The sequence below is a fragment of the Treponema sp. J25 genome (genome assembly GCF_004343725.1).
GTDB lineage: Bacteria > Spirochaetota > Spirochaetia > Treponematales > Breznakiellaceae > J25.
In genome coordinates, this window is sequence record NZ_PTQW01000022.1 from 1 (window position 1) to 55,124 (window position 55,124).

Below are 55,124 nucleotides of genomic sequence, written 5' to 3' on the forward strand. Positions count from 1 at the left end.
CGCCCATTTTGAGGACCCCGTGCCTCAATGGGTTGATGAGATTCGTACCCTTAAGGAGGTACCGACCATGTTAGCCACTGCCATCAAGAAGAAAGAACAGGAATGGTTTAAAGAAGGCCTTATGGAAGGCCGGATAGAAGAGCGCCGGGAAACGGCCCGGCGGATGAAGGCCCGCGGGATTGAGCTTGATATCATTGCCGAGGTGACCGGCCTTTCCCGGGAGGAGATTGAGGAACTGTAGGCTAGCAGAGAGGGGATAGGGCCCGGCTCCCTCAAGGATCCCCTGGTTCATCATATTGACAACCCCTCATAAATAGTTATATCTTTCTAACAAGGGCGTGATGCCCTTTTTTTAACGCCTTATATGTTAGTCTATACTAACATATAGAGCAAACTAGGAGGAAAGAGTATGTTTTTATCCGATGCCCCACCGGGTGCATCTTTTCGGGTGATTCGGGTGTTGCTGGGAAAGGAGGTTGGCAAGCGGCTTGCCGACATGGGATTCACCGAAGGTGCCGAGGGAGCGGTTATTCGATCTGGTTTTATGCGAGGCCCCTTACAGGTACGTATCCGGGGCTACGATGTGCTGATTCGCCGCTGTGAGGCTGCGGGTGTCGAGGTAGAACCCATAGGGGACTGGAGCGCTGCCGAAGATGCCCATCGGCTTTTTGCTGGGTTTGGGCCTTTTGGAAGACGAGTCGGAGGGCCTCATGGCAGAAGACGTCGTTGGGAACATGGGGGAAGACGACATCCTGAAACCTTTTGCGAAGATGATGAGGGAGAAAAGAGTAAATGAAGCAAAATATACGGGTAGCCCTGGCGGGGAATCCTAATTCAGGGAAAACAACGCTTTTTAACGCCTTAACCGGATCCCACCATAAGGTGGGAAACTATCCGGGAGTAACGGTAGAAAAAAAAGAAGGAAGCCGGCTGTATAAAGAGACCACCTTTCATTTTGTGGACCTACCGGGTATTTATAGTCTTACGGCCTATTCCATCGATGAAGTGGTTGCTCGGGATTTTCTGCTCCACGAAAGGCCCGATGTGGTAGTCGATGTGATGGATTCCACCAACCTGGAACGACACCTGTACCTGTGTTTACAGTTCCAGGAGTTGGGGATCCCGGTGGTTGGCGCCCTGAACATGACCGATGAGGCTGAAGAAAAGGGAATAAAGATAAATAAGGCTTTTCTTGAAAAGGTCCTGGGTATACCCATGGTGCAAACCGTAGGACCCCGCGGAAAAGGAATGGAGGAACTTTTAGAGCTTATTCTCCATGTCTACCAACACCAGGATCTCCCTAAAAAATACATTGTGTATGGTTCTGAAATAGAACAGCGTTTAGAGCCATTGCAGCATCTTATTGAAAGCGATGCTACCTTCGCTAAAACCTATCCTTCCCGATGGCTCGCGGTAAAACTTTTAGAAAAGGATAGCCGGGCCTTCGAAGTGGTAAAGGAACATCCGAAGGCCCAAGAGATCCTGTCATTTTTGCAGGAAAGTGTGGTATGGCTTGAAAAACATTACGGTAAGGATCTTGAAATAGTTATTTCTGAACAGCGCTATGGCTATATTCATGGGGCGATAAAAGAAGCCGTTGCCATCCAAAAAAAGAACGATTTTTCTCTTACCGAGGCCATCGATCGGATTGTGATGCATCCTCTCTTATCTCTGCCTATCTTTGTGGGGGTTCTCTGGGCGATTTTTCAGCTTACCTTTACCCTGGGGGAATACCCCATGGCATGGCTCGAAACCTTTTTTACGTGGCTTTCTGAGGTAGTCCACGGGGCCCTTCCTAATGGGTTGCTTCAATCCCTCGTGGTGGATGGTATTATCGGCGGCGTTGGCGGGGTGCTTTCCTTTGTTCCTCTTATAGTTATCCTGTTTTTTTTCCTTTCTTTGCTTGAGGATATCGGCTATATGTCCCGGGCTGCCTTTGCGACCGACAAATTCCTTCACTTCTTTGGGCTGCATGGGCAATCTATTTTCCCCATGATGTTGGGATTCGGTTGTTCCGTACCTGCGATTATGGCCGCTCGAACCCTTAAAAGTCCCCGGGATCGGATCCTTACGGTGCTGGTAATACCCTTTATTAGTTGTGGGGCCAAGCTCCCCGTCCATGTGCTCCTGGCGGCGGCCTTTTTCCCCGAGAATCCGGCGGCCATGGTGATGCTCGTCTATGCTATTGGGGTGGTCCTTTCGTTGGTGGCGGCTTGGGTGTTAAACCATACCGTACTAAAGGGGGACCCTACTCCCTTTGTTATGGAATTGCCTCCCTATCGGCTCCCCACTCTTCGGGGCATCCTCTGGCATGTGTGGGATAAAACCTGGCAGTACGCTAAGAAGGCGGGGACCGTCATCCTTGCGGCTTCTATTTTGATCTGGGCGCTCCTCAAATTCCCTTCCTACGAAATGTCTCCGATGGAGCAGGAACATCTTCAGGCTGACTATCTTTCTCTCCATGCAGAGGCCTCGGAAGAAGAACTGGCCGCATACATTTCGGCCCGAGAGGCTGAGGCTGCCCTGGAACATAGTTTTGCCGGTCGGTTTGGTAAGTTCATCGAGCCGGTTTTTAGACCCTTAGGGTTCGATTGGAAAATAGCGGTCTCTATGGTAACCGGCTTTGCTGCCAAGGAGGTGGTGGTTTCTACCCTTGGAATCCTCTATGGGGTAGGGGAAGAAGCAACTGAAGAATCGGAAGGGCTCCGACAGGCCCTGCAACAGGACCCTGCCTGGAATCCCTTGGTTGCCTTTGTGCTTATGCTATTTGTGCTGGTTATTCCTCCCTGTTTTGCTGCCCAGGCGACAATTCAGGCCGAATTGGGATGGAAATGGTGGGCCTTCTCGGTGGTAAGCCTCCTGCTGTTTGGCTGGTTGTTAGGATTTGCGGTGTACCAGGGGGGCCTGCTGCTTGGACTGGGAATATGAGTGGTCCTTCTTTGTTCTGTGATGGGCCGCTACTAAAAAGGAAACTGTATGGAACTCATTATAGTAGGAATAATCATCTGTATTGCCCTTGGGGGGGCCGTCTACTCATTCTGGAAAACCCTGAGGGGTAAAAAACGAAGCTGCTGTTCCTGAGATTAAAAAAAGAGGCCTGCGCCATCACATCATATATGACGTGACCTGCAGGACGCCTCTTGTAGGTCACGTTCATATAATTTGGCGGGGCTGGAGCGAGCTCAGGCGGCTTTTTTAATGGGCCGCGGGTTTCTGTTTCGGAGGGGAAAAACACAGTTTTTCGCGGAGGCCCCCCATTATTTCTGGACTTTCTTTTTTAATACGGAGCCTATCCAGTTTCCATTTAAGAAAAGATGAAGGCCAATGAGCGCAAACATACCATATTCTGCCAGGTCTTTTCCTGAGCCATCGCAGCACATAAGGCTCCCCCAAGGCCTACCACAAGAAAAAGGAGCTTTTTCATAGCTACCCCCTCATTCATAATAATTCTTAATTAAAAAGGTACGGTATTTTATCACAATAAACAATGAAAAATTCTTTCATCCTTCACAAATTTTTAGTTGGGATTGATAAATAAAAAAGCCATCACGACGGCAGGGGGTAGCCTTTTTTTACCGTACGATGGCTTAGCATACTTCCGGCGAAGGGCCCCTTCTTTTTTATAGGTGGGGGGCGCTTTCCGCCGAGGGGCGGCCCATTCATTGAAGAATGGGAAGCCCCTCTTTCTTTTTAAGAATGGGACATCCCCCTGAAGAAGCCCCCTTCTCTTTATTCTCCCTGCTTGTAGGGCCGTTTTAAGAATTGCCGGGCAAAACGGGCGCTTGCCAGGGGGCCTACGAGAATGCTTGCCAGGCGCTGAATCCTCCAGTTCCAGCGGGGGATGCTGTAGACCTTCCCTTTAGCTGCGGCTTTTAGGCACCGATAGGTAGTTTTTTCGGCGCTATAGCCCCCTGCCACCTCCTGGCGAACACCGTCGCTGGCAACCAGGGCGAATTCGCTTTGAACCGGACCGGGACAGAGGGCGTGCACCCGAATACCCCGGGACTCCCATTCGGTGGCCAGGGCCACGGACAGGGAAAATACATAGGCCTTGGTAGCCGCATAAACCGCAAAGTCCCCCAGGGGGGCAAAGGCAGCAAGGCTTGCCACATTGATGACAAGGCTTCCCTCCTGGAGAAAAGGAAAGAATTTCCCGCACGATTCGGTAAGGGCCCGACAATTCAGGTCGATTTCGCCAAGCTGTTTTTCCAGGGATATCTCTGCAAAGGGGCCATAGCTGCCATAGCCCGCATTGTTAATTAAAAGCCGCAGCGGTTTCCCCGTTTCCCGGCACCGGTTTGCCAGCGTATCGATAGAGCCTGCTTGAACCAAATCTAGGGGGAAGGTACGGATAAGAAGCTTCCGATCTGCCTGTGATTTGGGTTCGCTGTAGGTGTTTTGCAATTCCTCTGCCAGACTAGTGAGCCGATCCTGCCGCCGGGCCACGAGCCATAGTTCATCAAAAAGGGGCAACCCTTTAAAGTGTTCTACCTCTGCTGCGGCCGCCGCCAGGTGCCGGGCAAAGGCAGCCCCAATGCCGCTCGATGCTCCGGTTACAATGGCTATGCCTTGGGTTGATGTGGGTATGTTCTTCATCAATCTACATCCTTAGGTGAGAGAATCTTTTTCATCGACTGGGGAAAGGTACGATTTCCCCGGGGAACGTGTCCTTTCCTATTGTCGGCGGATAAGTTCCCGGGGTTTAGAGCCCTGGGCGGGTCCCACGATACCCTGTTCTTCCATCATTTCCACAAGGCGGGCTGCCCGGTTGTAGCCTATTTTAAGACGCCGCTGAATGTAGCTTGCGCTGGCCTTCCCTTGCTGGTACACAATTTCCAGGGCCTTTTCGTACAGAGGATCTTCGCCGGACGAAAAAAGGGTGGCATCCTGGTCCTCTTCTTCCTCATCGTAAAAGATTTCGTCATCGATGTATTCCGGCGGTCCCCATTGTTTTACATACTCCACCACCCGTTCTACCTCTTCTTCAGAGACGTAGGCCCCCTGAATACGAATAGGGAAGGGGTCTACTGCCCCCGCATAGAGCATGTCTCCCTTGCCTAGGAGTTTTTCTGCCCCCACCATGTCGATGATGATGCGGCTATCCATCTTGCTAGCCACCATGAAGGCAATCCGGGTGGGAATGTTGGCCTTGATGAGACCGGTAATTACGTCGATAGAGGGACGCTGGGTGGCCAGAACCAGGTGGATGCCCACGGCCCGGCTCATGGCGGCCAGGCGGGCCACGGTGGATTCAAGCTCCTTGCCGGTGGTAACCATGAGGTCCGCAAACTCATCGATAACCACCACAATATAGGGGAGCCGCTCGGTGGCAATGTTCTTTTCTCTTATTTTTCGATTGTAACTGCGGATATCCCGAACCTGCATGGAATCTAGGAGGGCATAGCGTCGCTCCATTTCATAAATGCAGTACTGTAACGCCTGGAAGGCCCGTTTGGGCTCGGTAATCACGGGGGTGAGCAGATGGGGAATATCATTATACAGTTTAAGTTCCACGATTTTGGGGTCGATGAGAAGGAGTCGGACTTCCGCAGGGGACCGTTGATACAAAATAGAAAGGATCATGGAATTGACGCAGACCGACTTTCCTGAACCGGTGGCCCCGGCGATCAAAAGGTGGGGGGTCTGGACCAGGTCGATGGTGATGGCCTCGCCGGTAATATCCTTACCGAGAACCACGGGAATCTCCATCTTTTTGTCCCGCCGCTGCAGCTCACCTTCGATCATTTCCCGGAAGGACACGATGTTGCGTTTCCGATTGGGAACTTCTATGCCAACCGCGTGCTTGCCGGGAATGGGGGCCACAATACGGACTGAGCTTGCCGCAAGACGGAGGGCGATGTTGTCCTGAAGGTTCACGATTTTAGAAAGCTTTACCCCCGGCGCAGGAAGTATCTCAAACATGGTGATAACCGGCCCTTTACGGATCCCCGTAACCTCCGCCTGAATGTTGAACTCTTTCAGGGTTTCTTTAAGAATCACCGCCGCATCCCGGGTGGCCTGATCGATAATCCAGTATTGACCATCGGGGTAGGCCGTAAGCAACCCCTCAATGGGTACATGATAGGGCTGCTTACCCCCCGCGGGGGAAACTCCCCCGCCGTGCAGGGAATTAGCAGGCTGCCTCTCCCCCGAAGCAGCAGAACCGGAAGCCGGTCTTCCCTCAGAGGAAGAAAAAGTATCGGCGGTTCCAGTAGCGGAAAGGAGGGTGGGGGCCTCTGGGCGATCGTTGGCTCCATCTCTTGTGATTCCCTGGCTTTTGCGAGCGGCTTCCTTCTCTGCTGCCGCCAGGGCTTTGCGGAGATCCTCATCGATGGCAAAGGTTTTTTCCCCTGGGGGGGTACTATCAGAAAAAACGGCCGGGGATTGGGGCCGTTGGGACGCTCCTGCTTCTTCTTTGTTTGGCCCTTCTTCGCTAGGGGTCCCCTGTGGAACTTCTAGATTATCAGAAATTGATGACCGGTCCCCTTCTTCTATCGGAAGTTCCTCCAGGTTTTGAGGTTCCTCATATTCCTGCGTTTTGAAAGGGGAAGATGCAACCTTCCTTGGTTCAGCTGGGGGTGCTTGCTCAACCCAAGAACGGTTCTCATCAGGTGGTTCCTTAGGGCGACCAGCTTCTGTTTCGAGAGGAGCTATTCGTTTTTTATTGTGCTGATCCGCTTGCCCCCTCGAAGAACATGCTTTCTGTATTTCTTCTAATTCCTCAAATCGACGCAAGCTTGCAAGTGGTTTGGGTTCGGGGAGCGAAAATGGGATAGCTGTATTCTTTTGGTCTACCCACGATGGTCTGTCTCTGTCCTGTTCCCTTGGCCCGCTGAGCAGCCTTTTTTCTTGCAAAGGGCGGCGATCTTTAAAAACAGGGGTGTTTTTTTCTTTCCTTTGAGGATACAGAAGATCCCGGGCCTGGAGAATCACCATACTTTCGAGAAATGTGAGCACTCCCCCAATGCCAAGGAGCAGTTCTGGCGGAAATTCCTTAAGAAAGCTGAATGAAAGGGCTTCTTCTTTTGTATTCCGCCAGAGGTAGAGGGTAAAGGCGAGGGTAAAGAAGGGAACCATACTCCAAAAGAGAAGGAAATATCGGTCGGGACGATATTTTCGGGTAAGGAGCAAGAGGGCTCCACCCAGGATGTACAGCGGAATGGCAAAGGCCAAAATTCCGTACGCTTCGAGGAAAAAACTACCTACGAAGGAAAGGAAAAACGGCAGAGAATACTGGGCTGCCACAAGAGCCACTGAGAGCAAAAGAGCTAGGGCTATAAAAATACTCGCCACCGTAATTTCTCTTTTGCGTCCCCGGTAGGAAGCTTGCTGAGGTGCCACGCCTATTCTTCCTCCCTTCCAGATTCTGATGAAAACCCTTTGATGTTCACAGGAAATATATCGGTAATTACCTGTTCCATAGACATACCAAAGTAAAGATATCCGTATACCGCCGCCGCCGCAAGAACCTGTCGTGCGTACTGGCGGGTTTCGGTTATGGGAATGGTTTCCAGAAAAAGATCCTCCGCCATCGATGGGGTTGTGCTTCGCCACTGTCGCACCCGGGTGATACCACCGTTGTAGGATGCCAGGGCTAAAAGGGGACTTCCGGTCCGTTCTATAAGGTGTTTAAAATACCAGGTGCCAATATAGATGTTGGTCTCCGGATCGGGTAAATTTACCGTCCCATTTTGAATAAATTGGGGCCCCCCCGCCCGGGCAATGCGGCTGGCCGCATCCAGCGCGGTAGTGGGCATTAACTGGGTAAGACCTACCGCCCCTGCCCGGGATACCGCGTCGGCAGCAAAGGCGCTTTCTGTTCTGATGAGACCATACATGAGTTCCGGTGGAACCCCAAAAGAACGGGCCGTTGTGTCGATGAGGTGGCTATAGGGCCGGGGATACAGGAGAAAGAGGTCCTCTCGAATAGGGCTGTAGTCCTGCCGGGAAGAGAAACGACTGGTAAGTCGGATGACTTCCCACCACCGTTCTTTTTGAACAAATAACTGGGCAAGCTGACGAAGCTGGAAAAGGGAAAGATCTTTTTCATATTTTAGGATGAATGGCAAAACCAGCTTCGTTGCCCCATATTCAAAAAATCCCCGCAGGAATTGATAAAGATCCTCGGTCTTTTTATCTGTTTTGTTAGGTTCTTCTTTAGAGGTAGCAGCTACCAGCTCTACCTGGGCTCCCAGATGCGCCGCCGCAAGGCTGCGGTAGTAAAAAGAGGCCCGATCGCTCTCATAGGCGATCTTGAAGAAAAATGTGGATGGCCGGGATGCGGTGTAGTTTTCGGGAATATCGCTAAAAGAAAGGGGGGTCTTTGGAAGATAGAACCCTTCTTCTATCGATCTTCCTAAAATATAGGCATAGCGGGCCCTGAGGGGGGATTCAAGAAATTGATATGCCCGCTGGAAAACCTGATGTAACAAGGCCCAGGAGCTGCGGGTTACCAGGGTGGTGCATATTTTATCCAGGAGATCCTGATAATAAGAGGAGGAATACCAGAGGGAGATGTATTTGTCTAAATATAAAACAATATTGTCTATTTGATTCGTCACTATCGTGTCGAGGATGTACCATATTGCCGCATCCCGTTGGGTAGGGCTTTCTGCAAATGCAATGCTTCGCTGGAAAAACTCAAGACTCTTAGGGAAATCTTGCTTTTGTCGGTACATTCTGCCAAGATAAAACAGAAGGCGGAAGCGAAGGGGATCTATGCCGAGATTTGGTACCTCTTGCTCCCATCGACTAAAAAGTTCTATTCCTTCCTGCAGAGCAGGTCCATACTGATACGCCTTTCCCAGATCCGAAAGAACCTCTGGCCAGAAAAGAATTGCTTCCTTATTTTCTTCCATGACCTTTTTAAAGTACAAAAGAGCCTCGCCGTAAGACCGGTCAAGCACGAGCGATCGAGCCTGGGCAACATTTTTTATAACCGAGGGGAGAAGTGTGGGATAGGTGGTGTTAATAAATTTGAAGGTTTTCTGGTGTTCCTGGCTAAAGGGGGTCGCCAGAAAGTATTTTTTAAACGTCTCCTCCAGAGAGGGAGGGGCCTTTGCTATGCTTGATGATGCTGGTTTATCCTTTGAGATTTTCTCTATTTCTTTGAGGAGAATAAGGGCTTTCAGGTGATCCGAACGACTTTCTTCTGGTATTCTTTGTATCAGTTTTTCCATGGCCACAAAGTTACCTAAGACAAAGCTTATCTCCGCTGCGAGTTCGCAAAGAGGAGGCCGACAATACTCTTTTTCTTTGGTGAACCGTTCAATCAGGGAGTTTAATTTCTGGGTGTTTCGTTCTTTTTGTTTCCAGAGAGAAGAAAAGAGCGCCTCGTAGGCCTCTCCCCGAATAATGGAGGAAGCGCTTTTTAAGGCCTCTTCGAAAAGAATAAGGGCCCGTTCTTCCTCTTTCTGAGCCTGAAGCTGTAGTCCCACGTAGAAGGCTATTTCTGGTCCTAGCCAGCGCAGCTGACTGGTTTGTTCCAGCGGCTGGTCTATTATGAAACTGAGGGACCCCGCACGAATTTGCTCAAGGACCTCTTCTTTGGAGATACCCAATACGAAAGAAGGTGTACAGGCTTGTAAAAATGCGAGAAGCATCCCTAGCCCCACGGAACTCTGGAAAGAGGTTCGGAGCCACATAAAAAGTTTGCTCCTCCCTGTGGGCATTCCCCGGTGTACAATTCCCCTCTCTCTGTTGGGCTTTCTGGAGGTCCGTGTCCTCTGCTCTAGTTTCTTTACCCTTCCTCCCTTATTTAGGAGGAATCCGAATAGTGGTCCCCGAGATGATATGATCGGGATTCTTGATTTTATTGAATCGCGCAATGCGCGGATACAGCCATGGATTCCGATAAAACGCCTCCGCTATGTCCCAAAGGGTATCTCCCCATCGTATTGTATATAAAACGCCCTCTTTTGGAATAGTGGTCGGTACCCGGTACCGGGAAACCGGCGCAGGGGGGCGTTTGCGGACAGTTTCTGTGGGCATTGTACTCTTGGTCTGGCTCTCCGATGGAAGGGTCTCTTCCTTTTTAGGCGCAGTACTTTCTGAAGTTCCACTTTCTTTTGCGGTTTCCGCTGGCGGGGGAGTTGGGGCTGGTTCGGTGATAACCATCGGCGCCGCTGGGGCTTCTGATGCGCCTTCCCCTTCTTCCTGGACCTTCTGCGTGATGGGAGTAGTTCCTGCAGGTTGGTTTCCCCTTTTTATTGCAAGTACCAGGACTAATCCTAGTATAAGAACAACCAGAATACCTAACAAAACCGCTAACCAGGGGAACCTTTTCCCCGCCCCTGTTACCGGCGCTGGTTCGAAAGTTTCTTCCTCCTGTTTTTCTTCCGCATACCGTTGTGCCCGGGCGTAGAGGCCTGATGATGAGGGGCTTTCCTGGTCCAATTCAAAGTCAGGGAACTCATAGGTTTCCTGTTCATTTAACGCTTTAAGGGATACCGAAAGGTGATGCCGCTCTGAACCGGGCGGGGCATCAAGGTCCCTGGCTTCTGCCACGAGTTCATCCCCTTCTTGGGAAGAAATAATCATCTCTATCGAGGGTTCCCCTTTGGGGCGCGGTTCGATGTTTTCGATTACCAGGGAGCCGATGTATTCCGCATCTGCCATGGTCCGGGATTCACTCTTGTACAGGTCGATCTGCACACTTTTTTGGTTGTCATGCACGGTGGTAAGGATGAGCCGCTTTTTGGAGATAGTACCTTCCTCAAGGATGGGGTAAAACTCCCCATTTGCTATTTTGATTCCTATACTGGCCGCCATACCTTATCTCCTTACCTGGTTTCTTAAACTTTAAAACCCATTGCCCCCTTTGTCAATCGATATCTATAAAAAATATAGGTTTACATATTTGATGGGGGAAACTTGACCAGATCTCCCCAGATACCGATAATGAAACCATGATACCAATAATTCCCGTTCTGGTGGTCATCATTCTTCTTTCTTTAGTGGTTCTTATTCTTATCATGGCTTCACAGAAAGAAGAGACCAGAACAAAAGAACCAAAAAAACATAAAAAAAACCGTAGTAAAGAAGCGGTTATTCGGGATGCTACCCGGCGGCTATCTCAAAACCCTAAAGATCCAGAGGCCCTCCTGGCTTTAGGAGACATATATTATCAGGACCAGGTATGGGATAAGGCCCTTAAAATATATGAAACCCTGGTGGAACTCTGTGCAACTAATCCTGATCTGGATGAATACGAGATAAACTGTCGCTATGGCATGAGCGCTCTTAAGCTAGGGCTTCAGGACCAGGCGTATAAGGGACTTGTGATTGCCCGGAGTTTACAACAAAACAACTTTGAAGTTAATTACAATCTGGGGTACCTGGAATTTCTCCGAAAGAACTATGAAAAGGCTGTTCAATTGTTACAGCAGGCCCGTACCCAGGACCCAGAGCATGCTCCCACCCTTCGCTATTTAGGTCATGCCCTCTTTAAACTGCATCGATACCGGGAGGCCCTTGTCTTTTTACGAAAAGCGGTGGATCTGATACCGGAAGATAAGGAATCCCTTTATACCATGGGAGAATGTTACTACGAGTTAGGACAGGTCGAGCAGGCTATTAAAATTTTTACCCACCTTCGACCGGATCCTAGCCTGGGACCTACCGCATCTTTGTTTGCGGGAACCATTCACATGAATCAGCACCAGTATCCTAAGGCAATCATGGATTTTGAAATTGGGCTTAAGCACGAAAACATAAAGATCGAAATCCAGGCGGAACTAAAGTACCGACTTGCCCTGGCGTACCTTAAGCAACAAGAAATTGGACGGGCCCTTACGATTCTTAAGGAATTGCAAAATAGCTATCAAAATTATAAGGATGTTCCCACTCTTATTGCCAAGTACCAGGAGTTGAATTCGAATAAGAACCTTCAGATTTACCTTATGGCGCCGACGGGAGATTTTGTTACCCTCTGTAGAAAGGTGGTGCTGAGCTTTTTCCCAAAAGCCAGGGTGAAAATTACCAATATTGCGGTCAATAAAAACGAATGGGCCGATATCCTGGCCGAGGTGGATACCCCTAAGTGGGCCGATGTGGTGATGTTCCGGTTTATCCGAAACCAGGGGGTGGTAGGGGAACTTACCGTCCGGGATTTCCATGCCCATCTTAAGGAAGTGAAGGCCGGAAAGGGCTACTGCCTTTCGGCGGGAACCTTTTCGGATGAGGCAAAAAAATTTGTAGAAGCTCGGCTCATCGATCTGTATGAAAAAAACCAGCTGAGTAAGATCCTGGAATCGGTAGATGCCAGTGTTTCGGCAATTCCCCTTTAAAGGGAAAGCTGCCCGTTATTGTTCGGGAGCTTCTAACTCTTCCACCGCTGAAAGCTTCCCTTGAATGCTCCTGCTCTTTTTGTCCGCCAGGTCCACCGTGTCGGCCGCTTCCTGCAGTTTTTTCCTTGTTTTATCCAGGAGTTCCCCAAATTTTGCAAATTCCTCTTTTACCAGGTTTAGGGTTTTCCAGATTTCGGCGGTCCGCTGTTCTACCGCCAGGGTTTTAAAGCCCATCTGAAGGCTATTGATAAGGGCCGCAAGGGTTGTGGGACCCGCCACTACCACCCGATATTCCCGCTGAAGATGCTCCGCAAGACCGGGACGGGAAAGACATTCGGCAAAGAGCCCTTCCGAAGGGAGAAACATAATCGCAAAGTCGGTGGTATGGGGTGGGGCAATGTATTTCTCGCTGATGTCCTTGGCGGCGTTCTTAAAGCGCCGTTCCAGGTTTTTCTGGGCTTCCTCTAAAAGAACCGGGTCTCCCTGATCCCGAGCTTCCAGGAGGCGTTCATAGTCTTCTTTTGGGAATTTTGCATCGATGGGGAGGTAGATCCGCTCGTTTTTCCGGGGATCCCGACCAGGAAGGGCTATGGCCACTTCTACCCGTTCGTTTGAACCGGGCCGCATCACCCCATTCAGAATGTACTGGGCAGGCGAGAGGAGATCCTCCACAAGTCGGATAAGCTGGATTTCTCCCCAGGTTCCCCGGTTTTTTACGTTCACCAACACTTTTTTTAGGTCCCCGACTCCCGCTGCAAGGGAACGCATCTCCCCGAGGCCCGCCTGAACCTGTTCGAGCCGTTCGCCGACAAGTTTGAAGGATTCCCCGAGGCGCCGTTCCAGGGTTTCGTGAAGTTTGTCGTCCACCGTTTTTCGGATTGCTTCCAATTTGTTTGCCGAGTCTTCCTGGATTTCTCTCAGTTTCCGGTCCACCGTTTCACGGAGTTTTTCAAGCCGTACCTCGTTCCCCTGTCCAAAGCGGGATATTTCTTCCCGTAACGAAGCCATTTGACGGAGATTCCCTTCCATGACAAGGCGGAGCTGTTTTATGAGTTCTTCCCGGTTGCGGGCCAGTTCTGCCTGCATTCCCTCCCGAAGTTGTTCCTGACTCTTTATGAGTTCGAGCATCGGGGTAGCATCCGACTTCCGGGGCCGAAAAACGAGAAAGAGAATGAGTACCAGGGCAAAGAACGCTATGCCAAGAAAGGCAAAAAAATAGACTTCCATAGAATGAGTATACCTAAAAAATAGCTCCCTGGGTATGGACGGAATCTCCAGATGGTGTAGAATAGAGCTATGAAGCAACGTACCGCTTTTTGGCTCTCTCTCTTTCTTTGTGTAGCTGGGAGCTTTCTGGCGATTATGCCGGTGAGCGCTGAGGCCGCCTCTTCTCCAGCTGGGACGGCAAAGACCGCGGTTATTGTTCCTATTAAAGGGGACATTGAACCGTCATTGGCCGCTTTTATCCGCCGGGAAAGCCGTAATGCCCTTGCCCAGGGCGCCCAGTATCTGATTTACGAAATCGATACCTTTGGGGGAAGGGTGGATACGGCGCTTCAGATTTCTTCGTTTATTGGTTCTATAAAAGATGCGACCACGGTGGCCTGGGTCCGCAGTGGCCCCGATTCGCTGGGGGTAAGCTGGTCTGCGGGGGCCCTCATCGCCCTTTCCTGTTCGGCTATTTACATGGCCCCGGGAACCTCTATTGGGGCGGCTGCGCCGGTTACCATTGGGCCTGATGGGCAACCCCAGCCTACGGGTGAAAAAACGGTAAGCGCCGTCCGGGCCCAAATGGCGGCCCTGGCAGAACGAAATAAGCATCCCGTGGCCCTTGCCCTGGCCATGGTGGACGAAGACCTGGAGGTCTGGGAAATAGAAACCGCCAGAGGAAAACAAATTGCCACTCTGGAGGAGGTGGAACAACTGGAGCGGGATGCCGCGAATGACGTCCGAAGGGTTCGCCTCATTTCTCCCGAAGGGAAACTCCTCTCCCTTACCGCAGGAGAAGCGGTTACCTACGGGCTTGCCCGGGGCTTGGCTGCCGATACGGATGAACTTGCCGCCTTGCTGGATCCTTCCATAGAAACGGTTCTTGAGCAAAGTCCGGGTATAGCGGATAGTATTGTTTCCTTTCTTACTTCCGGGGCGGTGCAATCGGTGTTGATTTTGGTGGGGCTGGTCATGTTGTTCCTGGAGATAAATACCCCCGGTTTTGGTATCCCCGGGGTGGTGGCGATCATCACCTTTGCGGTGGTGTTTGGTTCTAACTTCCTCCTGGGTACGGTAGATTCTTTTGAAATGATTCTTTTCCTGATTGGGGTGGTGCTTTTGGCGGTGGAAATCTTTATCCTCCCCGGTTTTGGCATTACGGGGATTTCAGGAATTGTGTTGATCGGCCTTTCCCTCGTCTTTTCGATGCAGGACTTTGCGATCCCCGAATTCTCCTGGCAATGGGAACTATTGGGCCGCAATGTCCTCGTGGTGGTTACCGGCATCATTCTGGGAATTGCAGGAATTGCTGCCCTGGCGCTGGCGGGTACCCGAATTCGGCTGTTTGATCGGCTGGTCCTTAAAACCCAGATTCAGGGAACGGCGGGGGGGCCTGACCCGGATAATCCGGTGGAAGGTGCTCGAGCGCCTGCCCCTGAGGAACCCCTCCCCGATTATGGGGCTCTGCTGGGTAAAACGGGGGTCGCCGTATCGGTGTTACGGCCCGCGGGGAAGGCAGAAATTGAAGGGACGGTATACGTGGTGGAAACGAATGGCGCCTATGTAGAATCCGGGAGCCCCGTTCGGGTGGTCCGGGTTCGAGGGAATAGAATCATTGTGGAAAAAGGAGCGTAGTGTATGATTTCTCTTGTGGCTCTTGCGGTACTGGGGGTTATAGCCCTTGGATTTTTACTCCTTTTTTTTAAATTTTTTGGCCTCTGGTTTCGCTCCCTCCTTTCCGGGGCACCGGTAGGCATGGGGAAACTCATCGGTATGTGGCTCAGGCACGTAAATGCCAATGTGATTGTCGAAGCCCGTATCATGCTGACCAAGGCGGGTATCGAGGTACCCACGGACCTCTTGGAAACCCACTATCTTGCCCGGGGTGATGTGATGAAGGTGAGTCGAGCCCTGGTGGCGGCAAACAAGGCAAACATTCCCCTGCCGTTCCAGCGGGCCGCCGCAATAGACCTGGCGGGACGGGATGTGCTTGAGGCGGTAAAAACCAGTGTGAATCCCAAGGTTATTGACTGCCCCGATCCTTCCAAGGGAAAGCAAACCATCGATGCGGTAGCGAAGGATGGAATTCAACTCCAGGTAAAAGCTCGGGTTACGGTGCGGGCCAATATTGAGCGGTTAGTCGGGGGTGCCACAGAGGAAACGATCATCGCCCGGGTAGGCGAAGGCATCGTAACCACCATTGGTTCTGCCGAAACCTACAAGGCGGTACTGGAAAACCCCGATCGCATTTCTAAAACCGTGCTCGAAAAGGGTCTTGATGCGGGGACGGCCTTCGAAATTCTTTCTATCGATATTGCGGATATCGATGTGGGGGCCAACGTGGGGGCCAAGCTCCAGGCCGATCAGGCCGAAGCGGATAAACGGCGCTTCCAGGCCGAAGCGGAAAAACGCCGGGCCGCAGCCCAGGCGCGGGAGCAGGAGATGCTTGCCCTGGTGCAGGAAAATCGGGCCAAGGTGGTCCTAGCCGAGTCCGAAATCCCTCTGGCCATCGCAGAGGCCTTCCGCAAGGGGCAACTGGGCATAATGGATTATTATCGACTCAAGAACATCCAGGCCGATACGGATATGCGCTCCGCCATCGGTCATGGGTCGGGGCAGAATAGTTAAACCAGAATAGACATATGCAGGAACTTATCGATACGGTTTTAACACTGCTCCCCGTTGCGTTGCTTATTGCGCTTCGCATAATAATGAGCGCTAAGAACAGGGAGACATCCCTCCAAAAGGGAAAGCCTCAAAAAAGCCGTTTTTTTGCCTCCCTTGAGGAGTACCGGGAGACTTCGGTCCCTCAAGGAGAAAAAGCCTCAGGAGGGGGAACATACGGCCCCTCTCCAGCAGAGAGAAGCAAGAAGGTACCCCTCTCTCGGCGTTCAGGTTTGCCTAAGGGAAGGCCCTATCAGGTCTCCCCGCCAGAAGAGGAACTTCGGGTTTTCCCCCAGGGTATTTCTGCCGCAGCATCAGCGGAAAAGGATCCTGCAGTACCTTCTCGCAAGCGGGAGATGAATCCCCTTTTGCAGCCCCTTCCTGAAGAGCGGGGTATGCAGATGGCAGTGGTAGAACGGATTGAACGACTACCCCTTCTGCAGCGGGCGGTGGTGTGGTCTGAGATTCTCGGGCATCCTAAAGGCCTTGATTGATGAGAGGATACACTTAAGCGGGCGCGAGCCCTTATGTGAGGATAGTTTGGGGATAACATAAAAGGAGGTGATTGTGGAAAAGAATCGGGGGTTTTCAAAATATTTCTGGCTTACCTTCTTGATTGGAAGCGGCTTTTTCACCATGGGTCTCATGGATTCCCTGTATGATACCTATGTGCCTATTTTCCTTAAGCGGTATATCACTTCCAATGCGCTGGTGGGAGCGGTGATGACCCTGGATAACATCCTTCAGCTCTTTTTGATTCCTGTTATTGCCCTCTGGTCCGATAGGACCAGGACCCGGCTTGGGCGTCGCCTCCCCTTTATTGTGGTGATGCTACCCTTGAGTGGGATCCTCTTTTCGTTGATTCCCGTTACGGTGGCCCTTTCGTTGGCAGCCCTTATTGGGATCCTCTTTTTGTTTAATATCTTTAAGACCAGCGTGCGGGGCCCCGTGGTGGCCCTCATGCCCGACACTATTCCGGGAGAGTATCGTTCTGAAGCCAATGGGGTCATTAACACGATGGGGGGTATAGGGCTTATCATTGGAACCCTCTTTCTTGCCCGCCTGATGAACAAAAGCGAACTGTTACCCTTTGGTATAGCCGGAGCTTTGGTGGTACTGGCGGTGGTGGTTTTGCTATTGTTTGTCCGAGAACGGACGGCCGAGCATTCTTCTGAAGAGAGCGTACCCCTGGGAAAGGCATTGAAGGAGCTTTTTGCCGCCGGTGACAACAGTGTGATTCGGATTCTTTTTGGTATCTTTTTCTGGTTCATGGCCTATGAGGGAGCAAAACCCTTTTTGGGCTTGTACCTTGTGCAGGTCATGAAGGTTTCCCAGGGAAGCGCGGCCCTTGCCCAGGGTGTTGCGGGTATTGCCAGTGTTGTACTGGCTATCCCTTCCGGATATCTAGCCCATCGACTTGGTCGAAAACGCTTGATTCGGGGGAGTCTTCTGGCGCTTGCCGTAATTCTGGCCCTGGTACCTCTCACGGCTCCTGTGGCTCGTTGGTTGCATTTGCCCGCCGGAGGGTCCCTGATACTTTTCCTTATTTTGATGTTCTTATATGGGTCAGTGTGGATTGGGGTGGTGGTGAATAGCTTCCCCATGCTGTGGCAGATGGCTCACTACGGAACCATAGGAATGTATACGGGCCTGTACTATACCTTTAGTCAGACCGCCGCTATTACCGCCCCTCCTATCACGGGAGCCATTATTGACCTTACGGGGTATCCTGGGATATTTCTTTTTGGTGCCGGTTGTATGCTAGTGGCCCGGGGCATTATGGGTGGGGTGAGTCGTGGCGAAGCCGATGGGGCTCCTGATATTCCTTCTTCCGAAAAAAGAGAATAAAAAAACGGGAGGTCCCCAAAAGCTTTTTCTTTTTTAAATTAAGGTTTTTACGGGAACGGAGAATGCAATGGGCAAAATCCCGATAACTATTGAGAGGTGAAACTATGTCGATTCATATTGGGGCAAAGACGGGGGAAATTGCAGAGGTGGTTCTGTTGCCGGGGGATCCCCTTCGGGCTCAGTTCATCGCAGAGAATTTCCTGGAAAATCCTGTGTGTTACAATACGGTGCGGAACATGCTTGGGTTCACAGGCACCTACAAGGGAAAGCGAATTTCTGTCCAGGGGACGGGAATGGGAATTCCTTCTATTTCGATATATGTTAATGAACTTTTCAAGGATTACGGCGTGCAGCGGGCGATCCGGGTGGGAACGGCGGGCTCCCTTCAGGAGTTCCTTAAGGTTCGGGACATGGTGCTTGCCATGGCGGCCAGTACCGATTCCGGGGCGAATAGCCTTCGTTTTGGGGGGCGTTCTTATGCGCCCTGCGCTACCTTTAGCCTTCTTAAAAAGGCCTATGAAGTAGCCCAAGAGCGGGGATGGCAACCCGCGGTGGGAAACGTCATTTCTTCCGATATGTTCTATACGGAGGACCCGGAGGAGTGGAAATTGTGGGCCCGTTTTGGCGTTCTGGCCGTAGAAATGGAAACCGCCGAACTGTATACCCTGGCTGCGAAATATCGGCGGGAGGCCCTTTCTATCCTGACTATTTCTGATTCCCTGGTGAGTCACGAAATTACCTCCGCGGAAGAACGACAGCGGACGTTTACAAAGATGATGGAGGTGGCCCTGGAAGTGGCTATCAGTTAATGGGGACGCCTTTTAGGAAGCCTGATTGAGGACCTTCCTCGTGGGCGCTTTGTAGAATGGAGCACAGGCCGTCCCTCTTCAAATAGTGAGTTTTGTGGTAGCAATAGCGTGGGACCCTCGCGGTACTCCCTTCGGGAAGAAAGGAGGGGGTACATTGACAAAAGAGGGCTTTTCACATAATATAGACCCATCCTGCCCAGATGGTGGAATTGGCAGACACGCTAGTTTCAGGTACTAGTGCCTTCACGGGCTTGGGGGTTCAAGTCCCCCTCTGGGCATGCAGCGGCTCATGTTCGGTTCACAGGAAAGGCCCCTTCAGGGAACGAAGGTTCCTTGGTGGCCTGCCCCGGCAGGGAGTCGTAAAGGCAAGTGGTGAAAAAGTCTTAAAAGTAGGCAACCCTTGACATGGCGGTGTATTTTTGCTATGTTCAGCGGGCGTTTTTGGAGGAATGCCCTTGTAGCTCAGTCGGTAGAGCACATCCATGGTAAGGATGTGGTCAGCGGTTCGATTCCGCTCGAGGGCTTTTGTCGCCACCTGGAAGAGCAGTGCGAAGGATAAAGAGCGAGAGGCTGGGTGGTTTCAGTTGATAGTGTAGAAGGGGAATAGTATGGCAAGCAAGAAAACAGCGGTGGAGTTGATAGCCCTGCAGTGTACTGAATGTAAGCGGAGAAATTATACTACCAAGAAGAATCGTCGCACTATGCAGGAAAAGCTGGAGTTAAGCAAGTACTGCAAGTTTGATCGGAAACATACGTTGCATCGGGAAACGAAAATAAAGTAAGCGAGCATTTTAGGCCAGTAGCTCTAATGGTAGAGCACCGGTCTCCAAAACCGGGTGTTGTGGGTTCGAGTCCTACCTGGCCTGTTGTTAATAAAAAGGCTGTTGCATAGCAACAGAAAGGGATAAAAAAGGAAGTAAAAAACTTCCGGTGTAACACCTCGGGAGAAGGGAGAGGTGTTTTTGTTTTTATGTCTGGAAGGAAGTGGGTATGAAGAAGCTGATTCAGTTTGTTAAAGAGTCCTATGGAGAGCTTAAAAAGGTTGTGTGGCCTTCCCGAGAAGATGTGATAAGCTCCGTAAAGGTTGTTATAGTTTCTACCATTATTTTTGCGCTTGTGCTCGGGTTGGTGGATGCTCTTTTGTTGTTGGGAATTGAAGCCCTCTTTTAAAGGATTAAAGGATACCCATGGCGGCAGGTTGGTATGTGCTTCATACCTATTCAGGGTATGAAAATAAGATAGAAAAAACCATTCGCATGATGCTCGAATCCGGAGAACTGGATCGCGAGATTGTTCGGGATGTAAAGGTTCCTGCCGAAGAGGTTGTAGAAGTAAAGGATGGTAAGAAAAAAACGGTAAGCCGTAAGTTCTTGCCCGGTTATCTTCTCATTGAAATGGATCTTCCTGAGATAGGGTGGAAACAAACCTGTTCAAAAATTAAGAGTATTCAGGGAGTTACCGGTTTTGTAGGAACCCCTGCAAACAAAAGGCCTCAGCCGTTGAATCCGGAAGAAGCGCGGGCTATTTTACAAAAGGCCGGTGAATTAAAAGGTGAACGGCCAGTGCGGGCCCGTCAGAATTTTGCTCCGGGCGAGCAGGTAAAGATTATCGAAGGGCCTTTTGAGTCTTTTACTGGTACTATCGAAGAGGTAAACCCTGAACGCAATAAGTTAAAGGTGCTGGTGGGTATCTTTGGTCGAACTACGCCTGTAGAAGTAGATATCTTGCAGGTGGAAAAACTGTAGAGTGAATCCTACGAGAGGTTTTCTCTTTTTATGGAAGAGATCGGGAAATCCCGATGCGCTTCCCATAAATAGGTGCCTCCTGGATGGGAGTTTCCGCAGTTTGTGCGGGAACGCAGCCCCGATCCCGTGTTGGGTCGGGTATACCACAGAAGGAGAAATGCATGGCTAAGAAAAAGGTCACCGCAATTATTAAATTGCAGTGCCCGGCTGGCAAGGCAACGCCTGCTCCGCCGGTAGGGCCAGCCCTTGGTCCTCACGGTGTGAGTGCTCCCCAGTTTGTGCAGCAATTTAACGATCGCACCAAGGGGATGGAGCCGGGACTGCTTATTCCGGTCGTTATTACCGTATATAACGACAAGTCTTTTACCTTTATCCTTAAAACGCCTCCGGCCTCGGTCCTGATTAAGAAGGCTATTGGCATCGAAAAGGGTTCTGCGGAGCCCCATAAGGTAAAGGTGGGTAAGCTCTCTAAGGCAAAGCTGGAAGAAATAGCAAAGATGAAATTGCCCGATCTTTCCGCCAACGACCTGGAAGCGGCAAAGAAGATCATCGCGGGAACCGCCCGTTCTATGGGTGTAGAGGTGGAGTGGTAGTATGAAGCGAGGAAAGAAATATCTTGAGGCGTTAAAGAAATACGACCCCACCGCTACCTATGATATGAAAGCGGCGGCGGAACTCGTAAAGAAACTTGCCTTTGCTAAATTTGATGAAACGGTAGATCTTTCAGTGAAGCTGAACTTGAAAAAGAGCCAGTCCGTGCGAGACACGGTGGTCCTTCCCCATCAATTCCGGGCAGAAAAAAAAGTTTTGGTTTTCTGCAAGGGTGATAAGGAAAAGGAAGCGAAAGAAGCAGGGGCTACCTACGTTGGTTCCGATGATCTTATTGAAAAGATCAAAGGGGGCTGGCTCGATTTTGATGTGGCAGTGGCTACCCCTGATATGATGAAAGACGTGGGTAAGTTAGGTATGATCCTGGGTCGGAAAGGGCTTATGCCAAACCCGAAGACCGGGACGGTTACTTTTGACCTGAAAGGGGCTATTTCGGAGCTTAAGAAAGGACGGGTGGAGTTTCGGGCTGATAAAACCGGGGTGGTGCATCTTGCAATCGGAAAGGTTTCTATGGACCCCGAAAAGATTGCGGAAAATGCAGCCACGGTGCTTTCTGAAATTCAGCGAAAGAAGCCGGCCGATGCAAAGGGTGATTTTATCCAGTCCGTGTCTCTTTCATCGACCATGGGGCCCGGTGTATGGGTTGCCCTGAAGGATAAGGAGTAGACCATGGCGATTGTTGCTAAGAAAGTGCAGGATGCAAAGGTTTCGTTTATCCAGGAACTGAAAGAGCAGTTTAGGAAGGCGCCGGACTTTATCTTTACCGATTACCGGGGGCTTACGGTAGAACAGATTACTGCCCTTCGTAAACAGTTGCGGGCAAAGGATGCTCAGTTTAAGGTGGTAAAAAACAATTTTGCCCGCATTGCCTTTGAGCAGCTTTCTGCCCCCAATGTGGAGCAGTATCTGGTAGGGCCCACGGCGGTGGCCATATCTCCCCGGGATTCTAACGAGGTAGCGAAGATCCTCCTGGAGTTTGCGAAGGAAGTTCCCGCTCTTAAGGTAAAGGGAGGCCTGGTAGGTTCTACCGTGTATACGGCAGAACAGATTGAGGCCTTCTCGAAATTGCCCGGTCGGCTCGAGCTTATCGCTATGTTGATGTCGGTGATGAATGCTCCCGCCAGAAACCTGGTTTCTGCGCTGAACGATATTAATGCTCGCCTGGTGCGGACCATTAAAGCGGTGGCCGACAAGAAACAAGAGGGGGCCGCGTAAGGCTCTTCCCCGGAAAGGGGGAGGGGACTGGCTTGTTGCCTGGGGAAGAATTAGGCAGCAGGCTGGGTCAGGGCCTTAATAAGGGCGGTCTAGTTTGTGTAAGAACCGGACCGGACACAAAAAATAGTACGTATGGGCCTTCAGGCTTCGGATGGCTGCCGTTCCTGTCGGTCCCTGTTATAGCTGTTGTGTATGCAACGGTAACATTGTTGTAAGGAGAAGATAATATGGCAGCGTTAACAAAAGACCAGATTATCGAAGCAATCGCTTCGATGACCGTTCTTGAGGTTTCTGAACTGGTAAAAGCAATGGAAGAGAAATTCGGTGTTTCCGCGGCGGCGCCCGTGGCGGTGGCTGCGGTTGGGGCTGCTCCTGGCGCAGCGGCGGCGGCTCCGGCGGAGGAAAAGACCGAATTTACCGTTATCCTTAAGGCCTTTGACGAATCCAAGAAGATCGCTATTATTAAGGAAGTTCGGGCCATTACTGGTCTGGGCCTGAAGGAAGCGAAGGACCTCGTCGAGGGAGCTCCGAAGCCTCTTAAGGAAAATGTCTCCAAGGAAGAGGCCAATAAGATTAAGGAGCAGATCACTGCCGCTGGCGGTACGGTTGAAATCCAGTAATGTAGTAGGATACAACAGTTCATTCCTCGTTGCTGTGGTGAGAGAAAGGATGTCCTTGTCTCACTACAAGAAAGGCTCTCGGTTGGGTGCAAAAGAGCATGCGGCCGGGGCCTTTTTGTGTCATTACAAAATAACAAATTGTGCCGATGGTAGAATAAAGTGATCAGGAGGCGATCCTGATTGGAGGGGAACCTATCCGGAACAGAGAGGCGAAAAGGATAGTGTCCACAGGGGGTAGTGAATGAATATGGAACACAAGGGTGTAAAGCGGATCTATGTTGGGAAGGATTTTCAAGATGTGATGGAGCTTCCCAATCTTATTGATATACAGCTTTCTTCGTATGAACGTTTTTTGCAGCGAGAGCGACTTAAACGGGGCGAACCCCCACTCATGCAGGGATTGGAAGAAGTTTTCAGGACCACCTTCCCCATTGAGAGCCCCACCGGTGATATGGTTCTTGAATACGAGTACTATACCCTCGATGAAGAGGGAATAAAATTTACTGAGCAGGAATGTAAACAAAAGGGTCTTACCTATGCCATTCCCCTTAAGGCGCGTATAAATCTTATCTTCCAGGAAACAGGGGAAATCCGGCAAAAAGATATCTACATGGGGGATATCCCCCTTATGACCGAGCGGGGGACCTTTATTATCAATGGGGCTGAACGGGTGGTGGTCTCCCAGATCCACCGTTCGCCGGGGGTTATTTTTAGCCATGAGAAGGGCGTGTATTCCTCCCGGATTATTCCCTATCGGGGTTCCTGGCTTGAGTTTGAAATTGATCAAAAACGGGAACTTATCTACGCCAAAATAGATCGCAAGAAACGTATCCTGGGGACCATTTTCCTCCGCGCCCTTGGCTATGAAGGGCGGGAAGAAATCATAAAGGCCTTCTATAAAACGGAGACCCTTCCGGTGTCGGCCAATCGAGAGGAACAAAGCTCCCTGGTAGGTCGGGTGCTGGCAAAGGCGGTATGGATCGATATAGAAGGAGAAAAGGGTCCGGAAAAGAAAAAATTGTATCGGGCAGGAGAAAAATTACACCCCCACGATGTGGACGAACTCTTGGTGAATAAGGTCTCTTCGGTAGAAGTCATAGATTTTTCTGCCGAAGATTCCCTTAACTCCCCCATGATCCTTAACTGTTTTGAACGGGAAGAGATTAAGTTTGTAAAAGAAGATCCCAGCCGGGATGAACCTTCAAAAGAAGATGCCCTTTCGGCGGTCTATGCGGCCCTCATGCCGGGAGAGCCTATTACGGTGGAAGCGGCCGAGAAGGACCTTTTAGGCATGTTCTTTACCAGCCGACGGTATGACCTCGGGAAGGTAGGTCGGTACAAGCTTAATAAGAAGTTTAACTTTAATCCCCCCATCGAAGAGTTTACCCTTACCAAGCAGGATATCATCGCCACCATGAAGTACCTGATCAAGGTCTTTATTGGGGAAGAAAACATCGATGATATTGATCACCTGGGAAATCGACGGGTTCGGTCCGTGGGTGAACTCCTGGCGAACACCATGAAAACCGCCTTCAGTCGAATGGAACGGATCGCCAAGGAACGGATGAGCCTTAAAGAAACGGACACGATTAAACCCCAGGATCTTATTTCGATTAAGCCGGTAGTGGCGGCGATAAAAGAATTCTTTGGTTCAAGCCAGCTTTCCCAATTCATGGATCAGGTGAATCCCCTCTCGGAGCTTACCCATAAGCGACGGCTCAATGCTCTAGGACCAGGGGGACTTTCCCGGGATCGGGCGGGCTTTGAAGTGCGGGATGTCCACTATACCCATTATGGCCGCATGTGCCCCATCGAAACGCCAGAAGGACCAAACATCGGTCTTATCGTGTCCCTTGCAAACTATACCCGGGTAAACGATTTTGGGTTCCTGGAAACCCCCTATCGAAAGGTGGTGAATGGCCGGGCGACCAATGAAATTGAATACCTCTCGGCCATGGACGAAGACCGGTATTACATTGCCCAGGCATCGGCCCGGTTAAATCCGGATGGGACCTTCGCCGATTCCCAGGTTTCCTGTCGGCGGCAGGGAGACTACACCACCCGGAGCCCCGAAGATATCCAGTATATGGATGTGTCTCCCAAGCAGATCATCTCGGTGTCGGCCTCTCTTATCCCCTTCCTGGAACATGACGATGCGAACCGGGCCCTCATGGGTTCAAACATGCAGCGTCAGGCGGTGCCGCTTCTCTTCCCTGAACCGCCCCGGGTGGGAACCGGAATGGAAGCCAAGTGCGCCTATGATTCGGGCGTTTTAGTAAAAGCAAAGCGGTCGGGAACGGTGATACGGGTAACGGCCACCGAAATTGTGATTCGCCCCGATGATGCCAAGAGTCCCGATGAACGGGATGTGTACACCCTCATTAAGTACCAGCGGACCAACCAGGATACCTGTTACAATCAGCGGCCCATCGTAAAATTGAACGAACACGTGGTGGCCGGCCAGGTTATTGCCGATGGACCTGCTACCAAGAACGGCGAACTCGCCCTGGGGCGGAACATCCTGGTAGGCTTTATGCCCTGGAATGGGTATAACTATGAGGACTCGATCCTCATCTCCGAACGGGTTGTGAAAGAAGACATGTTTACTTCTATTCACATCAAGGAGTTTATTACGGAGGTGCGGGAAACGAAATTGGGGCCCGAAAAAATCACCCGGGATATTCCTAATACCAGTGAAAAGACCCTGGATAATCTTGATAGCGAAGGAATTATCCGCATCGGTGCTAAGGTTCGCTCGGGAGACATTCTTGTTGGGAAGGTGACGCCTAAGAGCGAAACCGAAACCACCCCTGAGTTCAAGCTCCTCAATTCGATATTCGGTGAAAAGGCCAAGGAAGTGCGAGATTCATCCCTGCGGGTGCCCCATGGTATTGAAGGTACCGTTATCGACGTGCAGCGGATGAAGCGGACCGAAGGGGATGACCTGAATCCGGGTGTCGACGAAGTGGTCAAGGTTTTGATTGCCACCAAACGGAAACTCCGGGAAGGGGACAAGATGGCCGGTCGACACGGGAACAAGGGGGTGGTGGCCCGGGTTCTGCCGGTGGAAGACATGCCCTATATGGATGATGGGACCCCCCTCGATATCTGTCTTACCCCCCTGGGCGTTCCTTCCCGTATGAATATCGGTCAGCTCCTGGAAACGGAACTCGGATGGGCCGCAAGTACCCTGGATGAATGGTACAGTTGTCCCGTCTTCCAGTCCCCTTCTACCGAGCAGATAGAGGAAAAACTCAAAGAAGCGGGGCTCCCCGTGACCAGCAAAACCATGCTTCGGGATGGAAGAACCGGTGAGTATTTTGTGAACCCCGTATTCTGTGGGGTTATCTACTTCTTAAAGCTCCATCACCTGGTGGATGATAAGATGCACGCCCGTTCTACCGGACCCTATTCGCTGGTTACCCAGCAGCCCCTGGGTGGTAAGGCCCAGTTCGGAGGGCAGCGGCTTGGAGAAATGGAAGTCTGGGCCCTGGAAGCCTATGGGGCGGCCAATACCCTCCAGGAACTCCTTACCATCAAGAGTGATGATATGACGGGCCGTTCTAAAATCTATGAGGCCATCGTCAAGGGAGAACCTTCCACGGCGGCGGGTATCCCCGAATCCTTCAATGTATTGGTCCAGGAACTCCGCGGCTTGGCGCTGGATATCAGTATCTATGATGCCAAGGGGAAACAAATTCCTCTTACCGAACGGGATGAGGAACTTATCGCCAAACAGGGCTCTAACTTCTAAGAGGAGTGGCGGGAATGCGGGATATTCAAGATTTTGATTCTATAATGATACGGTTGGCCTCGCCCGAGATGATTCGGGCCTGGTCCTATGGTGAGGTAAAGAAGCCAGAAACCATCAATTACCGGACCCTGCGGCCCGAGCGGGACGGGCTCTTTTGCGAACGGATATTCGGAACCACCAAAGAATGGGAATGTTACTGTGGGAAATTTAAGTCCATCCGGTACAAGGGGGTTATCTGTGACCGCTGTGGCGTCGAGGTTACCCACTTCAAGGTCCGCCGCGAACGGATGGGCCACATAGAACTGGCTGCCCCGGTTTCCCATATCTGGTACTACCGCTCGGTGCCGAGCCGCATGGGATTGCTCCTGGATCTGCCCATGGCGAGTCTCAGGTCTATCCTGTACTACGAAAAATACATCGTCATCGATCCGGGTGATACGGATCTTAAAAAGATGCAAATCCTCACGGAGGAAGAATACTACGAGGCCCAGGAACGATACGGGGGTAACTTTACCGCCGGCATGGGCGCCGAGGCCATTCGTACCCTCCTTGAAGGGCTTAACCTGGATCAGCTTGCGGCGGAACTGCGGGCCAAGATGATCGAAAAGGGACCCAAAAGCGATAAGCGGCTCCTTAAGCGCATCGAGATTGTGGAGAATTTCCGTAACTCCGGTAACAAACCCGAATGGATGATTCTGCAGGTAATCCCGGTAATCCCCCCGGAACTGCGGCCTATGGTGCAACTGGATGGAGGCCGTTTCGCTACCAGTGACTTAAACGACCTTTACCGGCGGGTTATTAACCGGAACAACCGCCTTAAACGGCTTATCGCCCTGAACGCGCCGGATATCATTATCCGGAACGAAAAGCGGATGCTCCAGGAGGCGGTGGACGCCCTCTTCGATAACTCCAAGAAGAAGCGGGTGGTCAAGGGCGCTTCCAATCGACCCCTTAAGTCGATCAGTGACATGCTTAAAGGAAAGCAGGGGCGTTTCCGGCAGAACCTGTTAGGGAAACGGGTTGACTATTCGGGACGGTCGGTTATTGTGGTGGGTCCGGAACTTAAGATGTGGCAGTGTGGGCTTCCCACCAAGATGGCCCTGGAACTCTTTAAACCTTTCATCATGAAAAAACTCGTCGATAAGGACGTGGTCTATAATATCAAAAAAGCAAAGATGATGGTGGAACAGGAATCACCAGAGGTGTTTGCCATCCTTGACGAGGTGGTAAAGGAACATCCGGTGCTCCTGAACCGGGCGCCTACACTGCACCGACTCGGTATCCAGGCCTTTGAGCCGGTTCTGGTAGAAGGGAAGGCCATCAAACTTCATCCGCTGGTATGTCACGCCTTTAATGCGGACTTCGATGGGGACCAGATGGCGGTCCACGTTCCCCTTACCCATGCGGCCCAGATGGAATGCTGGACCCTGATGCTTTCTGCCCGGAATCTTCTGAACCCGGCGAATGGTAAAACCATCGTCTTCCCCTCTCAGGACATGGTGTTGGGGATTAACTTCCTGACCAAGATAAAGAAAAATGCCAAGGGAACGGGGCGGCGCTATTCTTCACCGGAAGAGGTGCTCATGGCGGTGGAAAGCAAGGCCCTGGAATGGGAGGCCCTTATCAAGGTGCGGCCGCCGAAACAACCCGTGTGGACAAAAACGGGGGTGGAAGCCACCATTGGTCCCGATGGCTACATTGAAACGACCGCCGGTCGAATCGTGTTTAATGAGGAGCTTCCCAAAGAGGTGCCCTTCCTTAACTACGAACTAAAAGATAAGGAACTGAAGGCCCTGATTGAATATGTGCTCAAGCATTCGGGCTCCTGGATAACGGTACAGATGCTGGATGCCATAAAGGCCACGGGGTATAAGTATGCTACCATCTTTGGGGCTACCATCGGGGTGGACGATATCGTTATTCCTAAAGAAAAGGCCGAGATGATCGAGAAGGCCAACAAGGAAGTAGAGGCTATCCAGAAACAGTACCGCCAGGGACATATTACCCAGGAAGAACGGTATAACCGGGTCGTGGAAGTTTGGTCCAAAACCAACGAAGAACTAACAAACATCATGATGAAGACCCTGGAGGCTGATAGGGATGGCTTTAACTCGGTGTACATGATGGCTAACTCGGGGGCCCGAGGAAGTCGGAACCAGATTCGACAGCTCGCGGGGATGCGAGGTCTTATGGCAAAGCCTTCGGGGGACATCATCGAGTTGCCCATTCGATCAAACTTTAAAGAGGGGCTTTCGGTTATCGAGTTCTTTATTTCCACCAACGGTGCCCGAAAGGGTCTTGCCGATACGGCCCTTAAAACCGCCGATGCGGGATACCTTACGCGCCGCCTTGTGGATATTGCTCAGGATGTGGTGGTGAACGAAGAAGACTGTGGTACCATCAATGGAATTCTTCATACGGCTATCAAGGATGGGGAAGACGTTATCGAATCCCTTAAGGATCGTATCGTTGGCCGCTACACCCTGGAGAGGGTGAAGCATCCCATCACGGGCGAAGTGATTGTAGATGTAAACGAAGAGATTACCGAAGAAATAGCCGATGCGATTGAAGCCGCAGGTATCGAAGGGGTTCGGCTCCGGACGGTCCTTACCTGCGAAGCCAAGCATGGGGTGTGTCGCAAGTGCTATGGGCGGAATCTGGCCACCAATCGGCCCGTCGATATTGGGGAGGCGGTGGGTATCATCGCTGCCCAATCGATCGGTCAGCCCGGAACACAGCTTACGATGCGTACCTTCCATATCGGTGGGGCCGCTACCAAGGTAAGTGAAGAAAATCGGGTATACTTTAAATATCCCGCCTACATTCGGGACATTACCGGTTCCCATGTGGAACTCGAAAATGGCCACTGGCTCTTTACCCGTAAAGGGTACGTCTGGATTAACCGGGTAATGAAGGAGTATGAACTCCAAAAAGGGGACGAACTCCTGATAGAAGATGGCAAACGGGTGCTCAAGGGAGACCCCATCATCCAGCGGAAGGGAGAGACGATCTTCTCCTCTGACATTGCCTATGCGATGGTGCTCGAAGGCCGCTTGTGCTTGATTGGCCCTGATCAGCGGGTGGAAATCAGAAACGGAAGCGAAGTTGTTGTTAAGAAGGGTCAGCTTGTTCAGGCAGAACAGACCGTGGCAACCTTCGACCCCTTCTCGGATCCTATCATTGCTGAAGTTTCGGGATATGTTCGGTACGAAGATATCATCCCCGGTACCACATTAAAAGAGGAAATCGACGAAGAAACGGGCAATGTAGAGAAACGGATCAGCGATTTCCAGCTGGAAACCAAGCAGCCCCGCATCGTTATTACCGACGAGGCGGGTAATGAATTGGGTTCCTACTACCTGCCGGCGGGGGCCTATCTCCTTGTAGAAGAAAACGAGAAGATCCATGCGGGCCGAACCATCGCCAAAACCTTGAAGGAATCGGCTAAGGCTATGGATATTACCGGTGGTCTTCCCCGGGTAAGCGAGTTGTTTGAGGCCCGGAAACCCAAGTCGCCGGCTGTGCTGGCCCAGGTTTCGGGAACGGTCCAGTTCAAAGGTATCATAAAGGGCAAACGGATCATCATGATCCGGGATGCCTTTGGTAAGGAATTTAAACACCTCGTACCGATGGCAAAAAGGCTCTTGGTGCGAGATGGCGACACGGTGGAAGCGGGAGAACCCCTCTGTGTAGGAGCCCCTAACCCCCACGATATTCTCCATATTCTAGGCGAGAATGCCTTGCAACGATACCTGATGGACGAAATTCAGTCGGTGTATCGGCTCCAGGGGGTTTCTATCAACGATAAGCATATCGGCGTTATTATTCGTCAGATGATGCGAAAAGTAGAGATCGTTTCAGTAGGGGATACCCGCTTTATTTATGGTCAGATGGTGGACAAGTTCAAATTCCACGAAGAGAACGCCCGGGTTATTGCAGAAGGGGGGCAACCCGCGGTGGCCCGACCGGTGTTCCAGGGAATTACCAAGGCGTCCCTTAACATCGATTCCTTCCTGTCGGCCGCCTCGTTCCAGGAGACCACCCGGGTGCTCACCAATGCGGCTATCGCGGGAAGCGTGGATTACCTGCGGGGCCTTAAAGAAAACATCATCATCGGTCATCCTATCCCTGCCGGTACCGGGATGAAACAGTATCGGGCGGTAAAGCTCTACGATCAGAACCAAAAAGACCTGGATCTCTATATGCAGGAGATCCTTGAAAAACGAAAGCAGGAGAAGGTGGTTCAAACCATCGAAGAGGATTACGACACGAACGATGATGAAGAGGATGAGGAATAACCTCTTGACCAAGGATGGGGAGAACGGTATAGTACTCTACCGTCGAAAAAGACGGTAGAGTAAGCGCGTACCAGTGCACCGAAAGAATCGGTGTATAAGTGTTAAATCCGCATCGGGTGCTGACGATGCGCAAAGGGGAGTTTTGTATTCATGCCAACGATTAACCAGTTAGTTCGTTTTGGAAGAGAAAAGGTTGCCTCTAAAACTAAATCGCCGGCTCTTCAGGGCTGTCCCCAAAAGCGGGGGGTTTGTACCCGGGTTATGACGGTCACGCCGAAAAAGCCTAACTCGGCTCTTCGGAAAGTTGCCCGTGTTCGTCTGTCGAATGGGGTGGAGGTAACCGCCTACATTCCGGGTATTGGTCATAACCTGCAGGAACACTCGGTGGTTCTGGTGCGGGGTGGTCGTGTAAAGGATCTGCCTGGTGTGCGGTATCATATCATCCGCGGTGCAAAGGATACGCTGGGTGTGGCAGATCGTAAGCGGGGACGCTCCAAGTATGGAGCCAAGCGTCCTAAGGCATAAAGCGACAAGAGGAGTACGGTATGGGAAGAAAGAGAAAGGCCATTGAACGGCCTGTGGCTCCAGATCCGAAATATAATAGTGTGCTGGTTTCTAAGTTTGTGAACCGGATGATGTGGGAAGGCAAGCGGTCGATTTGTTTAAAGATCGTTCACGAGGCGCTTGAAATCCTGCAGCAGAAGAGCGAAAAGGAAGCCCTTGAAGTTTTTACAAAAGCGATTGATAATGTAAAACCGGTGCTGGAGGTAAAATCCCGCCGGGTGGGTGGGGCTACCTATCAGGTGCCGGTGGAAATCCGGGAATCTCGACGAGAAGCTCTGGGTATGCGATGGATTATTCAGGCTGCTCGGGCTCGTTCGGGGCATGATATGAGTGAACGTCTTGCAGCGGAGCTGCTTGATGCGTATAATAACACCGGTACGGCGGTTAAAAAGAAAGAAGACACCCATAAGATGGCAGAAGCCAATAAGGCCTTTGCCCATTATCGGTGGTAAAAATTGCTTCCCTTTCTGGGAAGGATACTTTAAAAAAGGCGTTCTTTGAAAGAGATATGTGTTCATAGGTAGGGAGAAGGCCCGTTGGGTTTTCTCCTGTTAAAACTGGCTTTTAACAATGCCTGTGGACGCAAAGACCATACCATGGGGAGAATGCCGGGAGGTGAGACGAGAATAGTATTGTCGGATTGCCGGTAGCCCTGGTGTGGTTGTCTCGGTGATCCAAACCGATCATCGTTTTAAAGGTTTAAAACCGAAGGTTTCCTTTCGGCTGTAAAAACCTGGGCGGGATGCTCGCGGTGGGATAGGTGGAGCCGGACGTGCGGTGGTGCCGCATTTCTGTGTAAAAAATTAGCCTCCTATCTATCACTCTGTCCTGCCTGAAAGAAAAGGTAATAAGTGTCTCTTGCGTTTACCTATCTTGCCATAAATAGTGCAATTAGGTATACTGCCGGGACTTGTAGTACATTTGAGTGCCCATAAAAATTTAGGAGGACACAATGGCAAAGGATAAGTTCAATAGAACGAAACCGCACATGAACGTTGGAACCATTGGTCACGTTGACCATGGTAAGACCACCCTTTCTGCTGCTATCACCATGTACTGTGGAAAGAAGTATGGTGATAAGATCATGAAGTATGATGATATCGATAATGCACCGGAGGAGAAGGCTCGGGGTATTACCATTAATACCCGGCACCTGGAGTATCAGTCTGACAAGCGGCACTATGCACACATCGACTGTCCCGGTCACGCTGACTATATTAAGAACATGATCACCGGTGCGGCCCAGATGGATGGGGCTATTCTTGTTGTGTCTGCCCCTGACTCGGTTATGCCCCAGACTCGGGAGCACATTCTTCTTGCTCGTCAGGTAGGTGTTCCGAACATCATCGTGTTCCTTAACAAGGTAGACCTGGTAGACGATCCGGAACTTCTTGAGTTGGTGGAAGCTGAGGTTCGCGAAGTGCTCAGCCAGTATGGCTTCCCCGGGGATGAAATCCCGATCATTAAGGGATCTGCCTTCAAGGCCATGTCCGAACCGGATAATCCCGAGGCGACCAAGTGCATCGAAGAACTGCTTAAGGCTATGGATGAATACTTCCCCGATCCTGTACGGGATTCGGATAAGCCCTTCCTGATGCCCATCGAGGACGTGTTTACCATTTCTGGTCGTGGTACGGTAGTAACCGGTAAGGTGGAGCGGGGTGTTCTGAAGCTGAACGAAGAAGTGGAAATCGTTGGTATTCGCCCCACCAAGAAGACGGTTGTTACGGGTATCGAAATGTTCAATAAACTCCTGGAAGAAGGGGTTGCTGGTGATAACATCGGATGTCTTCTCCGGGGTATTGAAAAGAAGGAAGTGGAACGCGGTCAGGTTCTTGCAAAACCCGGTACCATTACCCCCCACAGCAAATTCAAGGGGCAGATTTACTGCTTAACCAAGGAAGAGGGTGGTCGTCACAGTCCCTTCTTCTCTGGTTATCGGCCCCAGTTCTACTTCCGGACCACCGACATCACTGGTACGGTTAAGCTTCCTGAAGGTAAAGAGATGGTCATGCCCGGTGATAATACCGAAATCATTGGGGAACTGATCCATCCTATCGCTATGGAGAAGGGGCTTAAGTTCGCTATCCGTGAAGGTGGACGAACGGTAGCGTCCGGTCAGGTTATCGATATCCTCGAATAAAAAGATTTTTAAGAGAATGAAAAGAGGGCGGTTCCTGGATACAAGGGACCGCCTTTTTACGGTGAGATCAAAGGGAAGCCGTAGAGCCTGGAGGAATAATGGTTAAGGAACGGATACGTGTACGGCTGCGGGGTTTTGACGTGGAGTTGATAGATCAGAGCGCACGGTCGATTGTGCAGACGGTGCAAAAAGCGGGAGCGAAGGTGTCGGGGCCGATACCGCTTCCGACGCGGATACAGAAATTTACGGTACTTCGCTCACCCCACGTTAATAAGAAGTCCCGAGAGCAATTTGAGATGCGGACTCATAAGCGATTGATCGACATTATTAATCCATCGCCGGAGGTGATGGATTCGCTCATGAAGCTGGAGTTGCCAGCTGGTGTGGATGTGGAGATAAAGCAGTAGGAGTAATCAAGGGTAGACGGTTCCCTGCTTTCTCAAAGAGGGGAATAACGTGCCTGTATAATGGAGTGAACCAATGATAGGTCTATTGGCCAGAAAGATTGGCATGACCCAGGTTTTTGATGATAACGGAAATCTGGTGCCGGTTACGGTTTTGAAGGTAGAACCGAACGTAGTTGTTGCCAAAAAAACACAGGAAAAGCACGGGTATACGGCAATACTCGTGGGTGTGCAGGATGTAAAACCTCAAAGGGTTTCCAAGCCCTATGCAGGGCAGTTCCCAGAGAATATTACCCCCAAGAAGATTTTGAAAGAATTCCGTGATTTTGAGAAGGATGTGGCGGTAGGAGACAGTCTTGGAGCCGAGTTGCTTTCAGAATGCCGGTATGTGGATGTGACAGGTATTTCGAAAGGAAAGGGGTTCCAGGGCGTTGTGAAGCGCTGGGGTTTTGGAGGTGGTCGAGCCTCCCACGGTTCAAAATTTCATCGTGAGCCTGGTTCTACGGGGCAGTGTACCTCGCCGGGCCACTCATTCAAGAATATCAAGATGCCCGGAAGAATGGGGCGTGAAAAGGTGACTGTTCTCAACCTTAAGGTAGTTAAGGTTGATGTGGAAAATCAGGTAATCATGGTTCGAGGGGCTGTTCCCGGTGGAAATAAGGGGACGGTGGTTGTTCGGGCTGCGGTTAAGAAGTAGTGAGGGAAGCTATGAATCGGATAGTCTATTCCATCGAGGGCAAGGAGCTTCGCACTATCGAACTGGATGATGCCGTGTTTGGTCTCCCGGTGAATGAAGATGTGATTTGGTATGCCATTAATAATGAGCTTGCTAATGAGCGACTGGGGACGGCCTGTACAAAGGATCGGAGTGAAGTTCACGGTTCTAATACGAAGCCATACAAGCAGAAGGGAACCGGACGGGCCCGGCGGGGTGATAAAAAATCGCCTCTCCTGGTAGGTGGCGGTATTATTTTTGGCCCTAAACCGCGGGATTTCTCGTATCGGATGCCCAAGAAAGCAAAACGCCTTGCAATGAAGAGTATTTTGAGCCTTAAAGCTCAGACGGATCTTCTTAAGGTGATAGAAGATTTTTCTGTGCAGTCGGGAAAGACAAAGGACCTGGCGAAGATCCTGCAGAATTTTGGTGCCCCGGAGCGGACGGTTTTAATTCTTAAGGATGATGATGAGATGCTAAAGCGGGCGGCCCGGAATATCCCCTGGCTTACCTATCTTTCCTATAATCGACTGCGGGCCCATGATCTCTTTTATGGTCGCCGGGTTATTTTGATGGAAGGGGCTGCAAAGGCATTAAGTGAGTTCTATGCCAGCTCTGAAGAGGCGGAGGCCGCTGTATGACCTACGAAAATGTGATTATTGAGCCGGTCTTGTCGGAAAAGACCAATAGAATGCGGGAAGAGGGGAAATATGTTTTCAAGGTAAATCTTTCTGCTACAAAGATTCAGGTAAAAGAAGCGGTGCGACGGCTTTTTAATGTGCATCCTGTTTCATGCACCATGATGGTGGTAGGTGGAAAGCCCAAGCGGCTTCGCTATCGAAGTGGTCGTACCTCCACATGGAAGAAGGCCATCGTGCGATTAGAAAAGGGCGAAAAGATCTCCCTTTTTGAAGGTGTATAACGAAAGGATTTGGTGGGGAAATTTATGGGTATTAGAACATTTAAGCCGGTGACCGCAGGCATGCGCCACCGTATCAGTCTGGATTATGCAGAAATAACAGCGGATAAACCCGAAAAGTCCCTTACCACGGGCCGGGCCGAAAAGGCTGGTCGTGGGGCGAAAGGCCGCATTAGTGTATGGCATAAGGGTGGTGGTCATAAGCGACGGTATCGGGAAATCGATTTTAAGCGGGATAAATACAACATCCCCGGCAAAGTGGCCACGATCGAATATGATCCTAATAGAAGCGCAAATATAGCCCTTATTCATTATGCGGATGGAGAAAAACGCTACATTATTGCTCCCAAAGGGCTTACGGTGGGGTCTACCGTCATAAGTGGTCCCAATGCTCCTATAGAGGTGGGCAATGCCCTTCCCCTGGAGAATATTCCGCTGGGGTTCGCTGTTCATAACATCGAATTAACCCTTGGTAAGGGAGGACAGCTTGCCCGATCGGCCGGGGCGAGTGCCCTTATTGCGGCAAAAGAAGGGGATTATGTCACCGTGAAGCTTCCCTCTGGCGAAATGCGGATGGTCTTCAAAAAGTGCTATGCCACCATTGGTGAGGTAGGAAATGAAGATCATATGAACGTCCAATTGGGGAAAGCGGGACGTAAGCGGTGGCTTGGTATACGTCCTACGGTTCGTGGTATGGCCATGAACCCCATTGATCACCCCCATGGTGGTGGTGAAGGACGGAACAAGGGATGTAATCCTGTTACCCCCTGGGGACAACCCACGCGGGGGTATAAAACTCGCAATAAGCATAAACCGTCTTCACGGTTTATTGTAAGTCGCAGAAAGAAGTAAGAGGGGTAAGCGGTGTCTAGGTCAGTGAAAAAGGGGCCCTTCATTGAGAAGAGCCTGTACAAGAAAATAATCGAGATGGGAAAAAGTGGAGAGCGAAAGATGATTAAGACCTATTCTCGCTGTTCCACTATAATTCCCGAAATGGTAGGGAATACCATTTCTGTGTATAACGGTAAGACGTGGGTTCCAGTATATATTACTGAAAACCTGGTTGGGCATAAGCTTGGGGAATTCGCACCAACCCGTATTTTCAGGGGGCACGCGGGTTCTGATAAGAAAGCCGTAAAGAAGTAGGTGTGATATGGCAGCAAATAATGCGTATAGGGCGGTTTCAAAGTACCTTATTGCTTCTCCTTTTAAAGTGCGTCCGGTGGCCGATTTGATTCGCCGCAAGCCCTACACGGAGGCCCTTTCTATTCTGGAGAGTATGCCCCATAAGGGTGCCCGGCTCATTCGTAAGACTATGAAGTCCGCCGCTGCAAATGCGCTCAATGCTAACAAGCAGCTTGCAGAGGACATGTTGTATGTCAAGGATGTGCAGATCGATGAGGGGCCCCGGCTTAAGCGGATATGGTTTCGTGCTCGGGGACGGGCGGATATGCTGTTGCGACGCATGTGCCACATTACGGTGGTAGTAGACGAAATTAGCAAGGCGGGGGAATAAGGTGGGACAGAAAGTAAATCCGATTGGTTTACGGCTGGGTATCAATAAAACCTGGTCTTCCCGTTGGTATGTGGATCCGCGGGAATATGCGGACACCCTTCATGAAGACTTAAAGCTTCGTAAATTGGTGTTGACCATGCCCGAGACGAAGGGCGCGGAAATAGCGGAAGTAGAGATTATTCGGCACCCCCAGCGAATTACCATTGTTATTCATACCGCACGGCCGGGGGTTATTATCGGTGTTAAGGGTGCAAACATCGAAAAAATCGGGAGCGAGCTTCAGAAACATGCTTCCAAGAAGGTGCAGATAAAGATTAAAGAAGTTCGCAACCCTGATAACAATGCCCAACTCATAGCCGAAAACATTGCGCGCCAGCTTTTAGCCCGGGGATCTTTCCGCAAGGCCATGAAACAGGCGATCAGTAATGCAATTAAGAAGGGAAACGCCCAGGGTATAAAGGTTCGCCTTTCGGGTCGGCTGGGTGGCGCCGAAATGTCCCGTACGGAAGAGTTAAAGGAAGGTCGGGTGCCTCTCCATACTCTTCGGGCCGATATCGACTATGGCTTTGCCGAAGCCCATACTACCTATGGCGCCATTGGGGTCAAGGTATGGGTGTTTAATGGAATGAAATACGGCAAAGAACAGAAGGAAGATGCGGGTGCCCTGGTAAAGAAACGGCGGGAACGGGTTCCCGCAAGGAGTTAAGGTATGCTGAGTCCTAAGCGTGTAAAATTCCGAAAGGTTCAGCGCGGTAGAATGCCTGGCAAAGCCACCAGGGGAAATACCGTAGCATTTGGTGAATATGGCCTTGTGGCGCTGGAGCGAATGTGGCTTACCAATCGTCAGATTGAAGCAGCTCGTATTGCTTTGAACCGGCACATAAAACGGGGTGGTAAATTGTGGATTCGGATTTTTCCTGACAAACCCTATACCAAGAAACCTGCAGAAACGCGGATGGGTAAGGGAAAGGGAGCCCCTGAATACTGGGTGGCGGTAGTGAAGCCGGGAACGGTGTTGTTTGAACTGGGTGGTGTGGATCGGGGGCTTGCGGAAGAAGCAATGAAACTCGCCGGTTCGAAACTGCCGATTAAAACGAAGTTTGTGGCTCGTTCAGAGTTGGAGCTCGGAGCATAATTTAGAAGGGAAGAGGGAATTACCTATGAAGAATTCTTTTAAGAACCTGACGTTTCCAGAGCTCGTATCGAAGCGGGACGAGCTTAAGCGGAAATATCTAGAATTCCGCTTCCAGATGGTGATTGGGCACGTAGATAATCCGCTGCAGAAGCGGAATTTGCGGCGCCAGATCGCACGGCTTAATACGCTGATCCGTCAGCATGAGCTTGCTGGGAAGGCATAAAGGAGCGCGTTGTGGAAGGGCAAATGGTTGAGAAAAAGACAGGGAAGAAAGAGTTTGTGGGGATCGTTACCAGCGATAAAATGGATAAGACTATCGTGGTTTCGATCATCAACAGGACCCTGCATCCCCTGTATAAGAAGTACGTAACCCGTATTAAGAAGGTAAAGGCCCACGATGAACATAATGAGGCAAAGGTAGGGGATCGGGTTCGAGTAATGGAGTGTCGACCTATCAGCAAGGAAAAGTGCTGGAAGCTCGTTGAAATTATTGAGCGGGCAAAATAAGGCGAGAGGAACAGAACTATGATACAGGTGGAAACGTTCCTGAATGTGGCAGATAACTCAGGGGCAAAGCTCGTGCAGTGTATTAAGGTCCTGGGTGGTTCAAAACGAAAATACGCAAGTATTGGCGATATCATTGTGGTGGCGGTAAAAGACGCCCTGCCGACTTCAACCATTAAGAAAGGGTCGGTCGAACGGGCAGTGGTGGTGCGGACCCATAAGGAATACCGACGGCCCGACGGAACCTACATCCGGTTTGATGATAATGCCTGTGTAATTATTGATGCGAATAAGAACCCCAAGGGAAAGCGTATTTTTGGACCAGTGGCTCGGGAGTTGCGGGAGAAGGATTTTATGAAGATTATTTCTCTCGCTCCTGAGGTCCTGTAAGGAGGCGGTATGACAGGACATAAATTTAAGCTTAAGAAAGATGATACCGTCCAGATTATTGCTGGTAAAGATAAGGGAAAACGGGGAAGGATCTTACGGATTCTCCGCGAAAAGGATCGGGTAGTGGTAGAAGGCGCTAACATCGTAAAGAAAGCGGTAAAACGGCGCAGTCAGCAAGATCGAGGCGGTATTGTAGAGGTTGAAGCTCCGATTCATATCTCCAATGTTATGATCGTGTGTAAAAAATGCGGGCCTACTCGGATTGGCTATAAACTTGATGGAGAGAACAAAGTCCGGGTATGCAAGAAATGTGGAGAGGCGCTGTGATGAAGAACTACGAACCGCGGCTCAAAAAACTGTATCGGGAAAAGATCGCTCCCGAAATGTTTAAGGAGTTCGGATATAAATCGACAATGCAGACCCCACGGTTAGAAAAAATCGTGGTAAGCATGGGCGTAGGCGAGGCTCTTCAGAATAAAAAGCTGTTGGATGCGGCCATAGAAGACCTTACCCAAATTACGGGGCAAAAGGCGGTAAAAACCAAGGCCAAGAAGAGTATCGCTAACTTTAAGATCCGGACGGGACAGGAAATCGGAGCAAAGGTAACCTTGCGGGGTGCCATGATGTATGAATTCCTTGATCGACTCATAAACGTGGCGCTCCCCCGGGTTAAGGATTTCCGGGGTGTCAATCCGAATGGTTTTGATGGTCATGGAAATTATTCTCTGGGTATTACGGAACAGATCATTTTCCCGGAAATCGATTTTGATAAGATTGAACGGGTAGCGGGTCTGAATGTTACCATTGTGACCACGGCGAATACCGATGCGGAAGCAAAGGCGCTCCTCGCAAAATTCGGTATGCCATTCAGGAAATAAGCGAGGGACCTATGGCCAGAAAAGCGATGATTTTAAAGGCTTTAAAGAAGCCCAAGTATTCTACACGGAAAGTAAACCGGTGTCGGCTCTGTGGACGACCCCGCGGATATATGCGGAAGTTTGAAATGTGTCGTCTTTGTTTTCGCAAGCTCGCCAGTGAAGGCTTAATTCCTGGCGTTACAAAATCAAGTTGGTAAGGTAGGAGTAGAGCATGAGCGTTTCAGATCCCGTCGCTGATATGCTGACCAAGATCCGGAATGCCGGATTGGCAAGGCATGAAAAGGTGGATATCCCTACCTCCAAGCTCAAGCTTGAGATTGTGAAGATCTTGAAGACTGAGGGATATATTAAGAACTTTAAAAAGATCACCCAGGATGGGGTAAATACAATCCGTATCTTTTTAAAGTATGATGAGAAACAGAACCCGGTGATTCATGGGCTAGAGCGCATTTCTAAGCCGGGTCGTCGGGTATATACCGGCTATAAGGATATGCCCCGGGTATATAATGGATATGGTACACTGATTGTGTCTACATCACTGGGTGTTACCACTGGGAAAAAGGCCGCCGAAAAGAAAGTGGGCGGTGAAATTCTCTGTACCGTGTGGTAAGGGGGGAGATTCATGTCACGTATTGGAAAGATTCCGGTGAAAATTCCCCAGGGCGTAAAGGTTCAAATTGGGGCGGATAGTATCACCGTGGAAGGCCCAAAGGGAAAGCTATCCCAGACCTATAAGCCCGTAGTCACCTTTGAACAAAAGGGTGATGTGGTGGTGGTACAGCGAAAAGAGGATACCAAGCAAGGAAAGGCTTATCACGGTTTGTATCGCAATCTCCTCAATAATATGGTGATAGGAGTTTCTGCGGGGTTTTCTAAGTCCCTGGTGGTGAATGGAGTCGGTTATCGAGCGGAGGTAAAGGGAAACCTTTTGGCGTTGAATCTGGGATACTCCACTGATTTTTACGTAATGATCCCCAAGGATCTCCAGGTAACCGCCGATGCGAACGGCAAGATCACCATTACGGGGATTGATAAGCAAAAGGTCGGTGAGTTTGCAGCTCAGGTTCGGAAACTGAGACTCCCTGAACCGTACAAAGGGAAGGGAATCCGGTACGAAGATGAAGTTATCAGAAGAAAAGTCGGGAAATCCGGCGTTAAATAGGGTTGCCATATGAGACGGAAAATGCTTGATAAGGATAGGAAACGGCTTAAGAGGAAGATTCACATTCGGAAGCGGATATACGGGACCCCAGAGCGACCTCGGATGAGTGTCTTTAAGAGCAACCGTTCTCTCTATATTCAGGTGATTGACGATACCCAGGGGAAGACCCTGGTATCGGCAAGTACCCTGGAAAAGGAATTGCGGAATATCAAGAGAACGGTAGAAGGGGCTGCCCAATTAGGGGAAATCATGGGGAAACGTCTTCTGGAGAAGAATATTACCTCCGTGGTGTTTGATAGAAACGGTTATCTCTATCATGGCGTTGTTAAAGCCATGGCTGATGGGGCCCGGAAAGCCGGGATCCAGTTCTAGGGGGACGCATGGACCACGCAAAGGATAAAGAAAGGCTTGTACAGGAAAAGGAATACGTAGAAAAACTGGTGAAGCTTAACCGGACCGCTAAAGTAGTGAAGGGTGGGCGGCGTTTTTCCTTTTCTGCTCTTACGGTGGTTGGAGATAAAAAGGGCAATGTAGGGTATGGTTTCGGAAAGGCCAATGATGTTTCAGAGGCTATCCGCAAGAGCCTTGAGAAGGCCAAACGGAATATGGTAAAGCTACCCATCCGTAATGGGACCATTCCGCATGAGGTGCTTGCTCAGTTTAAGGCTTCGTCCGTGCTTCTGAAGCCAGCCTGTTCTGGTACGGGGATTATTGCCGGTGGCCCAGTGCGGGCGGTGATGGAAGCCGGTGGGGTCACCGATGTGTTAAGTAAGTCCATCGGTTCCAGTAATCAGTACAATGTTCTCAAGGCGACCTTTAAAGCCATCGCTAAACTGATGGATGCCCGGGAAGTTGCCAAGAACAGAGGGAAGACCCTCAAGGATTTGTGGGGATAAGTGTATGGCAAAGAAAATACGTATTCGTCTGGTGCGCAGCACAATTGGAGCGCTGCCTGCCCAGCGGGCCACGGTCCGGTGCCTCGGATTACGAAAAATTGGATCGGTAACTGAAAAAGAAGCAAATCCTGCCATCCTTGGAATGGTACGGGCCGTTTCTCATCTCGTGGCTGTAGAGGAGATTCAGTGATGCACGATTTTAATTTACATGCCCCAGAGGGAGCAAATAAAAAGGGTCGACGGGTTGGTCGTGGCCAGGGATCAGGCCGGGGAACCACCGCTGGCCGGGGTAACAAGGGTCAAAAATCCCGTTCGGGAGGAAAAACCTATGTAGGCTTTGAGGGAGGTCAGATGCCTCTCTATCGCCGCCTTGCCCAGCGGGGGTTTTCTAACTATCCCTTTAAGAAAGAATACCAGGTGGTAAATCTGGCGCGGCTTGAAGCGGTGTATAATAATGGCGAAACGGTAGATGTGGCTTCTCTTATACAGAAGGGGTTAGTTAAGAAGGCTGCTCCTGTGAAGATCCTCGGCACCGGAGAAATTACCAAGAAGCTTGAAGTAAAGGTGGATGCTATCTCCGGATCAGCGAAAGAAAAAATCGAAAAAGCCGGTGGCACGGTGGTAGTCACGGCGCAGAACTAAAGAAGGAAGGCGGGGAACATGGCAGCTAATCCATTGGTCAGCATTTTTCGGGTAAAAGAATTACGGGAACGCCTACTTTTCACGATGTTGATGCTCGTTGTTTTCCGCCTGGGGGCGGTGCTTCCTATTCCGGGTATCAACGTCAATGCCTTGAAGGCGTATTTCCTCTCCCAGCAAGGAACAGGAAATGCTATTGTGGATTACCTTGATTTCTTTGCCGGAGGGGCCTTTACCAATTTTTCAATCTTTATGCTCGGCATCATGCCCTACATCTCGATGTCGATCATCATGCAACTCTTTATTATTATCTTCCCGAGTCTTAAACGTATTTCGGAAGAAGAGGGGGGCAGAAAAAAGATCCAGTGGTATCAGCGACTGGGGACCATCGTGGTTTGTTTAATCCAGTCCTTTGCGGTTTCTCGCTGGGCTGATACGATGCCGAATGTAATTACCATGGGGCGTGTTTCTTTTACCCTCATTGCGATGATGACCGTCACAACGGGGACCATGTTCCTTATGTGGATCGGTGAGCAGATTACCCGTCGCGGTATCGGAAACGGAACTTCCCTTATCATCTTTGCAGGGATTGTGGCCCGATTGCCCCGGGCCGTGTGGGAACTGATCGAAAAGGTAAAGAGCCGGGAATTAAACCCCGTGTTTGTAATTGTTGTTTTTGTGATGTTTGTGGCGGTAGTGGCCCTGGTGGTTTTTGAACAACAGGGACAACGGAAAATCCCCGTGAACTATGCCAAGCGGGTTGTGGGCCGAAGAATGTATGGCGCCCAGAACACGTACATTCCCTTTAAGATTAATCCTTCGGGGGTTATTCCGGTTATTTTTGCCTCATCCCTCTTAACCTTCCCTCTTCAGATAGCCAGTGGAATCGGGGCGAATGTAAAGTGGCTGGCCGACTTTTCTCGATGGCTCAATCCTCATGGGGTGGCGTATAACATTTTGTATACCATTTTCATTATATTCTTTGCCTATTTTTATACCCAGGTAACGCTGAATCCTATTGAAATAGCAAAGAATATCCGGGAAAATGGTGGTTCTATCCCGGGAATTCGGACGGACAAAATCGAGGAATACCTGACGGCGATTCTTAATCGTATTATTCTCCCAGGTTCTTTGTATCTGGCGTTAATAGCGATACTCCCGACGATTATCCAGGCCCTTTTCAATTTCCCCGCTTCTATTTCGTACCTCATGGGGGGAACCTCCCTGCTGATTCTGGTGGGGGTTGATCTGGATACGATGAGTCAGGTTGATGCGTTGCTAAAAATGCACCATCACGAGGGAATTGCCCGGAAAGGGCATATTCGATCTCGGAATTTATAGGAGGTCTCTCAACCTCAGAGAGGTGAAGAGAGTACTTGGCGAAAGGTGAAAAATTCGCTTTAATATGCGAATCATGCATATGCTCCCCCCATCTACAGGGCATATGCAGAAGGATGAAACGAGAAAGGGAGATAGAGGATGAAAGTCCGAACCAGTGTCAAACCGATTTGTGATAAATGTAAGGTGATAAAGCGGAATGGTATCATCCGCATCATCTGTGAAAATCCCAAGCATAAACAGAAACAAGGGTAAGGAGGAAGGTAGTCATGGCACGTATTGCGGGGGTGGATCTCCCTAACAAACACGTAAATATCGCCCTTACCTATATTTATGGGATTGGTCGTTCCAGTGCGGATGCTATCTGTGAACGGGCAAAGATCGATCCAAATCGAAAAATGAACGATCTTAGCCAGGAAGAGGTGAATGAGCTTCGCCAGATCATCGAAAATGAATATAAGGTAGAAGGACGCCTACGAACTGAAGTGGCCCTCAATATCAAGCGGCTGATGGATATTGGATGCTACCGGGGTTTGCGTCATCGGAAAGGGCTTCCTGTTCGTGGCCAACGAACACGGACGAATGCTCGAACCCGTAAGGGTAAGCGAAAGACTGTCGCAGGAAAGAAGAAGTAGTCGGAGGATAGAGAATCGTGGCTGAGAGCAGAAAACGAAAAGAGAAGAAGACCGTATACGAAGGAAAGGTGTATATCCAGGCTACGTTTAATAACACGATTGTTACCATTACGGATTTAATGGGAAACACCATTGCATGGGCAAGTTCGGGAGGCCTTGGTTTCCGGGGTGCGAAAAAATCTACCCCCTTTGCGGCTCAGACCGTAACGGAAACTGCGGCTCAGAAGGCCATGCAGGCAGGGTTGCGAGAAGCCCATGTATATGTAAAGGGGCCGGGGATTGGTCGAGAGTCTGCTATTCGACAGTTGGGAGTTATGGGTATTAAGGTAAAATCCATCAGTGATATTACCCCAATACCTCATAATGGTTGTAGACCGAGAAAAGCACGACGCATCTAAGTAAAAGGTGGATAGGATATGGCTCGTTATATTGGACCAGTATGCCGACTCTGTCGGACAGAAGGAAAAAAGCTCTTTTTAAAGGGTGAACGGTGCAAGAGTGATAAGTGCGCCATCAATAAAAAACGCCCGGCCCCTGGAAAGGATCCAAAAGGGCGGGTAACCAAGCGTTCTGATTATGGGCTGCAGCTTCGGGAAAAGCAGAAGCTTAAGAGAATTTATGGAATGCAGGAGCGGCAGTTTAAACTCTTCTTTGAGCGGGCCCTCAGAATGCCGGGCATTACGGGTGATAACCTGTTTATGCTTCTGGAACGGCGCCTTGATAATGTGGTGTATCGTTTGCGCTTTGCGGTGAATCGCACCCAGGCGCGACAGCTCGTGTTGCATGGTCATGTACTGGTGAATGGCAAGTCCGTGAATATTCCCTCTTACCTTGTGAAGCCCAATGATGTCATTGAAATTCGGGAGAAGAGCAAGGGCTTAACGGTTATTAAAGAAGCCCTTAAAGAATATGGCAAATCCGGCGTCATGCCCTGGCTGAGCCTTGATCCTGATGCAATGAAGGGTACTTTCCTTGCTATTCCCAGGCGAAGCGATGTGACAGACCTGGCGGATATTAAAGAACAGATGATTGTCGAGTTATACTCGAAGTAAGGAGTTTAAATGGACCGTAAAAATCTGCTTAAAGGGTTTAAACGCCCTAAGGGGATTACCTTTGAGCATAGTGAGCTCGAGCCTAATTACGGTAAATTCATCGCTGCTCCTTTTGAGCCAGGTTTTGGCACCACCGTGGGTAATACTCTGAGAAGGATCCTGCTTTCTTCTATTCAGGGGTATGCCGTAACAGCGGTTAAGATTACTTCCTACGATAAAGAAGGGGTTCCTCATATTGTATCGAGTGAATATGAGATCATCCCGAATATCGTGGAAGATACCCTGGAGGTTATTAACAACCTCAAACAGATGCGGGTTAAGTTGCCCGATGATGTAGAACAGGACACGTTCTTATACGAATGGAAGGGGCAGACGGAAGTAAAAAGTGATGATTTTGCGCGGCCGGGACAGCTGGAAGTGCTGAGTAAGGGTCAGCATATCATGACCCTTATGGACGATGCACGGCTCGAAATGGAAATCCAGGTGGACCTTGGGCGGGGGTATGTCCCTTCGGAAGTAAATGAGAAGTATGTAGAAGTCATCGGGACTATTCCGATGGATGCTATTTTCTCGCCGATAAAAAAGGTGAAGTATGCAGTAGAGCCTACGCGGGTGGGGCAGCGCAGCGATTATGACAAGCTGATCATCGAAGTGTGGACCGATGGGACCATCCGACCCGATGATGCCCTCGCGGAGGCGGCAAAGATAGCAAAGGATCACTTCTCGGTCTTTATCAATTTTGATGAAAGCCGTATTGGTTCGGAGGAAGATCTCAGTGAAACCGATGAACGGATACGGCAGATTCTCAATACTCCAGTGGAAGAACTGGAATTGTCGGTTCGATCGTCGAACTGTCTTAAGAATGCCAATATACGAACGATTGGAGAGCTGACCCGAAAAACGGAAGAGGATATTGCAAAGACCCGAAATTTCGGTAAGAAATCTCTCCAGGAGATAAAAGAAAAATTGGCAGAATGGAACTTAAGTTTGGGCATGACCGATTATAGTGTCCTGAAGAACATAACCAAATTTGCACCTGTGAAGAAGGAAGAAGAAGATGAAGCATAAGATTGGCTTTAATCGCCTTGAACGAACCGCCGCTCATCGTAAGGCCCTTCTGCGGAGCATGGTGACCTCTCTGTTTAAATACGAGCGCATCACCACTACCAAAGCAAAGGCCCAGGAAGTCCGACGGGCTGCGGAAAAACTGATTACCCGGGCAAAGGAAGACACCTTACATAATCGGCGTATTGTGGCAAGTCGCCTCTTTAACGAGGATATGGTAACCAAATTGTTTACCAATATTGCGCCTCGTATGAAGGATCGGCCAGGGGGGTATACCCGTATTCTTAAACTGGGTCAACGACCGGGAGATGCCTCGGAGATGGTGATTCTGGAACTCGTTGATTATAAAGTTGAGGAAAAAGAGAAGGAGTCCCAGAAGAAAGAAAAAAAGGCTTCCAAAAAAGAGGAAGCTAAGGCGAAGGCGTAATAGGAGGAAGACCCATGTCTAAGGCGCACAGAGGAAAGGGTATCCGGGAGCTTCCAGCCCATGGACGAGGTACCTGCCCCGTTTGTAAAAGAGCGGCGGTAAAAATTCTCTACGAACAAGAAGTGAATGGGGAAAAAGTAAAGATCTGTAAGGTGTGTAAGGCTGCCCTGAAACATGGCAAAGCTGTGTAAGGGCTGACGGATCTTTTGTATAAAGAGGTTCCCAAACATAATAAAAAGGCTACCTAAGAAGGAGGTAGCCTTTTTTTATGCAAACGCCCTTATAAAATATCTTAAGGTACCCGCTGCCATGAGGCCGTTGGGGCTGATTCCTTTGTAAAAATCTTACATAAATATGCAGGTATTATGCATAAAATCTAGACAAAACGTATAAAAATAGAGTAAATTTCGCTCCAGGAGGAACACTATGAAAAAGAGAGTATTAGTGTTGAGTGGAGTACTGCTCGCCCTTTCCCTTGTCCTGGTAGGGTGTCAGGGTGGTGGTGGCGGTTCTATTAAGATTGGTGTTGCTGGCGCCCACAGTGGGGATCTTGCCTCATATGGTTTGCCGTCGGTGAATGCGGCGAAGCTGGTGGTAAAAGAAATTAACGAAAAGGGCGGGATCAATGGCCGGAAGGTAGAGCTTGTGGTGGAAGATGATCAATGTAAGCCAGAACTGGCTACTACCGCCGCCTCAAAATTGGTAAGCAATAAGGTGGTAGCTGTTATTGGGCATATCTGTTCTGGAGCCACTAAGTCGGCCCTCGGAATCTATAAGGATTCGAAGGTAATTACCATTTCTCCCTCTGCGACAAACCCTCCTCTTACCCAGAGTGGGGAGTATCCCAACTTCTTCCGTACCATTGCTCCGGATGATGCCCAGGCCCGGCTTGCGGTTACCTTTATTGCGGAGAAACTGGGCCTTAAAAAATTGGCGGTGCTCCATGATAAGGGAGACTATGGCAAAGGCTTTGCAGAGTTGGTAAAGCAATTTGCAGAAGAACGGGGAATCGAAGTGGCCCTCTTTGAGGGAGTTAACCCCGGTGCCCCTGATTACTCTGCGGTGGTCAATAAGATTGGTAATGCCAAAGTGGATGGCGTTGTGTGGGGTGGCTATCATCCTGAGGCGTCCAAGCTGGTTCAGCAGATGCGAGAAAAGGGAATCAATGTCCCGTTTATCTCTGATGACGGGGTAAAGGATAACACCTTTATCGAGGTAGCGGGGAAATATGCGGAGGGGGTCTATGCTACTGGCCCAACCGATACGACCCAGAATCCCCTTGCTATCAAGGCTATCGAAGATCATAAAAAAGAATTTGGTAGTGAACCCGGAGCTTTCTTCTTGAATGCCTATGCTGCTACCCAGGCTCTTTTGAATGCTATAGCCAAGGCTGGTACCACCGATTATGACAAGGTAGTGGCTGCTTTGCGTTCTGAATATGTAGAGACACCCCTCGGGAACATCAGCTTTGATGAGAAGGGCGATGTCATTGGCTATGGGTTCTCTGTCTTCCAGGTTCAAAATGGTAAATATGTGGAATTAAAGTAGCTAAAGAGATATAATGTATTCAGGCCGTTCCGGGGAATATAGCGGAACGGCTCATTTTTTTTCAGTGTCTCCTGTTGGTATATAATAGGAGTAAGGGTAGAACGCCCGAACATCGAGGACGGAAGGATGGAGTATTTCTTAAAACTCTTGTTAAGTGGTACCACAAAGGGGAGTATTTACGCGTTGATTGCCCTGGGGTACACCATGGTATATGGGGTTATTCAACTCATTAACTTTGCCCACGGCGAAATTTATATGATTGGCGGTTTTACAGCCCTTATTTTTGGAGGCTTTTTATATAGTATGGGATTGCCAGCGCCGGTGGTGTTACTTATTTCAGTGATTCTTGCTATTGTGTACGCAGCATCCTTCGGGTTTACGATTGAGAGAATCGCCTATCGTCCTTTACGGAATAAACCTCGTTTGTCTGCGCTTATCAGTGCTATAGGGATTTCTATCGTATTACAAAATTTTGTGCTTTTGGCTCAAACAGAAAAGTACCTTGCCTATCCTTCATACTTACCGGATCTTCCGTTCTTACAGCCGGTAAAACAATACATAAATGCAACGCAGTTTATTATTTTGATAGTGACAGCCCTCATCATGGTTTTTTTGACCATGTTGATAAAATATACGCGGATTGGAAAAGCCATGCGAGCCACCGCTCAGGATAAGGATATGGCGCAGCTCGTGGGCGTGAATATTAACCAGGTCATATCTATTACGTTTATTATTGGATCAAGCCTCGCTGCCATCGGTGGAGTACTGATTTGTTCCTATATGGGACAGATTAACTATTACATTGGGTTTATTGCGGGTATTAAGGCGTTTGTGGCTGCCGTTCTTGGCGGTATTGGCAGTATCCCGGGGGCGGTGCTCGGCAGTTTTGTCCTTGGATGGACGGAGAGCTTTGGAACCGGCTACCTTTCCAGTGATTACGAAGATGCCTTTGCCCTGCTTATTCTCGTTCTTATCCTTACGGTTAAACCGGAAGGCTTATTGGGTAAAAATCAAAAGCAGAAGGTATAGGTATGAAACAGAACGGGATACTAAAAGATATAGCCCAGGCCTTATTGCAAGGGGTGTGGTTTGTATTTCTCCTTTTCCCCTTGCTTGTAATGAAGGTTTCGGTAGTAGGTGGTGTGGCCTCGGTAACCTTCCGCTGGACCAATATCCCTTTGGTGTTTGTGGCTGCCGTTGGGGGTTCTCTCCTGTGGCGGTGGGCGCTCCGCTGGAATGAACAGAAAGGTGCCAGGGATCCGGAGAATTCCCTGGGGGTTCGTATCCAGAATGGAGTTTCCGCCTTTCTTAAACAAAATCGCCTTGCCCGGGTGGTGCTTCCCCTTCTCTTAATAGGGGCCCTTCTGGCATATCCCCTCGTTTCGGGGATGTACCACACCAATGTAATGATTTCTGCCCTTATTTATGTGATACTTGCCCTGGGGCTTAACATTGTAGTCGGTTTGGGAGGGCTCCTTAATTTAGGGTATGCCGCCTTTTTCGCAGTCGGTGCCTATACCTATGGTCTTCTCTGGAAACATACGGGACCCTGGCTTGCCCAGGTGGGAATAGATCCCTCCTGGCTGTTCTGGATTTCCCTTCCCTTCGCTGGCCTTGTGGCCTTACTTTTTGGGGTTCTCTTGAGTTTACCCGTATTGCGCCTGCGGGGAGATTACCTTGCTATCATCACCTTGGCCTTTGGGGAAATTTTTCGGATGGTCCTTCAGAACTCGGGAGATATCACCGGTGGTGCCACAGGGATCAGCCTTATTCCCCGGCCGTGGTTTTTTGGAGTAAAGCTAACACCCCATATGGCGGCGATCTATATTTACTATATCACCCTGTCTCTTGTGGTTTTTACTATTTTTGTGGTTCGCCGAATCGAAAATTCCCGGGTCGGGCGGGCCCTGGAGGCGATGCGGGAAGATGAAATCGCCTGTGAAGCCATGGGGATAGATCTGGTAAAGAACAAGCTGATTACCTTTGCGTTGGGGGCTTTCTGGGCAGGCGTGGCAGGGGTGCTTCTTGCTGCTCAGACGACCTATATCAATCCTGATAGTTTTACCCTCTGGGAATCGATTATGGTGCTCATGGCGGTGGTTATCGGAGGAACAGGTTCGATTCCGGGGGTTATCGCGGGAACGTTGGTTCTTAAGCTGCTGCCAGAGTATTTCCGGGCCCTGGCCCAGTATCGGATGCTTCTGTATGGAGTGGCCATGATCATAGTAATACTCTTTAAGAGTGATGGGCTTATTCCCCGGCGGCGTACCGAATATCGACTTGAGCAAGAGGGGTCGACATCTCCAGAGGGACACCTATGATACCAATGAAAGAAGACACCATCTTACAAATCGAAGGTCTTTCCATGGTTTTTGGAGGACTTCGAGCAATTGATAATGTGGATTTGTATATTAAGCGAGGTGAGATCTGCGCCCTTATAGGTCCGAATGGGGCTGGTAAGACCACAATTTTCAATTGTATTACGGGGGTCTATAAACCTACGGAAGGCACGATAGCTATCCGGAATCGAGATGGCACTCCAGAATACATCCATGGCTTAAAACCCCATGTAATTAATAAAAAGGGCCTTGCTCGGACCTTCCAGAACATCCGTCTTTTTTCCAACATGACCGTTTTGGAAAACGTTATGATTGGACGGCACAACTCCCTTACGGCGGGAGTGTTTCGTTCTATTTTTCGAGATGCGGCTACTCGACAAGAGGAAGAGCGGGTTATCGAAGAAAGCTATCAAATCCTAAGAAAGCTGAACCTTCATGAATTCGTGAATGAACGGGCATGCAATCTTCCCTATGGAGCACAGCGACGGCTGGAAATCGCCCGGGCGTTGGCGACCGATCCCTTCTTGTTGCTTCTGGATGAACCGGTGGCCGGTATGAACCCGCAGGAAACAAAGGAACTGGAGGAAACAATCCACCTTATCCGGGAAGAGGGACATCTTACGATTCTGCTCATTGAACATGACATGAGTCTTGTGATGAATGTATCAGAGCGCATATATGTGCTTGATTATGGACGGCTCATCGCCGAGGGAAGTCCTGGGGAGATAAAGTCCAATCCAGAAGTGATAAAGGCCTATCTGGGAGAAGCGTAGTATGGCAGTAATGGAGTTACGGGGCGTTCACACCTATTATGGCAATATTCATGCCCTGCGGGATATTTCGATTTCCGTAGAGGAAGGGGAAATCGTTACCCTCATTGGGGCCAATGGGGCAGGAAAAACAACCACCCTGATGAGTATCTGTGGTATTGTACCAGTGAGGGAAGGGGAGATTTATCTGGATGGGGTAAATATTACCCATCTTCCTCCCCACAAAATTGTGGAAATGGGGGTTTCCCAGGTACCAGAGGGACGCCGGATTTTCCCCCAGCTGACGGTGGCGGAAAACCTTGAAATGGGGGCTTACCTGCGAAAAGACAAGGACGCCATAAAGAGTGACATGGATCGGGTGTTTGATCTTTTCCCCCGCCTTGCGGAACGAAAAAACCAACTGGGAGGGACCTTGAGTGGGGGGGAACAACAGATGCTAGCCATTTCACGGGCTCTTATGGCCCGCCCTCGCATCCTTTTGATGGATGAGCCCTCCCTGGGGCTTGCACCCCTCATTGTTCAACATATTTTTGAGATTATCAAAAATATCAATGAGGAAAATCGAACCACCATTTTTCTGGTAGAACAGAATGCCCATATGGCCTTAAAAATCGCCCATAAAGGGTATGTTTTGCAGAATGGGGTCATAAAACTGAGTGATACGGCTGAACGATTATTGGCCAATGAAGAGGTGCAACGGGCCTATTTAGGGTTATAATAGAAGGTGGAGGTGTCGCTATGAACGTAGGACAACGAATGACAAGGAATCCCATAACCATCACGCCGGATATGTCGGTACCTGATGCGCAGGCCCTTATGAGAAAAGAAAAGATCCGGCGTCTCCCGGTGCTGGATAAGAATGGCAAACTGGTCGGTATTGTGACTGCCCGGGATCTGATTCATGCGTCCCCTTCGCCTGCGACAAGCCTGGACATGTATGAACTGCATTATCTGCTTTCGAAATTAAAGGTTGAAAAAGTGATGAGCCATCCGGTTATTACGGTCACCGAGGATCTCCCTATCGAAGAAGCGGCCCGTATCATGGCGGATAATAATATCTCTGGTCTTCCGGTAATGCGCGGTGAAGTGTTAGTAGGAATTATTACCGAATCGGACCTCTTTAAGTTATTTATTGAGCTTTTTGGGGCCCGGCATCAGGGTATCCGTCTTACCGTATTGCTTCCTGAAAAACGGGGAGAACTGGCGGAGGTATCGAGCGCCATAGCTAAAAACGGGGGAAACATCATTTCCTTTGCCACCTTTGAAGGGGAGGACCCCACCAATTCCTACTGTACGATTAAGGTGAATGGGATTGATCGGGAAACGCTCCTTGATGTGATAACACCCCTGGTTACTCGTATTGTGGATATCCGGGAAAGCTAGCAAATCCTTTACCCAGGTTATGAAATTGCCTGGATCGAAAGGACTTGAGGGATACTGCGGAGGTTTTTCATTACCTGTTTCAGGTCGTTGCGATGTTCCAGTTTCATGGTAAAGTAGCCTGTTAAACGGTCGGCACTTATTTCCTCAAGGCGGCCTTCCAGCAGATGCCCCTGTTGTTTTCGTATTGCCCCTTCTATGGCGGAAAAGAGGTCCGCCGTTTTGCGGGCTTCGATCTTAAAATGTTTAACCAGGGTGCTTTCGGCATTTTCCCACTCTACCTCCACCCGCCGTTTTTCAAAGTCCGGGATGGAAGCAATGTTCCGACAGCTTTTCTTGTGGATAATGATTCCCCGCCCGCGGGAAACGTACCCTACGATAGGATCGCCGGTTATGGGCCGGCAGCATTGGGCAAAGCGGATCATCATGTTTTTTTCATCTTCCACACGGACCTGCAGGATGCTGCTTTGCCCTGGCGGTAGGGAAGGCTGAACGGTTTGCACAGAAGGTTCTGGTTTAGGGGCGACGGGCGCTTGCTGACTCACCGCCGCAGTAGTGCCAGCGGATGCAGAGGGTATTGTGGCGGGCCTTTTCTTAGCCACAATGTTTTTATCGATGATAAGGGTTTCATCGTGCTGTTGAAGCCATGAGCGGATTTTACTCCTGGCCCGGGCGGTTTTTACGGCCCGAAGCCAGTTAAGGTGGGGATGGGCCTGAGGGGAGGTTAGAATCTCTACCACCTGGGTGTTTTTTAATTCCGCTGTAAGGGGAATGATAGCCCCGTCAGCTTTTGCTCCATAGCAATGGTCCCCAATATCGGTATGGATGTGATAGGCAAAATCAATGGGCGTAGACCCTGCCGGTAGTTCTATCACCTTGCCTTTGGGGGTAAACACAAAGATGGAATCTTTTAGAAGTTCCCGCTTGATATCATCCAGGAAGGTCGTCATATCTAGATCCTTCCAGGCCTTAAGCCGATTCACGATGGAAAGATCCTCGGGACGAACGATTTCCTTGGTGGTCCCCTTTTTATAAAGCCAGTGGCTCGCAATTCCATACTCGGCCACCTGATGCATGTCCCAGGTGCGGATCTGGATTTCCAGCAGTTTACCGTCGTAACTCATCACGGTGGTATGGAGACTCTGATAGCCGTTTGATTTGGGCATGGCGATATAGTCTTTAAAACGCCCTTCGATGGGTTTCCACAGCCGGTGTACGGTTCCCAGCAGGGTGTAGCAATCTTCGACGGTGTTGCAAAGAATACGGATCCCAAATAGATCATACAATTCGTCGGGATTCTTATTCCGTTTGCGCATTTTCTGGTAGATTGAGTAAAAATGTTTCGCCCTGGCATTCACGGTGACGGGAATGCCGAGATTTTTGGTTTCCTTGTAGAGGGCTTCCTGGACCTTTTCTAGAAATTCGGTACGGGCGCTCTTTTTTAAGGCTACGATGTTTTTGATTTGATCATATACGTCCCGGTTAAGATGTTTCAGGGAAAGGTCTTCTAATTCATCCTTAAGCCAGGAAATACCGAGGCGATCCGCAAGGGGCGCGTAAATGTCCAGACATTCCTGGGCATTCAGCTTTCTTCGTTCCTCAGGGAGATGATCCAGGGTGCGCATGTTGTGAAGCTTGTCGGCCAGT

The 55,124-nt window shown here is 50.1% G+C and carries 61 protein-coding genes, 3 tRNA genes and 1 pseudogene (1 of these 65 running past the window's edge); 59 read left to right on the plus strand and 6 right to left on the minus strand.

Annotated features, from left to right (window positions below; genetic code table 11):
* The 3 genes and pseudogenes from C5O22_RS13495 to feoB form a co-directional block, all read left to right on the plus strand.
* A pseudogene (locus tag C5O22_RS13495) lies at positions 1-241 on the plus strand (Rpn family recombination-promoting nuclease/putative transposase); the annotation flags it as partial.
* Between the two features lie 168 nt (positions 242-409).
* On the plus strand, positions 410-796 hold the full coding sequence (locus C5O22_RS07880) for a FeoA family protein (RefSeq protein WP_132780681.1): 387 nt from the start codon (positions 410-412) through the stop codon (positions 794-796).
* Positions 793-2,928, plus strand: coding sequence for a ferrous iron transport protein B (gene feoB, locus C5O22_RS07885; RefSeq protein ID WP_132780683.1), 2,136 nt, complete (start codon positions 793-795; stop codon positions 2,926-2,928). The genes C5O22_RS07880 and feoB overlap by 4 nt, the downstream gene beginning before the upstream one ends.
* An 801-nt stretch (positions 2,929-3,729) precedes the next feature.
* Here the strand turns inward: feoB and C5O22_RS07890 are convergent.
* The 4 genes from C5O22_RS07890 to C5O22_RS07905 all read right to left on the minus strand — a co-directional run bounded on the left by C5O22_RS07890 (position 3,730) and on the right by C5O22_RS07905 (position 10,770).
* Positions 3,730-4,596, minus strand: a complete 867-nt coding sequence (locus C5O22_RS07890; RefSeq protein ID WP_132780685.1) for an SDR family NAD(P)-dependent oxidoreductase — start codon at positions 4,594-4,596, stop codon at positions 3,730-3,732.
* A 78-nt stretch (positions 4,597-4,674) separates the two neighbouring features.
* Positions 4,675-7,341: a DNA translocase FtsK gene (locus C5O22_RS07895; RefSeq protein ID WP_243692908.1), complete on the minus strand. Its 2,667-nt coding sequence runs from the start codon at positions 7,339-7,341 to the stop codon at positions 4,675-4,677.
* 2 nt (positions 7,342-7,343) lie between these two features.
* Entirely contained in the window at positions 7,344-9,644 is a 2,301-nt protein-coding gene (locus C5O22_RS07900; RefSeq protein WP_165910457.1) for a flagellar assembly lytic transglycosylase, read from the minus strand.
* Between the two features lie 109 nt (positions 9,645-9,753).
* On the minus strand, positions 9,754-10,770 hold the full coding sequence (locus tag C5O22_RS07905) for a LysM peptidoglycan-binding domain-containing protein (protein WP_132780689.1): 1,017 nt from the start codon (positions 10,768-10,770) through the stop codon (positions 9,754-9,756).
* A gap of 137 nt (positions 10,771-10,907) precedes the next feature.
* Here C5O22_RS07905 and C5O22_RS07910 point away from each other — a divergent pair, with 137 nt between their 5' ends.
* On the plus strand, positions 10,908-12,287 hold the full coding sequence (locus tag C5O22_RS07910; RefSeq protein ID WP_132780690.1) for a tetratricopeptide repeat protein: 1,380 nt from the start codon (positions 10,908-10,910) through the stop codon (positions 12,285-12,287).
* A 15-nt stretch (positions 12,288-12,302) separates the two neighbouring features.
* On the opposite strand, the gene C5O22_RS07915 is transcribed toward C5O22_RS07910, so the two are convergent.
* Positions 12,303-13,514 carry a DNA recombination protein RmuC gene (locus tag C5O22_RS07915; protein ID WP_132780692.1) on the minus strand — a complete coding sequence of 404 codons (1,212 nt, stop codon included), beginning with the start codon at positions 13,512-13,514 and terminating at the stop codon, positions 12,303-12,305.
* A gap of 69 nt (positions 13,515-13,583) precedes the next feature.
* Here C5O22_RS07915 and C5O22_RS07920 point away from each other — a divergent pair, with 69 nt between their 5' ends.
* The 55 genes from C5O22_RS07920 (at position 13,584) to C5O22_RS08185 (ending at position 53,480) form a co-directional block, all read left to right on the plus strand.
* Entirely contained in the window at positions 13,584-15,131 is a 1,548-nt protein-coding gene (locus tag C5O22_RS07920; RefSeq protein WP_243692909.1) for an NfeD family protein, read from the plus strand.
* A gap of 3 nt (positions 15,132-15,134) precedes the next feature.
* Positions 15,135-16,124, plus strand: coding sequence for a flotillin-like protein FloA (floA, locus tag C5O22_RS07925; RefSeq protein WP_132780693.1), 990 nt, complete (start codon positions 15,135-15,137; stop codon positions 16,122-16,124).
* Between the two features lie 14 nt (positions 16,125-16,138).
* A complete protein-coding gene (locus tag C5O22_RS07930; RefSeq protein WP_132780695.1) occupies positions 16,139-16,654 on the plus strand; it encodes a hypothetical protein in 516 nt (171 codons plus the stop codon).
* Positions 16,655-16,727: 73 nt separating this feature from the next.
* Entirely contained in the window at positions 16,728-18,008 is a 1,281-nt protein-coding gene (locus C5O22_RS07935; RefSeq protein WP_132780696.1) for an MFS transporter, read from the plus strand.
* A gap of 104 nt (positions 18,009-18,112) precedes the next feature.
* Positions 18,113-18,817 carry a purine-nucleoside phosphorylase gene (gene deoD, locus C5O22_RS07940; protein WP_132780698.1) on the plus strand — a complete coding sequence of 235 codons (705 nt, stop codon included), beginning with the start codon at positions 18,113-18,115 and terminating at the stop codon, positions 18,815-18,817.
* 194 nt (positions 18,818-19,011) lie between these two features.
* Positions 19,012-19,095 (plus strand) — tRNA-Leu (locus tag C5O22_RS07945).
* A 173-nt stretch (positions 19,096-19,268) separates the two neighbouring features.
* Positions 19,269-19,341: transfer RNA gene (locus C5O22_RS07950), tRNA-Thr, on the plus strand.
* 84 nt (positions 19,342-19,425) lie between these two features.
* Positions 19,426-19,599, plus strand: a complete 174-nt coding sequence (gene rpmG, locus C5O22_RS07955; RefSeq protein ID WP_132780699.1) for a 50S ribosomal protein L33 — start codon at positions 19,426-19,428, stop codon at positions 19,597-19,599.
* Between the two features lie 11 nt (positions 19,600-19,610).
* A tRNA-Trp gene (locus C5O22_RS07960) sits at positions 19,611-19,683 on the plus strand.
* Between the two features lie 124 nt (positions 19,684-19,807).
* Positions 19,808-19,987 carry a preprotein translocase subunit SecE gene (gene secE, locus C5O22_RS07965; RefSeq protein WP_132780700.1) on the plus strand — a complete coding sequence of 60 codons (180 nt, stop codon included), beginning with the start codon at positions 19,808-19,810 and terminating at the stop codon, positions 19,985-19,987.
* Between the two features lie 17 nt (positions 19,988-20,004).
* Entirely contained in the window at positions 20,005-20,562 is a 558-nt protein-coding gene (nusG, locus tag C5O22_RS07970; RefSeq protein ID WP_132780702.1) for a transcription termination/antitermination protein NusG, read from the plus strand.
* Positions 20,563-20,723: 161 nt separating this feature from the next.
* Positions 20,724-21,155 carry a 50S ribosomal protein L11 gene (rplK, locus tag C5O22_RS07975; RefSeq protein WP_132780703.1) on the plus strand — a complete coding sequence of 144 codons (432 nt, stop codon included), beginning with the start codon at positions 20,724-20,726 and terminating at the stop codon, positions 21,153-21,155.
* Position 21,156: 1 nt separating this feature from the next.
* Complete coding sequence (gene rplA, locus C5O22_RS07980) at positions 21,157-21,837, plus strand: 50S ribosomal protein L1 (protein WP_132780705.1); 681 nt, start codon at positions 21,157-21,159, stop codon at positions 21,835-21,837.
* A gap of 3 nt (positions 21,838-21,840) precedes the next feature.
* The gene (gene rplJ, locus C5O22_RS07985; RefSeq protein WP_132780707.1) at positions 21,841-22,386 is read left to right on the plus strand and encodes a 50S ribosomal protein L10; all 546 of its coding nucleotides are present in this window, start codon (positions 21,841-21,843) and stop codon (positions 22,384-22,386) included.
* 227 nt (positions 22,387-22,613) lie between these two features.
* Positions 22,614-23,006: a 50S ribosomal protein L7/L12 gene (rplL, locus tag C5O22_RS07990; protein WP_132780708.1), complete on the plus strand. Its 393-nt coding sequence runs from the start codon at positions 22,614-22,616 to the stop codon at positions 23,004-23,006.
* A 241-nt stretch (positions 23,007-23,247) separates the two neighbouring features.
* Positions 23,248-26,760, plus strand: coding sequence for a DNA-directed RNA polymerase subunit beta (rpoB, locus tag C5O22_RS07995; protein WP_132780710.1), 3,513 nt, complete (start codon positions 23,248-23,250; stop codon positions 26,758-26,760).
* 14 nt (positions 26,761-26,774) lie between these two features.
* Complete coding sequence (gene rpoC / locus C5O22_RS08000; protein ID WP_132780711.1) at positions 26,775-31,058, plus strand: DNA-directed RNA polymerase subunit beta'; 4,284 nt, start codon at positions 26,775-26,777, stop codon at positions 31,056-31,058.
* 150 nt (positions 31,059-31,208) lie between these two features.
* Entirely contained in the window at positions 31,209-31,583 is a 375-nt protein-coding gene (rpsL, locus tag C5O22_RS08005) for a 30S ribosomal protein S12 (protein ID WP_132780712.1), read from the plus strand.
* Between the two features lie 20 nt (positions 31,584-31,603).
* Positions 31,604-32,074 (plus strand): 30S ribosomal protein S7, encoded by a 471-nt coding sequence (rpsG, locus tag C5O22_RS08010; RefSeq protein WP_132780714.1) that lies wholly within the window; start codon positions 31,604-31,606, stop codon positions 32,072-32,074.
* 500 nt (positions 32,075-32,574) lie between these two features.
* Positions 32,575-33,765, plus strand: a complete 1,191-nt coding sequence (tuf, locus tag C5O22_RS08015; protein ID WP_132780716.1) for an elongation factor Tu — start codon at positions 32,575-32,577, stop codon at positions 33,763-33,765.
* Between the two features lie 98 nt (positions 33,766-33,863).
* On the plus strand, positions 33,864-34,172 hold the full coding sequence (gene rpsJ, locus C5O22_RS08020; RefSeq protein WP_132780718.1) for a 30S ribosomal protein S10: 309 nt from the start codon (positions 33,864-33,866) through the stop codon (positions 34,170-34,172).
* Between the two features lie 73 nt (positions 34,173-34,245).
* Positions 34,246-34,866: a 50S ribosomal protein L3 gene (rplC, locus tag C5O22_RS08025; RefSeq protein ID WP_132780720.1), complete on the plus strand. Its 621-nt coding sequence runs from the start codon at positions 34,246-34,248 to the stop codon at positions 34,864-34,866.
* 11 nt (positions 34,867-34,877) lie between these two features.
* Positions 34,878-35,525 (plus strand): 50S ribosomal protein L4, encoded by a 648-nt coding sequence (gene rplD, locus C5O22_RS08030; RefSeq protein WP_132780721.1) that lies wholly within the window; start codon positions 34,878-34,880, stop codon positions 35,523-35,525.
* Positions 35,522-35,806 (plus strand): 50S ribosomal protein L23, encoded by a 285-nt coding sequence (locus C5O22_RS08035; protein WP_132780722.1) that lies wholly within the window; start codon positions 35,522-35,524, stop codon positions 35,804-35,806. Before rplD ends, C5O22_RS08035 begins: the two co-directional genes overlap by 4 nt.
* A 24-nt stretch (positions 35,807-35,830) precedes the next feature.
* Positions 35,831-36,655, plus strand: a complete 825-nt coding sequence (gene rplB, locus C5O22_RS08040; RefSeq protein ID WP_132780724.1) for a 50S ribosomal protein L2 — start codon at positions 35,831-35,833, stop codon at positions 36,653-36,655.
* A 12-nt stretch (positions 36,656-36,667) separates the two neighbouring features.
* On the plus strand, positions 36,668-36,949 hold the full coding sequence (gene rpsS / locus C5O22_RS08045) for a 30S ribosomal protein S19 (protein WP_132780726.1): 282 nt from the start codon (positions 36,668-36,670) through the stop codon (positions 36,947-36,949).
* A gap of 7 nt (positions 36,950-36,956) precedes the next feature.
* Positions 36,957-37,319, plus strand: a complete 363-nt coding sequence (gene rplV / locus C5O22_RS08050) for a 50S ribosomal protein L22 (RefSeq protein WP_132780728.1) — start codon at positions 36,957-36,959, stop codon at positions 37,317-37,319.
* Between the two features lies 1 nt (position 37,320).
* On the plus strand, positions 37,321-38,025 hold the full coding sequence (gene rpsC, locus C5O22_RS08055; protein ID WP_132780730.1) for a 30S ribosomal protein S3: 705 nt from the start codon (positions 37,321-37,323) through the stop codon (positions 38,023-38,025).
* Positions 38,026-38,028: 3 nt separating this feature from the next.
* On the plus strand, positions 38,029-38,454 hold the full coding sequence (gene rplP / locus C5O22_RS08060; RefSeq protein WP_132780732.1) for a 50S ribosomal protein L16: 426 nt from the start codon (positions 38,029-38,031) through the stop codon (positions 38,452-38,454).
* Between the two features lie 25 nt (positions 38,455-38,479).
* On the plus strand, positions 38,480-38,677 hold the full coding sequence (rpmC, locus tag C5O22_RS08065; protein WP_132780734.1) for a 50S ribosomal protein L29: 198 nt from the start codon (positions 38,480-38,482) through the stop codon (positions 38,675-38,677).
* Positions 38,678-38,700: 23 nt separating this feature from the next.
* Positions 38,701-38,961 (plus strand): 30S ribosomal protein S17, encoded by a 261-nt coding sequence (gene rpsQ, locus C5O22_RS08070; RefSeq protein WP_207895365.1) that lies wholly within the window; start codon positions 38,701-38,703, stop codon positions 38,959-38,961.
* An 18-nt stretch (positions 38,962-38,979) separates the two neighbouring features.
* Positions 38,980-39,348 carry a 50S ribosomal protein L14 gene (rplN, locus tag C5O22_RS08075; RefSeq protein ID WP_132780738.1) on the plus strand — a complete coding sequence of 123 codons (369 nt, stop codon included), beginning with the start codon at positions 38,980-38,982 and terminating at the stop codon, positions 39,346-39,348.
* A gap of 9 nt (positions 39,349-39,357) precedes the next feature.
* The gene (gene rplX / locus C5O22_RS08080) at positions 39,358-39,675 is read left to right on the plus strand and encodes a 50S ribosomal protein L24 (RefSeq protein WP_132780739.1); all 318 of its coding nucleotides are present in this window, start codon (positions 39,358-39,360) and stop codon (positions 39,673-39,675) included.
* Entirely contained in the window at positions 39,675-40,226 is a 552-nt protein-coding gene (rplE, locus tag C5O22_RS08085; RefSeq protein WP_132780741.1) for a 50S ribosomal protein L5, read from the plus strand. The genes rplX and rplE overlap by 1 nt, the downstream gene beginning before the upstream one ends.
* A gap of 11 nt (positions 40,227-40,237) precedes the next feature.
* Positions 40,238-40,423, plus strand: a complete 186-nt coding sequence (locus C5O22_RS08090) for a type Z 30S ribosomal protein S14 (protein ID WP_132780743.1) — start codon at positions 40,238-40,240, stop codon at positions 40,421-40,423.
* Between the two features lie 14 nt (positions 40,424-40,437).
* Positions 40,438-40,836 (plus strand): 30S ribosomal protein S8, encoded by a 399-nt coding sequence (gene rpsH / locus C5O22_RS08095; protein WP_132780745.1) that lies wholly within the window; start codon positions 40,438-40,440, stop codon positions 40,834-40,836.
* A gap of 12 nt (positions 40,837-40,848) precedes the next feature.
* A complete protein-coding gene (rplF, locus tag C5O22_RS08100; protein ID WP_132780747.1) occupies positions 40,849-41,388 on the plus strand; it encodes a 50S ribosomal protein L6 in 540 nt (179 codons plus the stop codon).
* 9 nt (positions 41,389-41,397) lie between these two features.
* On the plus strand, positions 41,398-41,760 hold the full coding sequence (gene rplR, locus C5O22_RS08105; protein WP_132780749.1) for a 50S ribosomal protein L18: 363 nt from the start codon (positions 41,398-41,400) through the stop codon (positions 41,758-41,760).
* Between the two features lie 8 nt (positions 41,761-41,768).
* Positions 41,769-42,284, plus strand: coding sequence for a 30S ribosomal protein S5 (rpsE, locus tag C5O22_RS08110; protein WP_132780751.1), 516 nt, complete (start codon positions 41,769-41,771; stop codon positions 42,282-42,284).
* A gap of 4 nt (positions 42,285-42,288) precedes the next feature.
* Positions 42,289-42,474, plus strand: coding sequence for a 50S ribosomal protein L30 (rpmD, locus tag C5O22_RS08115; protein ID WP_132780753.1), 186 nt, complete (start codon positions 42,289-42,291; stop codon positions 42,472-42,474).
* The gene (gene rplO / locus C5O22_RS08120; RefSeq protein WP_132780755.1) at positions 42,474-42,926 is read left to right on the plus strand and encodes a 50S ribosomal protein L15; all 453 of its coding nucleotides are present in this window, start codon (positions 42,474-42,476) and stop codon (positions 42,924-42,926) included. The genes rpmD and rplO overlap by 1 nt, the downstream gene beginning before the upstream one ends.
* An 18-nt stretch (positions 42,927-42,944) precedes the next feature.
* On the plus strand, positions 42,945-44,264 hold the full coding sequence (gene secY / locus C5O22_RS08125) for a preprotein translocase subunit SecY (protein WP_132780757.1): 1,320 nt from the start codon (positions 42,945-42,947) through the stop codon (positions 44,262-44,264).
* A 138-nt stretch (positions 44,265-44,402) separates the two neighbouring features.
* On the plus strand, positions 44,403-44,516 hold the full coding sequence (rpmJ, locus tag C5O22_RS08130; RefSeq protein ID WP_132780758.1) for a 50S ribosomal protein L36: 114 nt from the start codon (positions 44,403-44,405) through the stop codon (positions 44,514-44,516).
* Between the two features lie 14 nt (positions 44,517-44,530).
* Complete coding sequence (rpsM, locus tag C5O22_RS08135; protein WP_132780759.1) at positions 44,531-44,896, plus strand: 30S ribosomal protein S13; 366 nt, start codon at positions 44,531-44,533, stop codon at positions 44,894-44,896.
* Between the two features lie 17 nt (positions 44,897-44,913).
* Positions 44,914-45,294 (plus strand): 30S ribosomal protein S11, encoded by a 381-nt coding sequence (gene rpsK, locus C5O22_RS08140; RefSeq protein ID WP_132780761.1) that lies wholly within the window; start codon positions 44,914-44,916, stop codon positions 45,292-45,294.
* Positions 45,295-45,312: 18 nt separating this feature from the next.
* Entirely contained in the window at positions 45,313-45,948 is a 636-nt protein-coding gene (gene rpsD, locus C5O22_RS08145) for a 30S ribosomal protein S4 (protein WP_132780763.1), read from the plus strand.
* 9 nt (positions 45,949-45,957) lie between these two features.
* Positions 45,958-47,016, plus strand: a complete 1,059-nt coding sequence (locus C5O22_RS08150; RefSeq protein ID WP_132780765.1) for a DNA-directed RNA polymerase subunit alpha — start codon at positions 45,958-45,960, stop codon at positions 47,014-47,016.
* The gene (gene rplQ, locus C5O22_RS08155; protein ID WP_132780767.1) at positions 47,006-47,440 is read left to right on the plus strand and encodes a 50S ribosomal protein L17; all 435 of its coding nucleotides are present in this window, start codon (positions 47,006-47,008) and stop codon (positions 47,438-47,440) included. The genes C5O22_RS08150 and rplQ overlap by 11 nt, the downstream gene beginning before the upstream one ends.
* A 14-nt stretch (positions 47,441-47,454) precedes the next feature.
* Positions 47,455-47,631: a hypothetical protein gene (locus C5O22_RS13500; RefSeq protein ID WP_165910458.1), complete on the plus strand. Its 177-nt coding sequence runs from the start codon at positions 47,455-47,457 to the stop codon at positions 47,629-47,631.
* A gap of 235 nt (positions 47,632-47,866) precedes the next feature.
* A complete protein-coding gene (locus tag C5O22_RS08160) occupies positions 47,867-48,988 on the plus strand; it encodes a branched-chain amino acid ABC transporter substrate-binding protein (protein ID WP_132780769.1) in 1,122 nt (373 codons plus the stop codon).
* 126 nt (positions 48,989-49,114) lie between these two features.
* A complete protein-coding gene (locus C5O22_RS08165) occupies positions 49,115-50,017 on the plus strand; it encodes a branched-chain amino acid ABC transporter permease (protein ID WP_132780771.1) in 903 nt (300 codons plus the stop codon).
* Positions 50,018-50,019: 2 nt separating this feature from the next.
* Positions 50,020-51,309, plus strand: coding sequence for a branched-chain amino acid ABC transporter permease (locus C5O22_RS08170; protein ID WP_132780773.1), 1,290 nt, complete (start codon positions 50,020-50,022; stop codon positions 51,307-51,309).
* A complete protein-coding gene (locus tag C5O22_RS08175; RefSeq protein WP_486389494.1) occupies positions 51,306-52,100 on the plus strand; it encodes an ABC transporter ATP-binding protein in 795 nt (264 codons plus the stop codon). The genes C5O22_RS08170 and C5O22_RS08175 overlap by 4 nt, the downstream gene beginning before the upstream one ends.
* Position 52,101: 1 nt before the next feature.
* Complete coding sequence (locus C5O22_RS08180) at positions 52,102-52,815, plus strand: ABC transporter ATP-binding protein (RefSeq protein ID WP_132780775.1); 714 nt, start codon at positions 52,102-52,104, stop codon at positions 52,813-52,815.
* 20 nt (positions 52,816-52,835) lie between these two features.
* The gene (locus tag C5O22_RS08185) at positions 52,836-53,480 is read left to right on the plus strand and encodes a CBS and ACT domain-containing protein (protein ID WP_132780777.1); all 645 of its coding nucleotides are present in this window, start codon (positions 52,836-52,838) and stop codon (positions 53,478-53,480) included.
* A 17-nt stretch (positions 53,481-53,497) separates the two neighbouring features.
* Here C5O22_RS08185 and C5O22_RS08190 read toward each other — a convergent pair whose 3' ends face one another.
* Positions 53,498-55,124 carry the 3' portion of a RelA/SpoT family protein gene (locus C5O22_RS08190; protein WP_132780778.1) on the minus strand. 410 nt of this gene lie beyond the right edge of the window, so 1,627 of the gene's 2,037 nt are visible here — the last part of the coding sequence; its start codon lies off the right edge, out of view; it ends in the stop codon at positions 53,498-53,500.

What these genes read in the sequence shown, in the direction of transcription:
- C5O22_RS08165 (WP_132780771.1), top strand. Translation starts at nt 49,115, where the DNA reads ATGGAGTATTTCTTAAAACTCTTGTTAAGTGGTACCACAAAGGGGAGT.
- C5O22_RS07915 (WP_132780692.1), bottom strand. Translation starts at nt 13,514, where the DNA reads ATGGAAGTCTATTTTTTTGCCTTTCTTGGCATAGCGTTCTTTGCCCTG.
- rpoC (WP_132780711.1), top strand. Translation starts at nt 26,775, where the DNA reads ATGCGGGATATTCAAGATTTTGATTCTATAATGATACGGTTGGCCTCG.
- C5O22_RS07930 (WP_132780695.1), top strand. Translation starts at nt 16,139, where the DNA reads ATGCAGGAACTTATCGATACGGTTTTAACACTGCTCCCCGTTGCGTTG.
- secE (WP_132780700.1), top strand. Translation starts at nt 19,808, where the DNA reads ATGAAGAAGCTGATTCAGTTTGTTAAAGAGTCCTATGGAGAGCTTAAA.
- tuf (WP_132780716.1), top strand. Translation starts at nt 32,575, where the DNA reads ATGGCAAAGGATAAGTTCAATAGAACGAAACCGCACATGAACGTTGGA.
- floA (WP_132780693.1), top strand. Translation starts at nt 15,135, where the DNA reads ATGATTTCTCTTGTGGCTCTTGCGGTACTGGGGGTTATAGCCCTTGGA.
- C5O22_RS08035 (WP_132780722.1), top strand. Translation starts at nt 35,522, where the DNA reads ATGACCTACGAAAATGTGATTATTGAGCCGGTCTTGTCGGAAAAGACC.
- rpoB (WP_132780710.1), top strand. Translation starts at nt 23,248, where the DNA reads ATGAATATGGAACACAAGGGTGTAAAGCGGATCTATGTTGGGAAGGAT.
- C5O22_RS07890 (WP_132780685.1), bottom strand. Translation starts at nt 4,596, where the DNA reads ATGAAGAACATACCCACATCAACCCAAGGCATAGCCATTGTAACCGGA.
- rpsJ (WP_132780718.1), top strand. Translation starts at nt 33,864, where the DNA reads ATGGTTAAGGAACGGATACGTGTACGGCTGCGGGGTTTTGACGTGGAG.
- C5O22_RS07905 (WP_132780689.1), bottom strand. Translation starts at nt 10,770, where the DNA reads ATGGCGGCCAGTATAGGAATCAAAATAGCAAATGGGGAGTTTTACCCC.
- rpsM (WP_132780759.1), top strand. Translation starts at nt 44,531, where the DNA reads ATGGCACGTATTGCGGGGGTGGATCTCCCTAACAAACACGTAAATATC.
- C5O22_RS07920 (WP_243692909.1), top strand. Translation starts at nt 13,584, where the DNA reads ATGAAGCAACGTACCGCTTTTTGGCTCTCTCTCTTTCTTTGTGTAGCT.
- secY (WP_132780757.1), top strand. Translation starts at nt 42,945, where the DNA reads ATGGCAGCTAATCCATTGGTCAGCATTTTTCGGGTAAAAGAATTACGG.
- C5O22_RS08090 (WP_132780743.1), top strand. Translation starts at nt 40,238, where the DNA reads ATGGCCAGAAAAGCGATGATTTTAAAGGCTTTAAAGAAGCCCAAGTAT.
- C5O22_RS08175 (WP_486389494.1), top strand. Translation starts at nt 51,306, where the DNA reads ATGATACCAATGAAAGAAGACACCATCTTACAAATCGAAGGTCTTTCC.
- rplR (WP_132780749.1), top strand. Translation starts at nt 41,398, where the DNA reads ATGAGACGGAAAATGCTTGATAAGGATAGGAAACGGCTTAAGAGGAAG.
- rpsL (WP_132780712.1), top strand. Translation starts at nt 31,209, where the DNA reads ATGCCAACGATTAACCAGTTAGTTCGTTTTGGAAGAGAAAAGGTTGCC.
- rplK (WP_132780703.1), top strand. Translation starts at nt 20,724, where the DNA reads ATGGCTAAGAAAAAGGTCACCGCAATTATTAAATTGCAGTGCCCGGCT.
- feoB (WP_132780683.1), top strand. Translation starts at nt 793, where the DNA reads ATGAAGCAAAATATACGGGTAGCCCTGGCGGGGAATCCTAATTCAGGG.
- rplC (WP_132780720.1), top strand. Translation starts at nt 34,246, where the DNA reads ATGATAGGTCTATTGGCCAGAAAGATTGGCATGACCCAGGTTTTTGAT.
- C5O22_RS08160 (WP_132780769.1), top strand. Translation starts at nt 47,867, where the DNA reads ATGAAAAAGAGAGTATTAGTGTTGAGTGGAGTACTGCTCGCCCTTTCC.
- rplL (WP_132780708.1), top strand. Translation starts at nt 22,614, where the DNA reads ATGGCAGCGTTAACAAAAGACCAGATTATCGAAGCAATCGCTTCGATG.
- rpsG (WP_132780714.1), top strand. Translation starts at nt 31,604, where the DNA reads ATGGGAAGAAAGAGAAAGGCCATTGAACGGCCTGTGGCTCCAGATCCG.
- rplA (WP_132780705.1), top strand. Translation starts at nt 21,157, where the DNA reads ATGAAGCGAGGAAAGAAATATCTTGAGGCGTTAAAGAAATACGACCCC.
- rplE (WP_132780741.1), top strand. Translation starts at nt 39,675, where the DNA reads ATGAAGAACTACGAACCGCGGCTCAAAAAACTGTATCGGGAAAAGATC.
- rpsH (WP_132780745.1), top strand. Translation starts at nt 40,438, where the DNA reads ATGAGCGTTTCAGATCCCGTCGCTGATATGCTGACCAAGATCCGGAAT.
- nusG (WP_132780702.1), top strand. Translation starts at nt 20,005, where the DNA reads ATGGCGGCAGGTTGGTATGTGCTTCATACCTATTCAGGGTATGAAAAT.
- C5O22_RS07880 (WP_132780681.1), top strand. Translation starts at nt 410, where the DNA reads ATGTTTTTATCCGATGCCCCACCGGGTGCATCTTTTCGGGTGATTCGG.
- rplO (WP_132780755.1), top strand. Translation starts at nt 42,474, where the DNA reads ATGCACGATTTTAATTTACATGCCCCAGAGGGAGCAAATAAAAAGGGT.
- rplN (WP_132780738.1), top strand. Translation starts at nt 38,980, where the DNA reads ATGATACAGGTGGAAACGTTCCTGAATGTGGCAGATAACTCAGGGGCA.
- C5O22_RS08185 (WP_132780777.1), top strand. Translation starts at nt 52,836, where the DNA reads ATGAACGTAGGACAACGAATGACAAGGAATCCCATAACCATCACGCCG.
- rplJ (WP_132780707.1), top strand. Translation starts at nt 21,841, where the DNA reads ATGGCGATTGTTGCTAAGAAAGTGCAGGATGCAAAGGTTTCGTTTATC.
- rpmD (WP_132780753.1), top strand. Translation starts at nt 42,289, where the DNA reads ATGGCAAAGAAAATACGTATTCGTCTGGTGCGCAGCACAATTGGAGCG.
- rpmG (WP_132780699.1), top strand. Translation starts at nt 19,426, where the DNA reads ATGGCAAGCAAGAAAACAGCGGTGGAGTTGATAGCCCTGCAGTGTACT.
- C5O22_RS08180 (WP_132780775.1), top strand. Translation starts at nt 52,102, where the DNA reads ATGGCAGTAATGGAGTTACGGGGCGTTCACACCTATTATGGCAATATT.
- C5O22_RS13500 (WP_165910458.1), top strand. Translation starts at nt 47,455, where the DNA reads ATGTCTAAGGCGCACAGAGGAAAGGGTATCCGGGAGCTTCCAGCCCAT.
- rplX (WP_132780739.1), top strand. Translation starts at nt 39,358, where the DNA reads ATGACAGGACATAAATTTAAGCTTAAGAAAGATGATACCGTCCAGATT.
- rplP (WP_132780732.1), top strand. Translation starts at nt 38,029, where the DNA reads ATGCTGAGTCCTAAGCGTGTAAAATTCCGAAAGGTTCAGCGCGGTAGA.
- rpmJ (WP_132780758.1), top strand. Translation starts at nt 44,403, where the DNA reads ATGAAAGTCCGAACCAGTGTCAAACCGATTTGTGATAAATGTAAGGTG.
- C5O22_RS08170 (WP_132780773.1), top strand. Translation starts at nt 50,020, where the DNA reads ATGAAACAGAACGGGATACTAAAAGATATAGCCCAGGCCTTATTGCAA.
- rpsQ (WP_207895365.1), top strand. Translation starts at nt 38,701, where the DNA reads ATGGTTGAGAAAAAGACAGGGAAGAAAGAGTTTGTGGGGATCGTTACC.
- rplF (WP_132780747.1), top strand. Translation starts at nt 40,849, where the DNA reads ATGTCACGTATTGGAAAGATTCCGGTGAAAATTCCCCAGGGCGTAAAG.
- C5O22_RS07900 (WP_165910457.1), bottom strand. Translation starts at nt 9,644, where the DNA reads ATGTGGCTCCGAACCTCTTTCCAGAGTTCCGTGGGGCTAGGGATGCTT.
- C5O22_RS07910 (WP_132780690.1), top strand. Translation starts at nt 10,908, where the DNA reads ATGATACCAATAATTCCCGTTCTGGTGGTCATCATTCTTCTTTCTTTA.
- deoD (WP_132780698.1), top strand. Translation starts at nt 18,113, where the DNA reads ATGTCGATTCATATTGGGGCAAAGACGGGGGAAATTGCAGAGGTGGTT.
- rplB (WP_132780724.1), top strand. Translation starts at nt 35,831, where the DNA reads ATGGGTATTAGAACATTTAAGCCGGTGACCGCAGGCATGCGCCACCGT.
- rpsE (WP_132780751.1), top strand. Translation starts at nt 41,769, where the DNA reads ATGGACCACGCAAAGGATAAAGAAAGGCTTGTACAGGAAAAGGAATAC.
- rplD (WP_132780721.1), top strand. Translation starts at nt 34,878, where the DNA reads ATGAATCGGATAGTCTATTCCATCGAGGGCAAGGAGCTTCGCACTATC.
- rplV (WP_132780728.1), top strand. Translation starts at nt 36,957, where the DNA reads ATGGCAGCAAATAATGCGTATAGGGCGGTTTCAAAGTACCTTATTGCT.
- rpsD (WP_132780763.1), top strand. Translation starts at nt 45,313, where the DNA reads ATGGCTCGTTATATTGGACCAGTATGCCGACTCTGTCGGACAGAAGGA.
- C5O22_RS08150 (WP_132780765.1), top strand. Translation starts at nt 45,958, where the DNA reads ATGGACCGTAAAAATCTGCTTAAAGGGTTTAAACGCCCTAAGGGGATT.
- rplQ (WP_132780767.1), top strand. Translation starts at nt 47,006, where the DNA reads ATGAAGCATAAGATTGGCTTTAATCGCCTTGAACGAACCGCCGCTCAT.
- rpmC (WP_132780734.1), top strand. Translation starts at nt 38,480, where the DNA reads ATGAAGAATTCTTTTAAGAACCTGACGTTTCCAGAGCTCGTATCGAAG.